General features: G+C 61.4%; 50 protein-coding genes and 1 tRNA gene (1 of these 51 running past the window's edge). 26 read left to right on the top strand and 25 right to left on the bottom strand.

The genetic code is table 11. From position 1 onward, the window contains the following. The 3 genes in view from ACZZZU_RS00750 to moaB are tightly spaced (at most 10 nt apart) and all read right to left on the bottom strand, a layout consistent with a single transcriptional unit that may run on beyond the window. Window positions 1-125, bottom strand: the start of a protein-coding gene (locus ACZZZU_RS00750) for a hypothetical protein (RefSeq protein ID WP_463549413.1). 520 nt of this gene lie to the left of the window's left edge; 125 of the gene's 645 nt are visible here — the first part of the coding sequence; it begins with the start codon at window positions 123-125; its stop codon lies beyond the left edge, outside the window. 10 nt (window positions 126-135) lie between these two features. After that, a complete protein-coding gene (locus ACZZZU_RS00745) occupies window positions 136-1350 on the bottom strand; it encodes a molybdopterin molybdotransferase MoeA (protein WP_463549412.1) in 1215 nt (404 codons plus the stop codon). Next, window positions 1347-1886, bottom strand: a complete 540-nt coding sequence (gene moaB / locus ACZZZU_RS00740) for a molybdenum cofactor biosynthesis protein B (protein WP_122495379.1) — start codon at window positions 1884-1886, stop codon at window positions 1347-1349. Before moaB ends, ACZZZU_RS00745 begins: the two co-directional genes overlap by 4 nt. A 77-nt stretch (window positions 1887-1963) precedes the next feature. Between moaB and mobA the strand changes: the two genes are divergently transcribed. The 4 genes from mobA (at window position 1964) to ACZZZU_RS00720 (ending at window position 3524) form a co-directional block, all read left to right on the top strand. Continuing rightward, window positions 1964-2575 (top strand): molybdenum cofactor guanylyltransferase MobA, encoded by a 612-nt coding sequence (gene mobA / locus ACZZZU_RS00735; protein WP_463549411.1) that lies wholly within the window; start codon window positions 1964-1966, stop codon window positions 2573-2575. Between the two features lie 255 nt (window positions 2576-2830). Then, a complete protein-coding gene (locus ACZZZU_RS00730) occupies window positions 2831-3052 on the top strand; it encodes a YgdI/YgdR family lipoprotein (protein ID WP_463382985.1) in 222 nt (73 codons plus the stop codon). Window positions 3053-3151: 99 nt separating this feature from the next. Continuing rightward, window positions 3152-3228: transfer RNA gene (locus tag ACZZZU_RS00725), tRNA-Pro, on the top strand. Window positions 3229-3332: 104 nt separating this feature from the next. After that, a complete protein-coding gene (locus ACZZZU_RS00720) occupies window positions 3333-3524 on the top strand; it encodes a hypothetical protein (protein ID WP_122450560.1) in 192 nt (63 codons plus the stop codon). Window positions 3525-3527: 3 nt separating this feature from the next. Here ACZZZU_RS00720 and ACZZZU_RS00715 read toward each other — a convergent pair whose 3' ends face one another. Together ACZZZU_RS00715 and ACZZZU_RS00710 are read right to left on the bottom strand one after the other, a co-directional pair. Then, window positions 3528-3764 carry a glutaredoxin family protein gene (locus tag ACZZZU_RS00715; RefSeq protein WP_463382986.1) on the bottom strand — a complete coding sequence of 79 codons (237 nt, stop codon included), beginning with the start codon at window positions 3762-3764 and terminating at the stop codon, window positions 3528-3530. Between the two features lie 42 nt (window positions 3765-3806). After that, a complete protein-coding gene (locus tag ACZZZU_RS00710) occupies window positions 3807-4937 on the bottom strand; it encodes a DUF5610 domain-containing protein (RefSeq protein WP_163016657.1) in 1131 nt (376 codons plus the stop codon). Between the two features lie 292 nt (window positions 4938-5229). Between ACZZZU_RS00710 and ACZZZU_RS00705 the strand changes: the two genes are divergently transcribed. Further along, on the top strand, window positions 5230-6531 hold the full coding sequence (locus ACZZZU_RS00705; protein WP_122495369.1) for an OprD family porin: 1302 nt from the start codon (window positions 5230-5232) through the stop codon (window positions 6529-6531). Window positions 6532-6912: 381 nt separating this feature from the next. On the opposite strand, the gene cysS is transcribed toward ACZZZU_RS00705, so the two are convergent. Both cysS and ACZZZU_RS00695 read right to left on the bottom strand, forming a co-directional pair. Further along, window positions 6913-8295 carry a cysteine--tRNA ligase gene (gene cysS / locus ACZZZU_RS00700; protein ID WP_463549410.1) on the bottom strand — a complete coding sequence of 461 codons (1383 nt, stop codon included), beginning with the start codon at window positions 8293-8295 and terminating at the stop codon, window positions 6913-6915. A gap of 9 nt (window positions 8296-8304) precedes the next feature. Continuing rightward, window positions 8305-10011: a glutamine--tRNA ligase/YqeY domain fusion protein gene (locus ACZZZU_RS00695; protein WP_463549409.1), complete on the bottom strand. Its 1707-nt coding sequence runs from the start codon at window positions 10009-10011 to the stop codon at window positions 8305-8307. A 122-nt stretch (window positions 10012-10133) separates the two neighbouring features. Here ACZZZU_RS00695 and ACZZZU_RS00690 point away from each other — a divergent pair, with 122 nt between their 5' ends. The 3 genes from ACZZZU_RS00690 to ACZZZU_RS00680 all read left to right on the top strand — a co-directional run bounded on the left by ACZZZU_RS00690 (window position 10134) and on the right by ACZZZU_RS00680 (window position 13145). Next, entirely contained in the window at window positions 10134-10631 is a 498-nt protein-coding gene (locus tag ACZZZU_RS00690; protein WP_122495364.1) for a peptidylprolyl isomerase, read from the top strand. Between the two features lie 8 nt (window positions 10632-10639). Further along, entirely contained in the window at window positions 10640-11368 is a 729-nt protein-coding gene (gene lpxH / locus ACZZZU_RS00685) for a UDP-2,3-diacylglucosamine diphosphatase (RefSeq protein WP_463552083.1), read from the top strand. Window positions 11369-11711: 343 nt separating this feature from the next. Further along, on the top strand, window positions 11712-13145 hold the full coding sequence (locus ACZZZU_RS00680) for a hypothetical protein (RefSeq protein ID WP_463549408.1): 1434 nt from the start codon (window positions 11712-11714) through the stop codon (window positions 13143-13145). Between the two features lie 42 nt (window positions 13146-13187). Here ACZZZU_RS00680 and pyrF read toward each other — a convergent pair whose 3' ends face one another. Then, window positions 13188-13886 carry an orotidine-5'-phosphate decarboxylase gene (gene pyrF / locus ACZZZU_RS00675; protein WP_463549407.1) on the bottom strand — a complete coding sequence of 233 codons (699 nt, stop codon included), beginning with the start codon at window positions 13884-13886 and terminating at the stop codon, window positions 13188-13190. A 174-nt stretch (window positions 13887-14060) separates the two neighbouring features. Between pyrF and ACZZZU_RS00670 the strand changes: the two genes are divergently transcribed. Then, window positions 14061-15590, top strand: a complete 1530-nt coding sequence (locus ACZZZU_RS00670) for a sigma-54-dependent transcriptional regulator (protein ID WP_463549406.1) — start codon at window positions 14061-14063, stop codon at window positions 15588-15590. Between the two features lie 601 nt (window positions 15591-16191). On the opposite strand, the gene sodC is transcribed toward ACZZZU_RS00670, so the two are convergent. Further along, window positions 16192-16731, bottom strand: a complete 540-nt coding sequence (sodC, locus tag ACZZZU_RS00665) for a superoxide dismutase [Cu-Zn] SodC (RefSeq protein ID WP_463549405.1) — start codon at window positions 16729-16731, stop codon at window positions 16192-16194. Window positions 16732-17084: 353 nt separating this feature from the next. Here sodC and gcvH point away from each other — a divergent pair, with 353 nt between their 5' ends. The 4 genes from gcvH (at window position 17085) to gcvT (ending at window position 23096) form a co-directional block, all read left to right on the top strand. Continuing rightward, window positions 17085-17468, top strand: a complete 384-nt coding sequence (gcvH, locus tag ACZZZU_RS00660) for a glycine cleavage system protein GcvH (protein ID WP_122495353.1) — start codon at window positions 17085-17087, stop codon at window positions 17466-17468. Window positions 17469-17478: 10 nt separating this feature from the next. Then, complete coding sequence (gene gcvP / locus ACZZZU_RS00655) at window positions 17479-20334, top strand: aminomethyl-transferring glycine dehydrogenase (protein ID WP_463549404.1); 2856 nt, start codon at window positions 17479-17481, stop codon at window positions 20332-20334. A gap of 84 nt (window positions 20335-20418) precedes the next feature. After that, a complete protein-coding gene (locus ACZZZU_RS00650) occupies window positions 20419-21795 on the top strand; it encodes an L-serine ammonia-lyase (RefSeq protein WP_463549403.1) in 1377 nt (458 codons plus the stop codon). Window positions 21796-21974: 179 nt separating this feature from the next. Continuing rightward, the gene (gcvT, locus tag ACZZZU_RS00645) at window positions 21975-23096 is read left to right on the top strand and encodes a glycine cleavage system aminomethyltransferase GcvT (protein WP_463549402.1); all 1122 of its coding nucleotides are present in this window, start codon (window positions 21975-21977) and stop codon (window positions 23094-23096) included. A gap of 744 nt (window positions 23097-23840) precedes the next feature. On the opposite strand, the gene ACZZZU_RS00640 is transcribed toward gcvT, so the two are convergent. The 4 genes from ACZZZU_RS00640 to ACZZZU_RS00625 form a co-directional block, all read right to left on the bottom strand. Continuing rightward, entirely contained in the window at window positions 23841-26930 is a 3090-nt protein-coding gene (locus ACZZZU_RS00640) for an error-prone DNA polymerase (RefSeq protein ID WP_463549401.1), read from the bottom strand. Then, on the bottom strand, window positions 26927-28351 hold the full coding sequence (locus ACZZZU_RS00635; RefSeq protein ID WP_463549400.1) for a Y-family DNA polymerase: 1425 nt from the start codon (window positions 28349-28351) through the stop codon (window positions 26927-26929). The genes ACZZZU_RS00640 and ACZZZU_RS00635 overlap by 4 nt, the downstream gene beginning before the upstream one ends. A 7-nt stretch (window positions 28352-28358) precedes the next feature. Continuing rightward, entirely contained in the window at window positions 28359-29009 is a 651-nt protein-coding gene (gene imuA, locus ACZZZU_RS00630) for a translesion DNA synthesis-associated protein ImuA (RefSeq protein WP_463549399.1), read from the bottom strand. Window positions 29010-29673: 664 nt separating this feature from the next. After that, window positions 29674-30294 (bottom strand): TetR/AcrR family transcriptional regulator, encoded by a 621-nt coding sequence (locus ACZZZU_RS00625; RefSeq protein ID WP_463549398.1) that lies wholly within the window; start codon window positions 30292-30294, stop codon window positions 29674-29676. A 195-nt stretch (window positions 30295-30489) separates the two neighbouring features. On the opposite strand from ACZZZU_RS00625, the gene ACZZZU_RS00620 reads away from it, so the two are divergent. The 7 genes from ACZZZU_RS00620 (at window position 30490) to ACZZZU_RS00590 (ending at window position 40116) form a co-directional block, all read left to right on the top strand. After that, a complete protein-coding gene (locus tag ACZZZU_RS00620) occupies window positions 30490-32280 on the top strand; it encodes an acyclic terpene utilization AtuA family protein (RefSeq protein ID WP_463549397.1) in 1791 nt (596 codons plus the stop codon). A gap of 101 nt (window positions 32281-32381) precedes the next feature. Further along, window positions 32382-33260, top strand: coding sequence for an SDR family oxidoreductase (locus tag ACZZZU_RS00615; protein WP_463549396.1), 879 nt, complete (start codon window positions 32382-32384; stop codon window positions 33258-33260). Between the two features lie 3 nt (window positions 33261-33263). Further along, window positions 33264-34880: a geranyl-CoA carboxylase subunit beta gene (gene atuC, locus ACZZZU_RS00610; RefSeq protein WP_463549395.1), complete on the top strand. Its 1617-nt coding sequence runs from the start codon at window positions 33264-33266 to the stop codon at window positions 34878-34880. Between the two features lie 99 nt (window positions 34881-34979). Then, window positions 34980-36140, top strand: coding sequence for a citronellyl-CoA dehydrogenase (gene atuD / locus ACZZZU_RS00605; RefSeq protein WP_463549394.1), 1161 nt, complete (start codon window positions 34980-34982; stop codon window positions 36138-36140). Window positions 36141-36143: 3 nt separating this feature from the next. After that, entirely contained in the window at window positions 36144-36941 is a 798-nt protein-coding gene (locus tag ACZZZU_RS00600) for an enoyl-CoA hydratase/isomerase family protein (RefSeq protein WP_463549393.1), read from the top strand. Window positions 36942-37191: 250 nt separating this feature from the next. Further along, on the top strand, window positions 37192-39177 hold the full coding sequence (locus ACZZZU_RS00595) for an acetyl/propionyl/methylcrotonyl-CoA carboxylase subunit alpha (RefSeq protein ID WP_463549392.1): 1986 nt from the start codon (window positions 37192-37194) through the stop codon (window positions 39175-39177). Between the two features lie 117 nt (window positions 39178-39294). Then, window positions 39295-40116, top strand: coding sequence for an SDR family oxidoreductase (locus ACZZZU_RS00590; RefSeq protein WP_122495326.1), 822 nt, complete (start codon window positions 39295-39297; stop codon window positions 40114-40116). On the opposite strand, the gene ACZZZU_RS00585 is transcribed toward ACZZZU_RS00590, so the two are convergent. After that, on the bottom strand, window positions 40095-41771 hold the full coding sequence (locus ACZZZU_RS00585; RefSeq protein ID WP_463549391.1) for a mechanosensitive ion channel family protein: 1677 nt from the start codon (window positions 41769-41771) through the stop codon (window positions 40095-40097). The two genes, ACZZZU_RS00590 and ACZZZU_RS00585, sit on opposite strands and share 22 nt — an antisense overlap. A 191-nt stretch (window positions 41772-41962) precedes the next feature. Here ACZZZU_RS00585 and ACZZZU_RS00580 point away from each other — a divergent pair, with 191 nt between their 5' ends. Beyond that, complete coding sequence (locus tag ACZZZU_RS00580; RefSeq protein WP_463549390.1) at window positions 41963-43789, top strand: long-chain-acyl-CoA synthetase; 1827 nt, start codon at window positions 41963-41965, stop codon at window positions 43787-43789. A gap of 173 nt (window positions 43790-43962) precedes the next feature. Here the strand turns inward: ACZZZU_RS00580 and ACZZZU_RS00575 are convergent, their stop codons facing one another. From ACZZZU_RS00575 to ACZZZU_RS00565, 3 genes are read right to left on the bottom strand one after another with little or no spacing between them, the layout of a single operon-like run. After that, window positions 43963-45207 carry a lipoprotein-releasing ABC transporter permease subunit gene (locus ACZZZU_RS00575; RefSeq protein ID WP_463549389.1) on the bottom strand — a complete coding sequence of 415 codons (1245 nt, stop codon included), beginning with the start codon at window positions 45205-45207 and terminating at the stop codon, window positions 43963-43965. Beyond that, entirely contained in the window at window positions 45207-45899 is a 693-nt protein-coding gene (gene lolD / locus ACZZZU_RS00570) for a lipoprotein-releasing ABC transporter ATP-binding protein LolD (RefSeq protein WP_463539219.1), read from the bottom strand. Before lolD ends, ACZZZU_RS00575 begins: the two co-directional genes overlap by 1 nt. Before the next feature lie 7 nt (window positions 45900-45906). Beyond that, window positions 45907-47157: a lipoprotein-releasing ABC transporter permease subunit gene (locus tag ACZZZU_RS00565; RefSeq protein ID WP_463549388.1), complete on the bottom strand. Its 1251-nt coding sequence runs from the start codon at window positions 47155-47157 to the stop codon at window positions 45907-45909. Window positions 47158-47299: 142 nt separating this feature from the next. Here ACZZZU_RS00565 and ACZZZU_RS00560 point away from each other — a divergent pair, with 142 nt between their 5' ends. The 3 genes from ACZZZU_RS00560 to ACZZZU_RS00550 are packed head-to-tail and all read left to right on the top strand — an operon-like array spanning window position 47300 to window position 48957. Next, window positions 47300-47878: a PilZ domain-containing protein gene (locus ACZZZU_RS00560; RefSeq protein ID WP_463549387.1), complete on the top strand. Its 579-nt coding sequence runs from the start codon at window positions 47300-47302 to the stop codon at window positions 47876-47878. 21 nt (window positions 47879-47899) lie between these two features. Continuing rightward, window positions 47900-48211 carry a phosphodiesterase gene (locus ACZZZU_RS00555; RefSeq protein ID WP_463549386.1) on the top strand — a complete coding sequence of 104 codons (312 nt, stop codon included), beginning with the start codon at window positions 47900-47902 and terminating at the stop codon, window positions 48209-48211. A gap of 23 nt (window positions 48212-48234) precedes the next feature. Further along, window positions 48235-48957, top strand: a complete 723-nt coding sequence (locus ACZZZU_RS00550) for a glycerophosphodiester phosphodiesterase (protein WP_122450531.1) — start codon at window positions 48235-48237, stop codon at window positions 48955-48957. A gap of 51 nt (window positions 48958-49008) precedes the next feature. Here the strand turns inward: ACZZZU_RS00550 and sthA are convergent, their stop codons facing one another. Continuing rightward, window positions 49009-50403 (bottom strand): Si-specific NAD(P)(+) transhydrogenase, encoded by a 1395-nt coding sequence (gene sthA / locus ACZZZU_RS00545; protein ID WP_122450530.1) that lies wholly within the window; start codon window positions 50401-50403, stop codon window positions 49009-49011. A 196-nt stretch (window positions 50404-50599) separates the two neighbouring features. After that, window positions 50600-51607: an FAD:protein FMN transferase gene (locus tag ACZZZU_RS00540; protein WP_463549385.1), complete on the bottom strand. Its 1008-nt coding sequence runs from the start codon at window positions 51605-51607 to the stop codon at window positions 50600-50602. A 156-nt stretch (window positions 51608-51763) separates the two neighbouring features. On the opposite strand from ACZZZU_RS00540, the gene ACZZZU_RS00535 reads away from it, so the two are divergent. Both ACZZZU_RS00535 and ACZZZU_RS00530 read left to right on the top strand, forming a co-directional pair. Beyond that, window positions 51764-52306 (top strand): chalcone isomerase family protein, encoded by a 543-nt coding sequence (locus ACZZZU_RS00535; RefSeq protein WP_463549384.1) that lies wholly within the window; start codon window positions 51764-51766, stop codon window positions 52304-52306. Window positions 52307-52402: 96 nt separating this feature from the next. Beyond that, window positions 52403-53722 (top strand): OprD family outer membrane porin, encoded by a 1320-nt coding sequence (locus ACZZZU_RS00530; protein WP_463549383.1) that lies wholly within the window; start codon window positions 52403-52405, stop codon window positions 53720-53722. Here the strand turns inward: ACZZZU_RS00530 and ACZZZU_RS00525 are convergent. The 6 genes from ACZZZU_RS00525 to ACZZZU_RS00500 form a co-directional block, all read right to left on the bottom strand. After that, a complete protein-coding gene (locus ACZZZU_RS00525; RefSeq protein WP_463549382.1) occupies window positions 53719-54258 on the bottom strand; it encodes a hypothetical protein in 540 nt (179 codons plus the stop codon). The genes ACZZZU_RS00530 and ACZZZU_RS00525 overlap by 4 nt on opposite strands. Before the next feature lie 44 nt (window positions 54259-54302). Further along, window positions 54303-54788: a hypothetical protein gene (locus ACZZZU_RS00520; RefSeq protein WP_463549381.1), complete on the bottom strand. Its 486-nt coding sequence runs from the start codon at window positions 54786-54788 to the stop codon at window positions 54303-54305. A gap of 213 nt (window positions 54789-55001) precedes the next feature. Next, on the bottom strand, window positions 55002-55415 hold the full coding sequence (locus ACZZZU_RS00515) for an SMI1/KNR4 family protein (RefSeq protein ID WP_241000599.1): 414 nt from the start codon (window positions 55413-55415) through the stop codon (window positions 55002-55004). Between the two features lie 163 nt (window positions 55416-55578). Further along, on the bottom strand, window positions 55579-56025 hold the full coding sequence (locus tag ACZZZU_RS00510) for a hypothetical protein (RefSeq protein ID WP_122495303.1): 447 nt from the start codon (window positions 56023-56025) through the stop codon (window positions 55579-55581). Window positions 56026-56094: 69 nt separating this feature from the next. Further along, the gene (locus ACZZZU_RS00505) at window positions 56095-56478 is read right to left on the bottom strand and encodes a hypothetical protein (protein WP_163016655.1); all 384 of its coding nucleotides are present in this window, start codon (window positions 56476-56478) and stop codon (window positions 56095-56097) included. 341 nt (window positions 56479-56819) lie between these two features. Next, window positions 56820-57290, bottom strand: coding sequence for a hypothetical protein (locus ACZZZU_RS00500; RefSeq protein ID WP_463549380.1), 471 nt, complete (start codon window positions 57288-57290; stop codon window positions 56820-56822). Window positions 57291-57457 lie beyond the last annotated feature (167 nt).

Genomic DNA, 57457 nt, shown 5'->3' with positions numbered 1-57457 from the left:
TTCCCGCAACGGAATGGATGGCCGATCGCCTCGATTGCTTTGCCCGGCGGAAGACTCTGGATCCCGAATCGTCGGACCGCCGCATTCGCGAGGATGACGGTGATAGATGAAAAAACCTCCGTCATCCCCACGCCTCTAATTCAACACTTCACTCAACGGAATAAAATTCACGCTATCCCCTTCCCCCAACGTCTGCCCTTCTGGCACTTCCACCAGCCCTTCAGCCCACGCCGCACTGCGCAGCACGCCCGAGCTTTGGTTGCTGTAAAGCACCGCCCTGCCGTCTTCAATCCGCGCCCGCAAATATTCGCGGCGCTCGCTGGCAGTACGCCAGACAAACCCGGCCGGCACCGGAAACCGCAGCGGTGTGACTTCGCTCACGCCCATACGCCGCAGCAAATACGGCCGCGCCAGCAGCGCAAAGGTCACCAGCGTAGACGCCGGATTACCCGGCAGACCAATCACCGGCACGCCACGGAAATGGCCAAACGTCAGCGGCTTGCCCGGTTTAATCGCCAATTTCCACAGCGTCAGTTCGCCTTCTTCGCGCAGGGCATGGCCGAGGAAATCCGCCTCGCCCACTGACACGCCACCGGTGGAGAGAATCAGGTCCACCCGGTCAAAACCGCCGAGGCGCTCGCGGGTTTGCTCGAGGTTGTCCGGCAAAATGCCGCCGTCCACGACCTCGCAACCCACCTGCCGTAACCATTGGCAAAGCAACGTGCGGTTGCTGTTGTAGATTTGCCCAGGGCCAAGGGGCTGGCCGGGCTCGATCAGTTCATCGCCGGTCGACAACACGGCCACACGAGGACGGCGAACCACGCTGAGTTCCGCCACGCCAAGGGTGGCGCACAGGCCGAGTTTGATCGCGTTCAAACGCGTGCCAGCGACTAGAACCGTCTCGCCGACCCGCGTTTCCTGGCCTTGCGGGCGAATGTTCTGGCCGACTTTCAGTGGCTCGGTAAAACGCACGCGGCCGTCTTCCAGCACCTCGGTGTTTTCCTGCATTTCCACCACATCGGCACCCGCGGGAACCGGTGCGCCGGTGAAAATCCGCGCGCAGGTTTCGAGCTGCAGCGGTTGCGGCGCCTGGCCGGCGAAAATGCGTTGGCTCACGGGCAATGGCTCGCCCTGCCAATCACCCACGCGCAGGGCGTAACCGTCCATAGCGCTGTTGGGCCAGGGCGGTAGATCCAGGGTGGCGATCAACGGTTCGGCCAACACCCGACCGTGAGCGTCTGCTAGCACCACGCGCTCGGTTTCGGCGATGGGCGTGGTTTCGGCCAGCGTCAGCAAGCGCTCCAGGGCCTGCTCGACCGGCAGCAGCGCGCTGCGTTTGCCCTCACTCATCCGCGCGTCTCGCAGGGCGCGGCTTGCTTGAGGTGCGGCACGAAATTGCATGGGCGGTGACGGTTATCCAACTGTTCGGCGAGGATGCCGTCCCAGCCGGTGCGGCAGGCGTTGGTCGAGCCCGGCAGGCAGCAAACCAACGTGCCGTTGGCAAGCCCGGCGAGGGCGCGGGATTGAATGGTGGAGGTGCCGATATCCGGCACGGATATCTGGCGGAACAGCTCGCCAAAACCATCGACTTGTTTGTCCAGCAAACACGCCACCGCTTCCGGCGTGCTGTCGCGACCGGTGAAGCCGGTGCCGCCGGTGATGAGCACGACTTGCACCGTGTCTTCGGCAATCCAGGTGGCGACCTGGGCGCGAATTTTATAGAGGTCGTCTTTCAGCAGCACGCGGGCGGCGAGGTTATGGCCAGCAGCGGTGAGGCGGTCGACAAACAGTTGACCCGAGGTGTCGGTTTCCAGCGAGCGGGTGTCGCTGACGGTGAGAACGGCGATATTCAGGGGCACAAAGGGTGCATCAGCCTTGGTGTTCATAGGCTCAAATCCGGTTGTGGGGGAGGCAGGTCGGTGTTTATATCACAGCCCTCGCCTCTCTCGCGCCGGAAGCCTGCATGACCGATTTGCCGACCCTGCCCGCCTGTTCCGTTCTGCTGTTAGCCGGTGGCCGTGGCCAGCGCATGGGCGGCCAAGACAAGGGCCTGGTGCACTGGCGCAACCAGCCATTGATCGCCCATTTGCACGCCCTCACCCGGCCGCTCACGGACGACCTGATTATTTCCTGCAACCGCAACCACGCTTCCTACGCGCCTTATGCCGATGGGCTGGTGAGTGACGACAACGCTGATTTCTGCGGCCCGCTGGCCGGCATCCGTGCGGGTTTGGCGGTGGCGAAACACGATTGGTTGTTGGTGTTGCCATGCGATGCGCCGCTGATTGATTTGGCGCTGATCGAAGCCATGCGTGCCGCCGCGCATCAGCAACAAAAGCCGCTGATGCTGCGTCGCGGCGCGCAATGGGAACCGCTGTTCAGCGTGGTGCCCACCTCCATCGCCGCTGGTGTTGACCAGGCCTGGCAAGCCGGCAAGCGCAGTCCCCGGCAGGCGTTTGAATTGCAGGGCGCGGTGTATTTGGATTTGGCGGAAGACGATGGGCGTTTGGCGAATTTGAATACGCCGGAGTTGCTGGCCCACACAGAACGCCAGGCAAGTTCCGGACACTCGTAGGAGCGAGCTTGCTCGCGAAGCGTGTGATCGTGAACAGCTTCGCGAGCAAGCTCGCTCCTACGGAACCTGCGCAGGTCACAGCGATTACTGGAAAGGTGTTCTCTTGGAAAACCGAGTAAAGGCCATCGCGACTAAAGTCGCTCCCACAACTTGGCCTGCGCTACTGAACTTGGCCGCTTCGCTTGCGTCTCATGCTTCGTGAAAAAAGCTGAACCACCTGCGCAGACGTCGGTCTGCGCGCATCGGAGAATAACTATGAATCAGCGGATCATCCCCGCCTTTGTTTTAGCCGCTGGCCTTGTTGCCCTTGCCGGCTGTTCGTCGCCGTCAGTGATCACCTTGAACGACGGTCGCGAGATTCAAACCGTTGACCAACCCGAGTACGACAGCGACTCCGGGTTCTATGAATTCGAGCAACTGGACGGCAAGCGCACCAAGGTCAACAAAGACCAAGTGCGCACGGTGAAAGAACTCTAAGGCTGCGCCCAGCCGACTAAAAGGGGCTAGCGCGGCCAAGAAAAATTTCCGCCTAACCCCTTGTGCACTAAAACTTTTTCAGTAAAATCTGGCCTCATTCGGAGTGTAGCGCAGCTTGGTAGCGCGTCTCGTTCGGGACGAGAAGGTCGCAGGTTCGAATCCTGTCTCTCCGACCAATCCCTGAAAAACCCGCCCTCTTGGCGGGTTTTTTATTGGCCGCGTTTTGGCCTTTACTGGATGCTGTGCAGCCAGCCCACATCTTCTTAAAAGAGAGCAAACAATGAGCGCGGAAAAAACCGTAAACGGTTATGTGATCAAGCAGATCGGCGCCGGAAATTGGTGGGTGTGTTCGGCCGCTGGCGAGCAAGTGGCCGGCCCGATGCCCACCGAGAAAATGGCTTGCGAAGTGGCCGAGGTATTTCAGGACACGCCAGCCTCTCCTCGCCGTCGCGGCGAGTCGCGCGACGACTAACGCTTACTGAAGAAAGGCGACAATCTGGTCGGCATCGAACGGCCAGTTCAACTCCGCACCGGTGTCGCAGCGGCGCAGCACCGGAATGCGCAGGCCGTAGGTTTCCACCTGCGTTTCGTCTTCACCGATGTCGACCAGTTCAACCAGCAAACCGTGTTCAACAAACGGCATCAGCAACGCCTCGGCCACCTCACATAGGTGACAGCCCAGGGTGCCGAAGAGTTGGCATTCGGGAAGCATGACTGCGCCTCAAGCAAAAAGATGAGGCGCAGTTTAGCCCACTCACTGACCGCTGGCAGCGGCGGTCGCGGTGGTGCTTTGCGCTTGCGGGGTGATCAAGCCTTTGAGGCCGTCAAGCAGGCGGTCGTTGAGCGTTTGCGCCTTATCGAGATCTTCCTGGTCGAAGCGATCATCCAGACTGAACGCGCCTTTGAGCAGGTCGGACATGACCTTCGCCGGATTATCCGACAAGCCGCTGGCCGTCTGCAGACCGTCCACCAAACTCTTGGCGTAATCGTTGAGCGCACTGTTGCTGGCGCCGGCTTTACTGCCGCCCGCCACCGAGCCATAGGTTTCGGTGGCGCGTACGCTGGCGGTGGTCATGTTCAGCGACATGCTCGCCAGTTGCGTGCCGTTGATATCCAGCTTCACCGCTTGGTCGAAGGCACCTTGCAGATCGCCGGAATAGAACTTGTCGGAGATGTCGGAAACCTTGCTGAACAAATCTTTCAGCGAGGCCATTTCTTCTTCGTTCAGGTCGCCGTCCACTTCCACCGAATAGCCGGCCACCTGCATGGTTTTGGTCGATGAGCCATCTGCAGATTTAGTGCTCTCGCTGGACGACGCATTGGCGGCCAGAATGCGTACTTTGTCGCCGTCCAGCGTGGTCAGGCTCATGTCAAAGCTCTGCGCCTGCGCTTGGTAATTGCGGTCGCTGTAGTCGCCGGTGATCGAGGTGCTTTCACCCGGTTGGGTGCCGCTGGCAGGCACGCCCAGGCTTTCGCCGAGCTTGTCCAGGCCAGCGGTAATTTTGCTGTAGGTTTCTTCGATGTCGGCGGCGACCTTGCCGCCCAGCACACCCAGCCCATCGAGAATTTTCTTCGCCTCAGCGAAGCCTTTTTCAATGCCTTTGCGTGCCTGCTCAAGCATGTCTTGCAGCTCGGCGTTGTCGGCGCCAGAGGCCGCTTTGCTTTTGATACCGCCTTCCACGAAGCCGAGAATGCGGTCGGCCACTTTGTCGGGCGTGTAGTTACTGGCTTTGTCGTTCAGGTCACCGGGCTTGAGGCCCAAACGGTCGGCCAGACGGTTGGCCAAGGTTTTCTGCGGATCGATGGCACCGGCGCCAGCGGACGAAGCGCCCACATTTCCAGTGCGCAGGTTGGTCGGCAGAAAAGCAGCAGATGAAGTAGCCATGGTCGTTTTCCTCGACGAGACATCTGCAAGGTTGACGACACCGTTTGCCAAAAGTTGAGGGCAATTCGCCACATGGCCGACCGATGGTCCTACGCGCATTTGGGAAAAACCCTATAGCGGAAGCCCTAGCACGCGGCTTAGCGGGCGGACGAAACGGCGCCTCGATGTGGCCCCGGCGCCCGGCCGACTAAGGTCTAAAAGGCGCTATCGATTTCCCCGTGCTTAGATTCACACGCGGTCACAAAACGGTCACACCACCACCGACCGATCCGCACACGAGGAGAAAACAATAATGAGCAAAGCTCACCTCGCCCACGCTGTAGCCCTGGCTACCGTTGGCACTTCGCTAACCCTTCCCACGCTTGCCTATGCAGACTTCATCAAAGACAGCAAAGCCAGCCTGGAGCTGCGCAACTTCTATATGAACCGCGACTATCGCCAGGATGGCAGCCCCAACCCGCCGGGCGTGACGGGCAAACCCGGCGAATTTCGCAGTAAGTCTGAAGAATGGGCGCAAGGCTTTTTGCTGCGCTATGAATCGGGCTATACCGACGGCACTGTTGGCGTTGGTGTCGACGCGTTGGGCACGCTGGGGGTGAAACTGGATTCCGGCCGTGGCCGCACCGGCACCGGCCTGTTGCAAGTAGACCGCGACACCGGCGAGGCGCAAGACACCTACGGCGACCTGGGCGTCACGGCAAAACTGAAAGCCTCGAAAACCACGTTGAAAGTCGGCGCGCTGATGCCCAAGGTGCCGGTGTTGCAAGCCAACGACTCGCGCCTGCTGCCGCAGATTTTCCAAGGCGGCCAGCTCAACTCGCTGGATATCGACAACCTGACCCTGGATGCCGGCCAACTGAAGCGGGTGAACTACCGCGACTCGTCCGACTACGAAGAAATGGTCATCAACGGCGGCGGCCGGCGCAACATCGTCGCCACGGCCGGGCTGACCAGCGATGAATTCAACTTCGCCTCTGGCAGCTACAAATGGAACGACCAGCTCACCACCGCCTACAGCTACGGCAACCTGGACGAGTTCTATAAACAGCACATCGTCAACCTCACCCATGTGCTGCCGCTGGCGGACAAACAGTCGCTGAAATCCGACATCCGCTACGCCCGCTCCCGCGACGACGGCAGCAGTAATGTCGATAACAACGCCCTGGGCGCCATGTTCACCTACAGCCTCGGTGGCCACGCCTTTGGCGCCGGTTACCAACGCATGAGTGGCGACACCGGGTTTGCCTACGTCAACGTCACCGATCCGTTCCTGGTCAACTACGTGCAGATCGGCGACTTCGCCAACAAAGACGAAAAATCCTGGCAGCTGCGCTACGACTACAACTTCGCCGCCATCGGCCTTCCCGGCCTGACGTTTATGACCCGCTACCTGAACGGCGACGATGTGGAGCGTGCAGGCGGCGACAACGATGGCAAGGAATGGGAACGCAACATGGACATCGCCTACGTGTTCCAGGACGGCCCGTTGAAAAACCTCGGCGTGAAATGGCGCAACGCCACAGCGCGGTCGAACTTTGGCAATGACCTGGATGAGAACCGGTTGATTGTGAGTTACACGGTTGGGTTGTGGTAAGGCGCTAACGCCCGGCCAGCACTTCGCGTGGCTTTTAAACTGTGGGAGCGACTTCAGTCGCGATGGCCGTTATGCGGTTCGTCGCCGGGATACCTTTTCCAGGGATCGCGACTGAAGTCGCTCCCACAGGATCGCGAAGGAATCCACCCACAAAAAACCCGCCAATCGGCGGGTTTTTTGTGATGCGCTAACGATCTCCCGGCCAGCACTTCGCGTGGCTTTTAAACTGTGGGAGCGACTTCAGTCGCGATGGCCGTTATGCGGTCCGTCGCCGGGTTACCTCTTCCAGGGACCGCGACTGACGTCGCTCCTACAGGATCGCGAAAGAATCCACCCACAAAAAACCCGCCAATCGGCGGGTTTTTTGTGATGCGCTAAGGATCAATCCGCCAAGCGCCAGGTGGTCCCGCCCTTGCCATCTTCCAGCACCACGCCCATGGCGGTGAGCTGGTCGCGGATGCGGTCGGATTCGCCCCAGTTCTTGTCGGCACGCGCTTGCAGGCGCGCGGCGATCAAGGCGTCTACTTGCGCGGCGTCCACTTTCCCTTCGGCGCCGGCACGCAAGAAGTCGTCCGGCTCCATCTGCAACACGCCCAGCACGCTGGCGAGCTCTTTCAAGCGTGCGGCCAAACCGGCAGCGGCCTGAGCGTCGCTGTCGCGCAGGCGGTTGATCTCGCGGACCATTTCAAACAACACGGCGCACGCTTCCGGCGTGCCGAAGTCGTCGTTCATGGCGGCGCTGAAGCGTTCAACGAATGCCTCACCACCGGCAGCCGGCACCGAGGGCAACCCTTTGAGCGCGTGGTAGAACCGCTCCAGCGCGCCCTTGGCTTCTTTGAGGTTGTCTTCGGAATAGTTGATCGAGCTGCGGTAGTGGCTCGATACCAACAGGTAGCGCACCACTTCAGGCTGATACTTTTCCAGCACGTCGCGAATGGTGAAGAAGTTGTTCAACGACTTCGACATCTTCTCGCCGTTGATACGGATCATGCCGCAGTGCATCCAGGCGTTGGCGTAAGGCTGGCCGGTGGCCGCCTCGCTCTGGGCAATCTCGTTTTCGTGGTGCGGGAATTCCAGGTCGTTGCCGCCGCCATGAATGTCGAAGGTGTCACCCAGGCAGCAGGTGGACATCACCGAGCATTCAATATGCCAGCCCGGACGGCCCGCGCCCCACGGCGATTCCCAGCTCGGCTCGCCGGGCTTCACGCCTTTCCACAGCACGAAATCCAGCGGGTCTTCCTTGGCTTCGTCCACTTCGATACGGGCGCCGATGCGCAGGTCTTCAACCTTCTTGCGCGAGAGCTTGCCGTAGCCGAGGAACTTGTTGACGCGGTAGTACACGTCGCCATTGCCGGGGGCGTAGGCGTAACCCTTGTCGATCAGGGTCTGGATCATCGCGTGCATGCCGTCGATATGGTCGGTGGCGCGCGGTTCCATGTCCGGCTTTTTGATGCTCAGGCGCGCTTCGTCTTCGTGCATCGCATCGATCATGCGCGCGGTCAGGGCGTCGAAGCTCTCACCATTTTCGCGGGCGCGGTTGATGATTTTGTCGTCGATGTCGGTGATGTTGCGCACGTACGTCAGGTCATAGCCGCTGAAACGCAACCAGCGGGTGATCAGGTCGAACGCTACCATGCTGCGACCGTGGCCGAGGTGGCAGTAGTCGTACACGGTCATGCCGCACACGTACATGCGCACCTTGTTGCCATCCAGGGGTTTGAACGGCGCTTTGGTTTTGGTCAGCGTGTTGTAAATCGAAAGCACGTTATGTCCTCACGCCCACGAATCGCGCAGGGTCACGGTGCGGTTGAACACCGGCCGGCCAGGTTGCGAGTCTTTGATATCGGCGCAGAAGTAACCTTCACGCTCGAACTGGAAGCGGTCTTCCGGCTTGGCCTGGGCCAGCGACGGCTCGGCGCGGCAGCCGGTGAGCACTTGCAGCGAATCGGGGTTGATGTTGTCGAGGAAGCTTTTGCCCTCTTCCGCTTTCTCCGGGTTTGGCGAGCGGAACAGGCGGTCGTACAGGCGCACTTCGCACTCGATGCTCGCCGCAGCCGGCACCCAGTGGATCACGCCTTTGACCTTGCGGCCTTCCGGGTTTTTGCCGAGGGTGTCCGGGTCGTAGGAACAACGCAGCTCGACGATGTTGCCGTCGGCGTCTTTGATCGCTTCGTCGGCGCGAATCACGTAGCTGCCGCGCAGGCGCACTTCACCGCCCGGCTCCAGGCGCTTGTAGCCTTTTGGCGGCTCTTCCATGAAGTCGTCGCGGTCGATGTAGATTTCGCGCTCGAACGGCAAGGCGCGCACGCCCATGTCGTTTTTCGGGTGGCAGGGCAGCTCGAGTTTTTCGACCTGACCTTCCGGGTAGTTAGTGATCACCACTTTCAACGGACGCAGCACGCACATGGCGCGCGGCGCGTTGTGGTCGAGGTCGTCACGAATGGCGAATTCGAGCATGGCGAAATCGACCACGCCGTCGGAACGGTTGGTGCCGATCATTTCGCAGAATTTGCGGATAGACGCAGCCGTGTAACCGCGACGGCGGAAGCCCGACAGCGTCGACATGCGCGGGTCGTCCCAGCCATTGACGTGCTTCTCGTCAACCAGTTGCTTGAGCTTGCGCTTGCTGGTCACGGTGTAGCTCAGGTTCAGGCGCGAGAACTCGTACTGACGCGGCGTGGCCGGGACCGACAGGTGCTCCAGGAACCATTCATACAGCGGGCGATGGCCTTCGAATTCCAGGGTGCAAATGGAATGGGTGATGCCTTCAATGGCGTCCGACTGGCCGTGGGTGAAGTCGTAGTTCGGGTAAATGCACCAGGTATCGCCGGTCTGGTGGTGATGGGCGTGACGAATGCGATAGAGGATCGGGTCGCGCAGGTTCATGTTGGGCGACGCCATGTCGATTTTGGCGCGCAGCACGCGAGCGCCATCTTCGAATTCACCGGCTTTCATGCGCGCGAACAGATCGAGGTTTTCCTCAACCGAGCGGTCACGGAACGGGCTGTTCTTGCCAGGCTCGGTCAGCGTGCCGCGGTATTCCTTGGCTTGCTCGGGGCTCAGGTCATCCACATAAGCATTGCCGGCCTTGATCAGCTCAACGGCCCAGTCATGCAACTGGTCGAAATACTGCGAGGCGTAACGCACATCGCCGTTCCACTGGAAACCCAGCCACTGCACGTCGCTTTTAATGGCGTCGATGTATTCCTGGTCTTCCTTGGCCGGGTTGGTGTCGTCGAAGCGCAAGTTGCACACGCCACCAAACTCCTCGGCCAGGCCGAAGTTCACGCAGATCGATTTGGCGTGGCCAATGTGCAGGTAACCGTTAGGCTCCGGCGGAAAACGGGTGACGATCTGGGTGTGTTTGCCGGATTCGAGATCAGCCTGAACGATTTGGCGCAGGAAATTGGCAGGAACAACGGGGGCAGCTTTGCCATCAGCAGCAGGAACGGCGGCGGAGTCGTGAGTAGGCTTGCTCATAGGATCCTTGAACGTACAGGTGCGCAGCCAGGGTAGGCCGACCAAAACAAAGCGCTTATCATAGCCGAAGCTGTCAACCCCCTGACAGGCCTTCGAATTTGTCGACAGAGTGGATTTTTCCCATGATCAAGCTGCACACCAACCACGGCGTTATCACCCTGAACCTGTTCGCTGACAAAGCGCCAGAGACCGTTGCCAACTTCGAGGAATACGTGAAGGCTGGCCATTACGACAACACCGTTTTCCACCGCGTTATCAGCAATTTCATGATTCAAGGCGGCGGTTTCGAGCCTGGCATGAAGCAGAAAGCCACACGCGCCACCATCAAGAACGAAGCCAACAACGGCCTCTCCAACAAAGTAGGCACCGTGGCCATGGCCCGCACCATGGAGCCGCATTCGGCCTCCGCGCAGTTCTTCATCAACGTTTCCGACAACAACTTCCTCGACCACAGCGCGCCGACCGTTCAAGGCTGGGGCTACACCGTATTCGGTGAAGTGGTTGAAGGCATGGACGTAGTCAACAAAATCAAAGGCGTGGCCACCACCATGAAGTCCGGCCACCAGGACGTACCGGTTGATGACGTGATCATCGAACGCGCCGAGATCGTTGCTGAGTAAGCCGTTTGATCACTCTTCTGATCTCGGATCTGCACCTTGAAGAACAACGCCCGGACATTACCCGGGCGTTTGTGCATTTTCTCGCCGGCCGCGCCCGCACGGCCGGCGCCCTTTATATCCTTGGCGATTTCTTCGAAGCGTGGATTGGCGACGACGCCATGACCCCGTTTCAAGCCTCGATCGCCCAGGCCCTGCGCGAATTGAGCGACAGCGGCACCGCCATCTACCTGATGCACGGCAACCGCGACTTTATGCTCGGCCAAGGTTTTTGCCGCGCCGCCGGCTGCACCTTGCTGGCCGACCCGACGAAAATCGAACTGGGCGGCGAACCGGTTTTGCTGATGCACGGCGACAGCCTGTGCACCCGCGATGAAGCCTATATGCGCCTGCGCCGCTACTTGCGCCACCCGCTGACCCTGTTCATTTTGCGCAACCTGCCGCGCCGCACGCGCGAACGGCTGGCGCGCAAACTGCGCAAGGAAAGCAGCGCACAAACGCGGATGAAAGCGGCGGATATCGTCGACGTTACGCCTGAAGAAGTGCCGCGTCTGATGGCGCAATACGGCGTGCGCACCCTGATCCACGGCCACACCCACCGCCCCGCCGTTCACCGTTTGCAAGTAGACGGCGAAGCGGCACGACGAATCGTGTTGGGCGATTGGGATAAACAGGGCTGGGCGTTGCAGGTGGACGATCAGGGGTTTGCGTTGGCGGCCTTTGAGCTTCCCGGGGCCTGACGACGAACTATCCGCACCGTAGGAGCGAGCTTGCTCGCGAATGGATGCGCGTGCCGACCATGAGCGTTGGCCTTGGTACCGCTTCGCGAGCAGCTCGCTCCCACGGGGTTAGTTTCTCGATAACGCCAGCTCAGCCATAGCCTCGCGCACCTTTGCGCTAAATGCCCATCCCTTTCTCATACCCCTCGGCGAAAAAAACCTTACGCACGAAGAAGACGTTCCTTCACGCCTCAGAGACAGCCTGCTTATTGCCTTTATGTGGTGAGCGAGTCTGGCGCTCCGGGTCCCGCAACACCTTATGCGGGCCCGGCGCCACCTCATCTCCACATCAGGGACATATGCCATGAACAGGCTCACCACTCCCCGCCTTACCGCCCTCAGCCTGGCTTGTTGCGCCAGTCTGACGCTAGCGTCCGCCGCCCATGCCTCGCACAACGGAAAATTACTCACGGGTAATGAGGTTCCCGATTGGGCCGTTGGCAACCAATACCAGTGTTCTGGAACTTTGGTTACGCCGCGTGTCGTGATCTCGTCTGCCGAATGCCTTTATTCCACCGGTTACTTCCATCGCAAGACCGGACTCAACTATTCCGGCACGACGATTCCCTTTCCCACCATTCAAAACGTGTGGGGCAACGTTAGCGTATTCATCACGGACGAAAAATTTGGCGGCTCCTCGTCCATCGAGACCGCCCCGGTCGCCAGTTACGCCGAGCAACGCAAAAAGCTGATTAATGGCAATGACTCGCTTACCGAGGGAGCCCGCCTGGAGTTCTACACCACAGACTCATTAGGCGTATTTCCCGGCCAGAGAGCCAACCGGCAGATGCGCCTAATTGATGCTTACGTCGATTGGAGCACATACAAGGGCAACCTCAGCGCGGGCGATGTGGTTCCCGATGGGCCTCCACTCATCTACCGCTCCATGGCCGCATACATGATGTCGGACTTTGAGTTCGCCAATACCTTCTCGTATCTCTTTGACGTGGCCGGACCTGGTTTCGCGTACTTTGACGTCGACGACGCGATCATCCTTACCGCTGGTCTGCCTGACTGGTCCCGAAACATTGACCCGCCAATTCGAGATTCCGGGGCGGGCATATTCCTGCGTGAAGCCAACGGCAAACGCGCGTTGGTGGGCACATCGTTCCGTGGTTGGGGTCATGTGCGTCTTAGCCACTATTGGCCATGGGTAGTCAAAACGCTGGTAGACAAAGGCCTACATGACGACGCTCGGATATTGAGCCAGAAGGTTCTAGGAACCAGCGAGTGGGGTGACCACGTAGGCGAGTTCGGCCAGATCTTCGTCTACGACAACCCCTACAGCAGGCGCCTTGAGTACATGCGCCTGGTAAATGTCGCCGCAAACGGTAGTTATGGGGCTTTCCCCATCAATCAGCGGGACAACGAGACGTGGGAATACTTGGGAACGGACCTTCCCGATATGGAGCAAGCCACCCGGCCTATCAGGCAGTGGAACCCCAACAATCTCTCAGAGGCTTTGGGCGGTGAATTCTTCGTCTATAACAACCCGCACACCCACGACGTCGAGTATTTCCGTCTCAAGGCATCTGGGCGGTATAGCTATTTCCCAACCAATAAAACCAGTAACGCCGAATGGACGTATCTGGGTACTAACCTTCCAACCCGCGAAATGAAGTTCGCCGGCCTGAATGTTCAGTCCGACGAGTCATATATCCAATCAGGGGAAAGCACATCAAGCGCGAAGCCCGGCATGCAAGCGGATCAGGGCATCATAGCCATGCCGGCGCAATAAAGTTGAAAGCCCAAAGGGCTCAAAAACGAGCCCTTCTGGGCGTTACGCCAATTCAGCCACAACTGCCGCCAGCGCTTGCGAAGGGCTGGCGGCCTGGCTGATTGGACGACCAATCACCAAGTAATCCGACCCCGCATCCAGCGCCTGACGCGGCGTGAGGATGCGGCGCTGATCGTCTTGCGCGCTGCCCGTCGGACGGATGCCGGGCGTTACCAGCTGCAGATTCGGGTGCGCCGCTTTCAACGCTTGCGCTTCCTGGGCCGAACACACCAGCCCATCCATGCCCGCCTTCGACGCCAACCCGGCCAGGCGCAATACCTGCTCCTGCGGCTCGATATCCAGACCGATACCGGCTAGGTCTTCACGTTCCATGCTGGTCAATACGGTGACGCCAATCAGCAGCGGCGTCGGGCCGTTGAACTTGTCCAGCGTTTCGCGGCAGGCCGCCATCATGCGCAGGCCGCCCGAGCAGTGCACGTTCACCATCCACACGCCCATTTCCGCCGCGGCTTTTACTGCCATGGCGGTGGTGTTGGGGATGTCATGAAATTTCAGGTCGAGGAACACCTCGAAGCCTTTGTCACGCAGGGTGGTGACGATGTCCGACGCGCAGCTGGTGAACAACTCCTTGCCGACCTTGACCCGGCACAGCGCAGGATCGAGCTGATCGGCCAGCTGCAATGCAGCTTCGCGGGTGGGGAAATCCAGGGCGACGATGATAGGAGTCTGGCAGGCGGACATGGGCGACGGGTCTCGGAGGTCGGTGATGTGTGCGGTGGTCGAAATCGGCGCGCATTGTAGCGCAAGCCACCCGCGCTGCGGCATGGCCGGCGATCAGCATTACCGGCTTGGCCAAGCCGGGCGGTAAACGGGCATACTTGCCCGGTCATTTTTCACGCAGACGCCGCCACCCGCATGCGCATTCACGTCACCTTTATTGACCGCGTTGGTATCACCCAGGAAGTACTCGCCCTGCTTGGCGGGCGCAATCTCAACCTGGATGCCGTGGAGATGATTCCGCCCAACGTCTACATCGACGCCCCGACCCTGAGCCCGCAAGTGCTCGAAGAATTGCGCGACGCGTTGCTGCAAATAAACGGTGTGCAGAGCATGAACGTGGTCGACATCCTGCCCGGCCAGCGCCGCCGCCTGCAGCTCGACGCCCTGCTCGCGGCCATGACCGATCCGGTGCTGGCGGTGGACGATTCCGGCCACGTGCTTCTGGCCAACCCGGCCCTCACCGCGCTGTGCGGCCACGAAGCGGCGGGCGAACCGCTCACTGCGTTGTTCGACGACGAAGGCCTACAACAGGCGTTGATCGACCACGGCTTTCGCCTGCCCATGCGCGAAGTGTCGTTAAAAGGCCAGGCGCTGTTGCTGGATGCCATGCCCATCACCGACAACCTGGCCAGCGAGCAACCGCACCTGGCCGGCGGCCTCCTCACGCTTTACCTGCCCAACCGCATCGGCGAGCGGCTGTCGGCGCTGCACCACGATCACGCCGAAGGTTTCGACTCGCTGCTTGGCGACTCGCAGCCAGTGCGCAACCTCAAAGCCCGCGCCCAGCGCATCGCCACCCTTGATGCGCCGCTACTGATTCGTGGCGAAACCGGCACCGGCAAAGAATTGGTCGCCCGCGCTTGCCACGCTCTGAGTCCACGCCGTAACGCGCCGTTTCTGGCGTTGAACTGCGCAGCACTGCCGGAAAATCTCGCCGAGAGCGAACTGTTCGGCTATGCCCCCGGCGCTTTTACTGGCGCCCAACGCGGCGGCAAGCCCGGTCTGTTGGAGTTGGCGCACCAAGGCACGGTATTTCTCGACGAAATCGGTGAAATGTCGCCCTACCTGCAAGCCAAGCTGCTGCGCTTTCTCAGCGACGGCAGCTTCCGCCGCGTGGGCGGCGATCGGGAAATGAAGGTGGATGTACGCATCCTCAGCGCCACCCACCGCGACTTGGAACACATGGTCAGCCAGGGCAGCTTTCGTGAAGACCTGTTCTACCGCCTCAACGTGCTGACCCTGGGAGTACCGCCGTTGCGCGAGCGCGGCCACGACATTCTGGTGCTCGCCCGCCACTTTATGCAGCAAGCCTGCGCCCAGATTCAGCGCCCCATCTGCCGCCTTACGCCTGGCACTTACCCGGCGCTGCTGAGCAACCCGTGGCCGGGCAATGTGCGGCAACTGCAAAACGTCATCTTCCGCGCCGCCGCCGTGTGCGACAGCCCGTTGGTGGACGTGGGTGATCTGGATATCGCCAGCACGGCCGTCGCCACGCCGGGCGATGGCGAGGTGCGCAGCTTGGAGGAAGCGGTGGACGGGTTTGAGCGGGGGCTATTGGAGAAGCTGTACGCCAGCTATCCATCGAGCCGGCAGTTGGCGGCGCGGTTGATGACGTCGCATACGGCGATTGCCAAGCGGCTTAGGAAGTATGGGATTTCGAAATAGGCGGTTAAACCGGAGCTTTGGATTCTGGATCGTCGCAGAGTCGGCTGCGCGGGAATGACGGTGGTTGGGGCTACGTAAGTCGTACCGTCCTTACCAGTCATCCCCTTTACACCCGTCATCCTCGCGAAGCGGGGATCCAGTATTTCGGACTGAACGCCGCTACAAGGCCAACCGCGTCATGCCCAAGAGGAAAGGTGGGAGCTTCGTGATAAGCGCCACATCCGAAACTCTGGATTCCCGCGTGCGCGGGAATGACGGTGGTGGGGCTACGTGAGTCGTACCGTCCCTACCAGTCATCCCCTTTACACCCGTCATCCCCGCGTAGGCAGCGGTCCGACGATTCGGGATCCCGTATTTCGGACTGGACGCCGCTCCAAGGCCAACCACTGTCATGCCCAAGAGGAAAGGTGGGAGCTTCGTGATAAGCGCCACATCCGAAACTCTGGATTCCCGCGTGCGCGGGAATGACGGTGGTTGGGGCTACGTGAGTCGTACCGTCCCTACCAGTCATCCCCTTTATACCCGTCATCCTACGAACGCGGCGGTCCGACGATTCGGGATCCAGTATTTCGGATTAGAAAGAGCTAGACCGCCAACCCACTCACTTAATCACCCCACACGCAAACCGAGCCCCGCCACCGCCCAACGGCGCCGGATGATCCGCGTGGTTATCACCACCGGCATGCACCATTAACGCATGCCCTTCCAATTCCGAAAGCTTCTTCAAACGCGGCGCCAGCACAGGTTGGGTGGCCTTGCCGTCGGCCGTCACGAACAACGCCGGCAAGTCGCCCAGATGGTTGCCGTCTTCCCATGGATACCCATGCTTACCGGTTTTCTTCGGATCCCAATGCCCACCCGCCGCGCCGGCCGGGGTCAGTTTGCCGTCCACTTCAGCCGCGTCACAGCTCGGGTTCATGTGCAGGTGAAAACCGTGAACGCCCGGTTGCAGGCCTTCCAGCGTCGGGGTGAAGACCAGGCCGTACTTCGATTCGGTGACCACCACCTTGCCCACCGCCGCGCCTGCGCCTTTTTCCGTGGCCTGGTTGAGATCAACGGTGAGCGAGTCGGCAGCCTGAGCGGTGCCCAGGGCGCACACGGTCAAAGCGGCGGCGAGCAAAGAGCGAGAGAGCTGTTGCATGGCAAACATCCTATTTTCCAAGGGCAGGACTTTTACTGACTGCCCCCTGCCCGCTCGGGTTCCCCTACGCCCGCGTTGTAACGCTATCAATACACCGGAACGAATTCATTACATGGTCCGCGACAGCTAGGTGCTTCAAGGGTCGAAAGCAATCTAGCGTGCGACTGCCACGTCGCCGTATCGTTTTCATTCCACACCCGCTGGCGCCGAAATCCCCCACACCCCGCAAAGCCGCGCCCTGCTTGCGGCCACCCAACCTGGCACCGCCCTTGCTAACAGCTATAGCCATTACTCCAAGCGATGCCCCGCTAGCCTTTATAAAAGCGGGCACGCCCTTGACCATAGGAAGCGACATGAGCGAATTGCGATTCACCAGCGAACACGAGTGGCTGCGTCTGGACAGTGACGGCCTGGTTACCGTCGGCATTACGCCCTACGCTCAAGAAGCCCTCGGTGATGTGGTGTTTGTGCAATTGCCGGAGCTCGGCGCCCATGCCACGGGCAGCGAAGTGGCGGTGCTGGAGTCGGTGAAAGCCGCCAGCACCATCGCCATGCCGGTGGACGGCGAAGTGATTGAAGTGAACGCCGCCCTGGAAAACGCGCCGGAAACCGTGAACGAAGATGCCCTTGGCGCCGGCTGGTTCTTCCGCATGAAGCTGGCCGATAACAGCGTGCTGGCCACTCTGCTCGACCAAGCCGCCTACGACCGCCTGCTGAAAGCCAACGACGACGCCTGAGACGACGATAATGACCATTTCTCTCGACACCCGTAACGAATTCATCGCCCGTCACATTGGCCCGCGTGAGCGTGATATCGCCGCCATGCTGCAACGCCTGGGCTACGACTCGCTGGAAGCCATGAGCGCCAGCGTGATCCCCGACAGCATCAAGGGCACCAGCGTGCTGAACCTGCCCGAAGGCCTGAGCGAAACCGCTGCCCTGGCAGAAATCAAAGCCATCGCCGACAAGAACCAGCAGTTCAAAACCTACATCGGCCAGGGCTACTACGGCACCCTGACCCCGGCGCCGATCCTGCGTAACCTGCTGGAAAATCCGGCCTGGTACACGGCGTACACCCCGTACCAGCCAGAAATTTCCCAAGGGCGCCTGGAAGCGCTGCTGAATTTCCAGACCATGATCTGCGACCTCACCGGCCTGCAAATCGCCAACGCCTCGTTGCTCGACGAAGCCACCGCCGCAGCCGAAGCCATGACCTTCTGCAAGCGTCTGGCGAAAAACAAAGCCAGCCAGGCCTTCTTCGCTTCGCAACACTGCCACCCGCAAACCCTCGACGTGCTGCGCACTCGCGCCGAGCCGCTGGGCATTGACGTGGTGGTGGGCGACGAAACCGCCATTGAAGACTTCTCTGCCTACTTTGGTTGCCTGCTGCAATACCCGGCCAGCAACGGCGACATTTTCGACTACCGCGCCCTAGTGGAACGCTTCCACGCCGTCGGCGCGCTGGTGGCCGTTTCCGCTGATTTGCTGGCCCTGACCTTGCTGACCCCGCCGGGCGAGTTCGATGCCGACGTGGCACTGGGCAGCGCCCAACGCTTCGGCGTGCCGCTGGGCTTTGGCGGCCCGCACGCCGCTTACTTCGCCACCCGCGACGCATTCAAGCGCGACATGCCGGGCCGTTTGGTCGGCGTGTCTATCGACCGTCACGGCAAGCCGGCTTTCCGTCTGGCCATGCAGACCCGCGAGCAACATATCCGCCGCGAAAAGGCCACCAGCAACATCTGCACCGCGCAGGTTCTGCTCGCCAACATCGCCGGTATGTACGCCGTGTACCACGGCCCGCAGGGCCTGACCGACATCGCCAAGCGTGTGCACGTGCTCACCGTGATCGCCGCCAAAGGCCTGGCGCAGCTGGGCTTGCCGGTCGCGCAACAGCACTTCTTCGACACCGTGACGCTGAACACGGGCGCCCGTACTGCCGAGCTGCACGCCAAGGCGTGGGCCGCGCAGATCAACCTGCGCCAGATCGACGCCGCGCAACTGGGCCTGTCGCTCGACGAAACCACCACACAGGCCGACATCGAAGCCCTGTGGGCCCTGTTCGCCACTGATGGCCAGGCGCTGCCGGATTTCGCCGCCCTCGCTGCCAACACCGGCCTGCAACTGCCCGACGCCTTGCTGCGCTCGTCCAGCTTCCTGCAGCACCCGTCGTTCAATCGCTATCACTCGGAAACCGAGCTGATGCGCTATCTGCGTCGCCTGGCGGACAAAGACCTGGCCCTGGATCGCACCATGATCCCGCTGGGCTCGTGCACCATGAAACTCAACGCCGCCAGCGAAATGCAGCCCGTCACCTGGAGCGCATTCGGTGCCCTGCACCCCTTCGTGCCGGCCGAGCAAAGCCAGGGCTACCAGCAGCTCACCGACGAACTGGAAGCCATGCTCTGCGCTGCCACCGGTTACGACGCCGTGTCGCTGCAACCCAACGCCGGTTCGCAAGGTGAATACGCCGGCCTGCTGGCCATTCGCGCCTACCACGCCAGCCGTGGCCAGGGCGAGCGTGACATCTGCCTGATCCCCTCCTCGGCCCACGGCACCAACCCGGCGACCGCCAACATGGCCGGCATGCGCGTGGTGGTCACCGCCTGCGACGCCCGTGGCAACGTTGACGTGGAAGACCTGCGCGCCAAAGCCCTGGAACACAAAGACCGCCTCGCCGCGTTGATGATCACCTACCCGTCCACCCACGGCGTGTTCGAAGAAGAAATCCGCGAAATCTGCGCGATCATTCACGACAACGGCGGCCAGGTGTACATCGACGGCGCCAACATGAACGCCATGGTCGGCCTCTGCGCACCGGGCAAGTTCGGCGGCGATGTTTCTCACCTGAACCTGCACAAAACCTTCTGCATTCCCCACGGTGGTGGCGGCCCGGGCGTTGGCCCGATTGGCGTGAAATCGCACCTGGCGCCGTTCCTGCCAGGCCACGGCCATATGCATCGCAAAGAAGGCGCCGTCAGCGCCGCGCCGTTTGGCAGCGCGAGCATCCTGCCGATCTCGTGGATGTACATGAAAATGATGGGCGGCGAAGGCCTCAAACGCGCTTCGCAGCTGGCCATTCTCAGCGCCAACTACATCGCCAACCGCCTCGAAGAGCACTTCCCGGTGCTGTACGCCGGCAGCAATGGCCTGGTGGCGCACGAATGCATCCTCGACCTGCGCCCGCTGAAAGAAACCAGCGGCATCAGCGTTGATGACGTGGCCAAGCGCCTGATCGACTACGGCTTCCACGCGCCGACCATGTCGTTCCCCGTGGCCAACACCCTGATGATCGAGCCGACCGAAAGCGAATCCAAGGAAGAGCTGGACCGCTTCTGCGACGCCATGATCAGCATCCGCAACGAAATTCGCGCCATCGAACGCGGCGAAGCAGACGCCCAGGACAACCCGCTGAAAAACGCCCCGCACACCGCTCAGGAACTGCTCGGCGAATGGCCGCACGTTTACAGCCGCGAGCAAGCCGCCTACCCGGTGGCCAGTCTGGTGGAAGCCAAGTACTGGCCGCCCGTGGCACGCATCGACAACGTCTACGGCGACCGCAACCTGGTCTGCTCCTGCCCGTCGATCAGCGAATACGCTGAGTAATAAAGCAATCGCGGCTGAACCGGAAAGCCGGACCGGCAGTCCGGTTCAGCCGCGATACGCCCCGCCGCATAACCCGAGGTCTGTATGGCACTCAGCGTGTTTGACCTGTTCAAGATCGGTATCGGCCCCTCCAGCTCCCACACGGTCGGGCCCATGCGCGCCGCCGCGCGGTTTGCCGAAGGGCTGCGCCGCGACGACCTGCTCGGCGCCACCCACAGCGTGAAAGTCGAGCTCTACGGCTCGCTTGGCGCCACGGGCAAAGGCCACGGCAGCGACAAAGCGGTGTTGCTCGGCCTGGAAGGCGAACAGCCCGACACCGTCGACACCGCCACCGTCGACGCCCGTCTGGCAACCATTCGTAAAAGCGGCCAGCTCAATCTTCTGGGCGAAAAATCCATCGCCTTTGTGGAAAAACAACACCTGGCGATGATCCGCAAACCCTTGCCGCAGCACCCCAACGGCATGATCTTCCGTGCCTTCGACGAGGCAGGCCTGCAACTGCGCAGCCGCGAGTACTACTCCGTCGGTGGTGGTTTTGTGGTGGACGAAGACGCCGCCGGCGCCGACCGCATTGTTGAAGACAGCACCGTGCTGCCCCATCCGTTCACCACCGGCGCACAGCTGCTGGGCCATTGCTCCGCCCATAACCTGTCGATCAGCCAGGTAATGCTCGCCAACGAAAGCGCCTGGCGCCCGGAAGCCGAAACCCGCGCTAGGCTGCTGTATATCTGGCAAGTGATGCAGAACTGCGTCGAAGCCGGCTGCCACAACGAAGGCATCATGCCCGGCGGGTTAAAAGTGAAACGGCGAGCAGCGGCGCTGTACCGGCAATTGCGCAACAGCCCGGAAGCTTCGCTGCGCGATGCGTTGTCGGTACTCGATTGGGTGAACCTGTACGCCCTGGCCGTCAATGAAGAAAACGCCAGCGGCGGCCGCGTGGTCACCGCGCCCACTAACGGCGCGGCCGGCATCGTGCCTGCGGTGCTGCATTACTACGTGCGCTTCATTCCCGGCGCCAACGACGACGGCGTGGTGCGCTTTCTGCTCACCGCCGCTGCCATCGGCATCTTGTACAAAGAAAACGCCTCCATCTCCGGTGCCGAAGTGGGCTGCCAGGGTGAAGTGGGCGTGGCCTGTTCCATGGCCGCCGGCGCCTTGTGCGAAGTGATGGGTGGCAGCGTGGCGCAAGTGGAAAACGCTGCGGAAATCGGCATGGAACACAACCTCGGCCTCACCTGCGACCCCATCGGCGGATTGGTGCAGGTGCCGTGCATCGAACGCAACGCCATGGGCTCGGTGAAAGCCATCAACGCCGTGCGCATGGCCCTGCGTGGCGACGGGCAGCACTTCGTCTCCCTCGACAAAGTGATCCGCACCATGCGCCAGACCGGCGCCGACATGAACAACAAATACAAAGAAACGGCGCGGGGCGGGTTGGCGGTGAACATTATTGAATGTTGAACACCGCGTCGCCTGCTGCCCTCACCCCCAGCCCCTCTCCCGGCACGGGCGAGGGGAGCAGATTGGCGAGCGGGCCGATAAATCGAATACCCCATAGATCAGTCCCCTCTCCCGCCGGCGGGAGAGGGTTAGGGTGAGGGGCCTTTCCCCCGCCAGAACACATTTCAAGGAGCAAACCCATGTCCACCGAAAACCTGGCCAAAACCCCTCTCCACGCCCTGCACCTGGAACTCGGTGCGCGCATGGTGCCGTTCGCCGGCTACGACATGCCGGTGCAATACCCGCTCGGCGTGCTCAAGGAACACCAGCACACCCGCGACCAGGCCGGCTTGTTCGATGTGTCGCACATGGGCCAGATCGTGCTGCGCGGCGCCAACGCCGCCCGCGCCCTGGAAACCCTGGTGCCGGTAGACATCATCGACCTGCCCGTGGGCATGCAGCGCTACGCCATGTTCACCAACGAAAACGGCGGCATTCTCGATGACCTGATGGTGGCCAACCTTGGGGACGACACGCTGTTCCTGGTGGTCAACGCCGCCTGCAAAGACCAGGACCTGGCCCACCTGCAACAGCACCTGAGCGGCCAGTGCGAAGTGATCGCCCACTTCGACCGCGCCCTGCTCGCCCTGCAAGGCCCGGCCGCCGTCACGGTGCTGGCGCGCCTGGCGCCGGAAGTGGCGGGCATGACCTTTATGAACTTCCGCCCGGTGACGCTGCTGGGCGTGGACTGTTTCGTCAGCCGCTCGGGCTATACCGGCGAAGACGGCTACGAGATTTCCATTCCCGCCGACCAGGCCGACACCCTCGCCCGCGCCCTGCTGGCCGAGCCGGAAGTACAAGCCATCGGCCTCGGCGCCCGCGACTCGCTGCGCCTGGAAGCCGGCCTGTGCCTGTACGGCCACGACATGAACACCGACACCACGCCGATTGAAGCCGGACTGCTGTGGGCCATCTCCAAAGTCCGCCGCGCCGATGGTGCCCGGGCCGGTGGTTTCCCTGGCGCGGCGCGGGTGTTTGCGCAGCAGCAGGATGGCGTGGCGAGCAAGCGCGTCGGCCTACTCCCGCAGGAGCGCACGCCGGTGCGTGAGGGCTGCGAGATTGTGGATGCCGATGGGGTGGTGATTGGCCGTGTGTGCAGCGGTGGTTTTGGGCCTAGCCTGGGTGCGCCGTTGGCGATGGGGTATGTGGATGCGGGGCACAATGCGCTGGAGAACACGGTGTGGGCGTTGGTGCGGGGCAAGCGGGTGCCGATGAAGGTGGCGAAGACGCCGTTTGTACCGCAGCGGTATTTCCGGGGGTAAGGTGCCCCCCCCCCGCTATCCCACCACCCCGCTCGACGCCGAACTTCCGTCACCCCGCGCACGCGGCGGTCCGACGATTCGGGATCCAGAGTTTCCAGTCGAACGAGGTGGTGGCACAAACCCCCGTCATTCCCGCGCAGGCGGGAATCCAGAGTTTCCAGCCGTACACCGATGTGAAGTGCGGCGGTATTCATTACCGAGTGCGCTGAACATTCTTTTCGCGCCTTACGCGCTTTTCAACCAAACCTCCGTCATCCTCGCGCACGCGGTGGTCCGACAATTCGGGATCCAGAGTTTTGAGTCGTATGCATTGGGTACGGACGGAGGTATTCATTACCGTGTGCCTGAACGTTTTGTTTCGCGCCTTACGCGCGACTCACTTTTTCCAGTCGCCGGTATGCCGGACCATGAAAAAGTAAGCAAAAACGCTTGCCCCTACCTTGGGTCTACGCTTCGCTCCGACTTCCCTCCCTCCGTCGCCACTCCGGGGGCCGGACTAGGCGTCCCCGCGATAAGGGCCATCCATGGCCCGACACGCCTTTCGCGGCTCCCGGCCGCTCAACCCCCTACGCGTCGACTCCACTCGGCCTGCGATGAATGGGGCGGGTAGATCACAAGCCAGATCACAAGCCAGATCACAAGCCAGATCAGAAGCGGCAGATCCAAAGCATCGCGGCTGAAGCCGCTCCTACAGGTTCGGCGTTGGCTCTTGTGGGAGCGGCTTTAGCCGCGATGCTTTTGGGTTTAATGAAAATTCCGACTACTCACGTCCAGCCCACTCAAGAGCGGCGTGAGGTCGTACAGGCGTTTGGCGATCAGGTGTTGCACGCCATCTTTGGCTTCCAGCTTCCCTTCAACTTGCATGAGGCTGGAGCCGACCAGCACCCGCCGTTGCCGTTCAGCCAGGTCGTTCCAGACCACGACGTTGACCATGCCAAATTCGTCTTCAAGGGTGACGAATATCACGCCACTGGCGGTCTGTGGCCGTTGGCGGCCGCGCACCAGGCCGGCCACCCGTACGTTGCTGCCGTCTTCGGTAACGGCCAGTTCCGCTGAGCTGCGGCAGCGGCGGTTGCGCAGTTCGCTGCGTAGCAGGCGCAAGGGGTGCGGGCCGAGTGTGGTGCCCAATGTGGCGTAGTCGACCCACACGTTTTCCACCACGCTCGGCGCGGGCAAGGCGACGCTGTCGTCTATTAAGGGCAAGTCGGCGAATAGCGGCGCCTGGGCTTCGACGCCGGCCACGGCCCAGCGGGCGTTGTGCCGGTGGCCGGCCAGGCTGCGCAGGGCGCCGGCGTCGGCAAGCAGTTCGCGGGCGCGGGCGTCAAGGTGGGCGCGTTGGATCAGTTCGCTGACGTTTACGAACGGCCCGCGCGCCCGCACTTCAACCACGCGCTCGGCGTCGTCCTGGCGCATGCCTTTGATCATGCGCATGCCCATGCGAATGGCCGGGTCGCCGCTGCGCTGCGGGTCATCGTCGGCAAATTCCAGGGAGCAATCCCAGGTGCTGATTTGTACATCCACCGGGCGGATTTCGATGCCGTGGCGGCGGGCGTCTTGCAGCAGTTGGTCAGGGCTGTAGAAGCCCATGGGCCAGCTGTTGATGAGGGCGCAGATGAACGCCGCCGGTTCGTGGCATTTGAGCCAGCAACTGGCGTAGGTGAGCAAGGCGAAGCTGGCGGCGTGGGATTCGGGGAAGCCGTAGCTGCCGAAGCCTTTGATCTGCTCGAAAATACGCGCGGCAAACTCGGCGCTGTAGCCGCGTTCGAGCATGCCGCTGGTCAGCCGTTCACGGTGCGGTTCCAGGCCGCCGTGGCGTTTCCAGGCGGCCATGGAGCGTCGTAGCTGATCGGCCTCGCCGTGGGAATAACCGGCCGCCACCACCGCCAGCTCCATCACCTGCTCCTGAAACAACGGCACGCCCAGGGTGCGCTCAAACACGGCGCGCAAGGCCTCGGAGGGATAGGTCACTTCCTCTTCGTTATTACGCCGGCGCAGGTACGGATGCACCATGTCGCCCTGAATCGGCCCCGGCCGCACGATGGCGACCTGAATCACCAGGTCGTAGAACGTTCTCGGGCGCAGGCGCGGGAGCATGGCCATTTGTGCGCGGGATTCGATCTGGAACACGCCGATGGTGTCGGCGCGGCTGATCATTTCGTAGGTGGCCGGGTCTTCGGCGGGAAGGGTCGCCAGGGTCCACTTTCGGCCTCGGTGGTAGTTGATCAGGTCAAAGGTGCGGCGAATGGCGCTGAGCATGCCCAGGGCGAGAATGTCGACCTTGAGCAGGCCCACCAGGTCGAGGTCGTCTTTGTCCCATTGAATGATGGTGCGCTCGGCCATGGCGGCGTTTTCCACCGGCACCAGGGTGCTTAACGGCTGCTCGGAAATCACGAAGCCGCCGGGGTGTTGAGACAGGTGACGGGGAAAGCCGATCAGCTCGCCCGTTAACGCCAGCACCCGGCGCAGTTCCGGCAAGGTGGGGTCGAAGCCGGCTTCGCGGAGGTCGTCCAGCGGCGGGCCGTCTTTGCTCCAGCGCCCGCAGCAGTCGGCCAGGGCATTGATTTGGTCGGGCGGCAAACCGAGGGCGCGGCTGACGTCACGCACCGCGCCGGCGCCGTGATAAGTGCTGGCCACGGCGGTGAGCGCCGCCCTGCCCCGGCCGTAGCGCTGGAAGATGTATTGCAGCACTTCTTCGCGGCGGTCGTGTTCGAAGTCGACGTCGATGTCGGGCGGCTCGTTGCGTTCTTTGGAAAGAAAGCGCTCGAACAGCATATTCATGCGCGCCGGGTCGATTTCGGTGATGCCCAGGGAAAAACACACCGCCGAGTTGGCCGCCGAGCCACGGCCCTGGCAGAGAATGCCTTCACCACGGGCGAAGCGCACGATGTCGTGCACGGTGAGGAAATAGCTTTCGTACTTCAGCTCGGCGATCAGCGCCAACTCGCGTTCCACCAGGTCGATGGCCTTTTGCGGAATGTCTTCCGGCCAGCGCCAGCGCATGCCTTTTTCAGTCAGGTGACGCAGCCAGGAGCTAGCGCTGTGGCCTTCTGGCACCAGCTCGCGCGGGTATTCGTATTTCAGCTGGTCGAGGCTGAAGGTGCAGCGCGCGGCGATGTTCACGGTTTCGGCCAGCAGCGCCGGTGGGTACAACGCCGCCAGTGCAGATAAGGGCCGCAGGTGTCGTTCGCCGTTGGCAAACAAACGCAGCCCGGCCTCGGCCACGGTGCAGTGGTGGCGGATGGCGGTCATGGTGTCTTGCAGGGCACGGCGGCCACGGGCGTGCATGTGCACATCGCCGGTCGCGACGGCGGGAATATTCAAGCGCTCGGACAGGCTCAGCAAATTCTGTAGCCGACGGTCATCGTCCGGCCCGCAATGCAGCTCCACGGCCAGCCACAGCGTTGGCGCAAAGCGCGCACGCAGCCAGGCGCCCTGTTCGTCGACGTCGTCTGCCAGGTCGGCCAGCCACAAGGCGCACAGGCCATCCAGAGGCCCGTCGAAATCTTCGCGCAGCACCCGGTACTGGCCTTTTTCGCTGCGGCGTCGGCCTTGGGTAATCAGCCGGCACAGGTGTTGATAGCCGCTGAGGTTTTCTGCCAGCAGCACAATTTTCGGGCCGTCTTCCAAGCTGAATTCGCTGCCGATAATCAGCGGCAGCCCGGTTTCTTTGGCTGCCTGCCAGGCCCGCACAATGCCGGCCAGGGTGCATTCGTCGGTAATCGCCAGCGCTTGGTAACCGTGGCGTTTGGCCCGTTCGAACAGCTCTTTGGCGCTGGAGGCACCGCGCTGAAAACTGAAGTTGCTCAGGCAATGCAGCTCGGCATAGGCGCTCATGAAAACCAGCCCTGGACCATAAACGGCCCCGCTTCTTCGCGGCTGCTGACGCTGCGATAGGCCCACACACGCTGGCCGCTGCGGGTTTGCAGCAGGTAATAGTCGCGGCGGATGTCGCCACCGTCCCACCAGCCAGACTCAATGCGCTCGGGGCCGGCCAGCACCTGCGGCGCCCGCTCGCGCAAGGGCTGTGCTTCGGTCAGCAGCCAGCCGGGGCGCGCGGCGTTGGCGGTCACTGGTGGTGCCTTGGTGCTGTCGTTGGCCAGCCAGGCGCATTCAGGCCGGTGGTCGGCGTGTGCCTGAATGCCATGCACGGCGTCATCGCCCAAACGCGCGCGCAGGCGTTCGCGCAGTTGCGCCCAGGGCACCGATTGTTGCGGGCGCTCGTCAAACAGCTCGCGGTGTTCGGGCACAAAGGCGGGCAGATCTTTGGCTTGCAAACTGATGGCCCGCACCGGCGCCTGCACCACCAGCCGTTCCAGGCGACCACGGGCCAGTTCAAAGAGCAGGTTCGGCTCGCGCTCGGCGCTGAGCAGGCCGACGTCGACCTGGCTGCGCGTGCCGTCGACATGCTCCAGGTGCAGCACAAACCCCAGCACGCCGCTGTCACGCCCGGCCAGGAAAGCCGCCAGGTCGGCGGTTAAACGGCGCAGGGGAAAGAGCAGTGCCTGGGTCGATTCCACATCGAAGTTCAGCTCGATGCGTATCTCGAAATGCTCCGGCGGCTGGTAGCAATCGAGCGCCACCGCGCGCTGGCCGAGCAAGGTGTCCAGGTGCAACAGCAGCGCGGCGTCGAAGCGCTTGGCCAAGGTATGCCGGGGCAGCGCCAGCACATCGTGCAGACGACGCAGACCCATGCGCGCCAGGGAACTGGCGGTTTTGCTGTCCAGCCCCAGGCGATTGAGCGGCATGGCGCCGAGCACCTCGTGCAGCGCCTGGCTGTCGCTCACGGCCAGGCCGTCATAGGCATTGGCGAGCATGCGCGCGGCCACGGGATTGGGCGCAGCCACCAGGCGATGACGAAAGCCCAGGGCCGTCAATTCGCTGCGCAAGCGCGCCTCAAAACGCGGCCACGGGCCAAACAACGCGAGGCTGGACTCGATCTCCAGCAGCACGGCACGCGGATAACGCAAGCTGACCTGGGAGCTGAAGGAATACGCCCAGGCGGCGAGGAACTGATGCCACTTGGCGATGGCGCTGTGGTCGTATTCCACCTGAACGAACTCACGGCTCAGGGCCAGCGCGGTGGTCAGGCTTTGCCCCGGCTTCAAGCCCAGCTCGCGGGCGGCGTCGTTCACCGCTTGCAGCACCCGGCGTTGGGGCGTGCCGCTGATCAACGCCAGCGGCGCCTCGGGGTTGTCGCAAGCCCGTAACACGGCATCCAACGCCAACTGCGGCAACACAATGCACACCCAACGCATAACCGCCTCAACGCGCCAAAGGCACAGGCATGGCCGGCGCCAACCCGCCCCGGCACTTGAGCACCCGCAACTGCGCCGGCTGGGTGTCGATGGCAATGCGCAGCGCAGCCGGCGACGGGTTCACCGCCTCCTTCAGCGAGCGATAAGCAAACGCCAGGGTTTGCCCGGTTTCCGCCGCCACCTGCAACCGACGCAGCGCGCGGTCATCCGCCTGCTGTGGCCAGCCCACCACGGCCCCGCAACTGCCCGAACGCAAACACTGCTCCGTCGCCCACAACGCATCGCGGCCATTGGCTTGAATGATGCTGACCCAGCGCAAATCCACCCCGGCCGCGAGCCACGCCTGCGGAAACGGCACCCCCGGCGGCGCCACCAACACCACGCGCTCACCGGCTGAGGTCAAGCGCGCCAGGGTCGGCCACAGCAGCTGCAACTCGCCAACGCCGGGCGCGCCCAGCAAAATTTCACTCAACGCCCCCTCCGGCCAGCCGCCGGTCGGCAACAACGCATCCAACCCCGCATGCCCCGTCGCGATATGCCCCGCCTGCTGCGGCATGGCGCGACCCTTCCACACACGACGACGCTCCAGCAACGCATCAAGAGAGACGACATTGCCTGCCACAGCGGAGTCAGCAAGAGAAGGAGAGGTAGGAAACATGGTAAAGCTCAATCGGAAATTACTGTATGGGTATACAGTAAACCTAAATCCACAGGGGCTGGTCAATGGAGACCGACAAGAGGTGTGAAGGAAGAAAAACATCGCGGCTAAAGCCGCTCCTACAGGAAATGTGCCGTCTGTAGGAGCGGCTTCAGCCGCGAGCATTTGATCTAACGCTTGTGATCCAAGCCTTTGATTTTGTTTGTGATCTAAGCCGTTGATCTTGCTTGTGACTTGGCTTGTGATCTACCCGCCCCGCTCATCGCAGGCCGAATGGAGTCGGTGCGCAGGGGGTTGAGCGGCCGGGAGCCGCGAAAGGAACATCGGGCCATGGATGGCCCGTTGTGACGGCCCCCGGAGTGGCGATGGAATGAGGGGACCTGGAGCGCAGCGGAAGGCCAAGGTAGGGGCTAGCGTTTTTGGTTACTTTTGAGTGGTCCGGCATACCGGCAATGACAAAAGTGACTCGCGCGTAAGGCGCGAAACCAAACGTTCAGCGAATACGGTAATGAATAACGAATAACGAATGCCGCTGCCCGGTGCTCGACTCCAAATTCTGGATCCCGAATCGTCGGACCGCCGCGTTCGCGAGGATGACGGAGGTAGGTTGAGATGCGCGTAAGGCGCAAAACCAGAGTCATTTGGTATGACGATAAAAACCACCCTACCCCTTAATCACCAAACTCAACGCCTCCTTCGCCAACTCATCCAAACTCATCGGCCCATCCGCCCGAAACCACGTCGTACTCCACGACAACGCCCCGGTCAGAAACCGCCGCTGCACAAACGGATCCCCAGTGAAATACCCGGCGTCCTTGGCCTCTTGCAGCACGGCCAGCCAAATCTGCTCATACGTGTCACGCAAATCCAGGATGTACGCCTGCCCTTCCGGCGACAGCGACCGCCATTCATACACCAACACCGCCATGGCCTCGCCGGTGCCGCCCATGATCGATTGCAGTTCACAGCGGATCAGCGCCAACACGCGTTCGCGCACGTCGCTGGCGTCGGCCAGGGCGGCGGTCATCAGGGCGGTGTTGTAGCGGATGGTTTCCTCCATCACCGAACGAAGAATCTCGTCCTTGCTCTTGAAGTGATGAAAGATGCTGCCCGATTGAATACCCACCGCGCCTGCCAGGTCGCGCACCGTGGTGCGGTCGTAGCCTTTGCTGCGGAACAGGTGGGCAGCGGTTTGCAGCAGTTTGCCGCGCGCGCTGTCCGGGTCGGTTACCTGACCGGCGACCACCAGGTCGTGCATCACCGTTTGGGCTTGTTGCTCATCCACGCGTATTCCCCCTAGCCCAACGCCCGGCCTTAAAGGTGGCAAGTGCTTGTCGGCATTGGTGAAATTTAAGCGTGAAGGGTTTACCAAGCAAGCGCTTGGCCGTGCTTTCGTTGAGAAAGACAAAAACAGGGCTTCCATAACCAAGCGCTTGCTTGGTATGGTCGGCATATCGATCGGCAAACGGGCACAATTCCAATGACTAAAACCGTACGCATCGGCTGCGCTTCCGCGTTCTGGGGCGACACCTCCACCGCCGCCGCCCAATTGGTGAATGGCAGCGAGCTGGATTACCTGGTGTTCGATTACCTGGCCGAAATCACCATGTCGATCATGGCCGGCGCGCGCATGAAGAACCCGGAACAAGGCTACGCCGGCGACTTCATCGAGGTGCTCGCCCCTCTGCTGCACACCATCGCCAACAAGAAAATTCGCGTCATCAGCAACGCCGGCGGCGTCAACCCGCAAGCCTGCGCCACCGCGCTGGCGGCGGCCTGCGAGAAAGCCGGGGTGGCGCTGAAAATTGCCGTGCTGCATGGCGACAACCTGCAAAGCAAACTCCCCGACTTCTATAAAGCCGGCGCCCGCGAAATGTTCACCGAGCAGCCGTTGCCGCCGATGTGCGTGTCGGTGAACGCCTACCTCGGCGCGCCGGGCATTGTCGAAGCGCTGGCCCTGGGTGCCGACATTGTCATCACCGGCCGTGTGGTCGACAGCGCCGTGGTCAGCGCCGCGCTGGTGCACGAGTTCGGCTGGAGCTGGCAGGACTACGACAAACTCGCCCAAGCCGCCCTCGCCGGCCACATCATTGAATGCGGCGCGCAGTGCACCGGCGGCAATTTCACTGACTGGGAAAGTGTGCCGAACTACGAGCACATCGGTTTCCCGCTGATTGAAGTCGTCGCCGACGGCAGCTTTGTGGTCAGCAAACCCGCGGGCACCGGCGGCCTGGTCACGCCATTTACCGTTGGCGAGCAGATGCTCTACGAAATCGGCGACCCCCGCGCGTACCTGTTGCCCGATGTGGTGTGCGATTTCACCCAGGTGCAGCTCAGCCAGGTCGACACCGACCGCGTGCACGTTCAGGGCGCCAAAGGGCTGCCGCCTACGCCGCAGTACAAAGTGTCGGCCACCTACCCCGACGGTTTCCGCTGCACCGCCAGTTGCCTGATTGCCGGCATCGATGCGGTGAAAAAAACCGAGCGCGTCAGCCAGGCCATCCTTAATAAAACCGCCGAAATGTTCGCCGACCGTGGCTGGCCCGGTTACGTGGAAACCCACGTTGAATTGCTCGGCAGCGAAGCCACGTACGGCCCCCACGGCCAGCGCCACGACAGTCGCGAAGTGGTGGTGAAACTGGCCGTGCGCCACGCCAAGAAAGAAGCCCTGATTCTGTTCTCCCGCGAAATTGCCCAGGCAGCGACCGGCATGGCGCCTGGTCTGACCGGCATCGTTGGCGGCCGCCCGACCGTGTACCCGGTGATTCGCCTCTTCTCGTTTCTCGCCGACAAAACCGCGTGCGAGCTCAGCGTCGACATCAACGGCGAACGCCACCCCGTCACCCTGCCCGCTGTCGATGCGCTGAACATCGCCGACCTGCGCGAAGGCGAGGAAGCGCCCGTGGCGGTGGAACTGGCCGACGCCAGCGTGCCGCTGATCAAACTGGCCGTGGCGCGCTCCGGCGACAAAGGCAACCACAGCAACATCGGCGTGATGGCCCGCGAGGCTGAGTACCTGCCCTGGATCGCGGCGGCGCTGACCGTGGAAGCGGTAGTCGACTGGATGCGCCACGTACTCGACCCCATGACCGGGCGCGTCAGCCGCTGGTATTTGCCTGGTTGCCACGGCTTCAACTTCCTGCTGGAAAACGCCCTCGGCGGCGGCGGTGTCGCCAGCCTGCGCATCGACCCGCAAGGCAAAGCGTTTGCCCAGCAACTGCTGGAATTCCCGGTGCCGGTGCCGCAGGCGTTGGCAGATAAATTGAAGTGAGCAACGCGACCCTGTGGGAGCGGCTTCAGCCGCGATGCTGTTGCCTTGAAGAGCATCGCGGCTGAAGCCGCTCCCACACGTACAAAAATCGAGAGCCGAACATGACCTACGACTCCATCTACAAGCCCAACCTCTTCAGCGGCCAAACCATCATGGTCACCGGCGGCGGCAGCGGCATTGGCCGGGCCACGGCGCATGAATTGGCGTTTCTCGGCGCCCATGTGGTGCTGATCGGGCGCAAGTGGGAAAAGCTGCAGGCCACTGCCGAAGAAATCATTGCCGATGGCGGCAGCGCCAGCTGGAAGGCCTGCGACATTCGTGAAGAAGAGGTGGTCAAGGCGATGGTCGCCGAGGTGCTGAGCGAGCACGGGCGCATTCACCACCTGGTCAACAATGCCGGCGGCCAATACCCGGCGCCGCTGGTGTCGATCAATCAGAAAGGCTTTGAAACCGTGGTGCGCACCAACCTGGTGGGCGGCTTTCTGGTGGCCCGCGAAGTGTTCAGCCAGAGCATGAGCAAACACGGTGGCAGCATCGTCAACATGCTCGCCGACATGTGGGGCGGCATGCCCGGCATGGGCCACTCCGGCACCGCCCGCGCCGGCATGGAAAACTTCACCAAAACCGCCGCCGTGGAATGGGGCTACGCCGGCGTGCGGGTCAATGCCGTGGCGCCGGGCTGGATCGCCTCAAGCGGCATGGACACCTACCCCGACTCGATGAAAAACATGATCCGCTCGCTCAAGGATCACGTACCGCTGCAACGCATCGGCACCGAATCGGAAGTGGCCTCGGCCATCGTCTTTCTGCTCACCCCGGGCGCCAACTTCATCAGCGGCAACACCGTGCGCATCGACGGCGCCGCCAGCCAGGGCAGCCGCGCCTGGACGCTGGGCAAGGCGAAAAGCGCCGAGTCGTACAACGGCTTTCACCGCGCCTACCTGCCCGACGTGCTGAAACCTGCGGATAACAAGGAGTAAGTCATGCCGGTGATTCAATCCGAACTCGACGCCCACAGCGAAGACTTCGCCCGCAACCGCGAGGCCATGCTGGCCACCATCGCCGGGTTCCGCGACGTCGAACAAAAGGTGTTGGACAAGGCTGCCGAAGCCAAAGGCAAGTTCGACAAACGCGGCCAGTTACTGCCGCGTGAACGCCTGAACCTGCTGCTCGACCCCGGCGCACCGTTTCTGGAACTGGCCTCACTGGCCGGCTACAAACTGCACGACGACAAAGACGGCACCCAGGCTGGCGGCGGCATTATCTCCGGCATCGGCTATATCTCCGGCGTGCGTTGCCTGGTGAATGCCAGCAACAGCGCGATCAAGGGCGGCACCATTTCCCCCAGCGGGTTGAAGAAGACCCTGCGCCTGCAACAGATCGCCTTCGAAAACAAACTGCCGGTGGTCACCCTCGCCGAGAGCGGCGGCGCCAACCTCAACTACGCCGCCGACATTTTCGTTGAAGGCGCGCGCGGCTTTGCCAACCAGGCGCGGATGTCAGCCATGGGCTTGCCGCAAATCACCGTGGTGCACGGCTCCAGCACCGCAGGCGGCGCTTATCAGCCGGGGTTGTCGGACTACACCGTGGTGGTGCGTGGCAAGGCAAAAATGTTCCTCGCCGGCCCGCCGCTGCTAAAAGCCGCCACGGGCGAGGTGGCCACCGACGAAGAACTGGGCGGCGCCGAGATGCACGCGCAAACCGCCGGCACCGCCGAATACCTGGCCGAAAACGACGCTGACGGCGTGCGCATCGCCCGCGAAATAATGGCCATGCTGCCGTGGAACGCCCAACTGCCGCACCGCCCGCGCAAGCCGGTGCGCGAACCGTTGTACCCGGCCGACGAGCTGCTGGGCCTGATTCCCAGCGATGCGAAAAAGCCCTACGACGTGCGCGAAATCATCGCCCGCATCGCCGACGGTTCCGAATACCTGGACTTCAAACCCGAGTTCGACAACCAGACCATCTGCGGCCACCTGCACATCGAAGGCCTGGCCTGCGGCTTTATCGGCAACAACGGCCCGATCACGCCGAAAGGCGCAGCCAAGGCGGCGCAGTTCATTCAGCTGTGCGACCAGAGCAACACGCCGATTCTGTTCTTCCATAACACCACCGGTTTTATGGTCGGCACCGAATCGGAACAGCAAGGCGTGATCAAGCACGGCTCCAAGCTGATTCAGGCCGTAGCCAACGCCCGCGTCGCCAAGCTGACCATCGTCGTCGGCGGCTCTTACGGCGCCGGCAACTACGCCATGTGCGGCCGTGGCCTGGACCCGCGTTTTATCTTCGCCTGGCCCAACAGCCGCACCGCCGTCATGGGCGGCGCCCAGGCCGGCAAAGTGCTGCGCATCGTCACCGAAGACAAGCACCGCAAGGAAGGCAAAGAAGCCGACCCGAAGATGCTCGACATGCTGGAAACCGTAACCGCGCAGAAACTCGACAGCCAATCCACCGCGCTCTACGGCACCGCCAGCCTGTGGGACGACGGCCTGATCGACCCGCGCGACACGCGCAAGCTGCTGGGTTTTCTGCTGGATATTTGCGCCGAAGCCGAGGTGCGGCCGTTAAAGGCCAATACGTTCGGCGTGGCGCGGTTTTAATCGCTTCGTCCCCTCTCCCTCCGGGAGAGGGCTAGGGTGAGGGCCGCCGCCAACGCCGCTCTCGAACAGACCGAAATTCACGCGTGGAGAACAACAACAATGATCATCACCCAGGAACACGAAGAACTTCGCCGCACGGTGCGCAATTTCGTCGACAAGGAAATCAATCCCCACGTTGATGAATGGGAAAAGGCCGGGCGCTTTCCGATCCACGACATCTTCAAGAAAGCCGGCGACCTCGGTTTGCTGGGCATTTCCAAGCCGGAAAAATTCGGCGGCATGGGCCTGGATTACAGCTACTCGGTGGTGGCCGCGGAAGAGTTCGGCACCATTCAGTGCGGCGGCATTCCGATGTCCATCGGCGTGCAAACCGACATGTGCACCCCGGCGCTCGCCCGTTTCGGCTCCGATGAGCTGCGCGAAGAGTTCCTGCGCCCGGCCATTGCCGGCGACATGGTCGGCTGCATTGGCGTGTCGGAAGTGGGCGCCGGCTCCGACGTTGCCGGGCTGAAAACCACCGCCCGCAAAGACGGCGACGACTATGTGATCAACGGCAGCAAAATGTGGATCACCAACTCGCCATCGGCCGACTTTATTTGCCTGCTGGCCAACACCTCGGACGACAAGCCCCACGTCAACAAATCGCTGATCGTGGTGCCGATGAAAACGCCGGGCATCAGCGTGTCGCCGCACCTGGACAAACTCGGCATGCGCAGTTCGGAAACCGCCCAGGTGTTTTTCGATGACGTGCGCGTGCCCCAGCGCAACCGCATCGGCCATGAAGGCGCCGGCTTCATGATGCAGATGCTGCAATTCCAGGAAGAGCGTCTGTTCGGCGCCGCCAACATGATCAAGGGCCTGGAGTTCTGCATCGACAGCACCATCGAGTACTGCAAAGAGCGCAAAACCTTTGGCCAGCCGCTGATCGACAACCAGGTCATCCACTTCCGCCTGGCCGAGCTGAGCACCGAAATCGAGTGCCTGCGCGCCCTCGTCTACCAAGCCACCGAGCAATACATCAAAGGCCGCGACGTCACTAAGCTCGCGTCCATGGCCAAGCTCAAAGCCGGCCGCCTGGGCCGCGAAGTAACCGACAGCTGCCTGCAATATTGGGGCGGCATGGGCTACATGTGGGACAACCCCGTCGCCCGCGCCTACCGCGACGTGCGCCTGGTCTCCATCGGCGGCGGTGCAGACGAAATCATGCTGGGCATCATCAGCAAGCTGATGGGCACCCTGCCGGGCAAGAAGAAGGGCTGAGCCATGACCCTCCCGACCGTGACCACCCTGCTGCTCGACCACGCCAACGGCGTGCTGACCATCACCCTCAACCGGCCCGAGGTGCGCAACGCCATGAGCCTGGCGATGGTCGAGGAGCTGCGCGCCGTGCTGCGCAACAGCGCCGCCGACGCCAGCATTCGTGCCTTGGTACTGCGCGGCGCCGGTGAGCATTTCTGCGCCGGCGGCGACATCAAAGACATGGCCGGCGCCCGCGCCCGTGCGCAAACCGAAGGTGAAGACGCCTACCGCCAGCTCAACCGCGCCTTTGGGGCCTTGCTGGAAGAAGCCCAAAACGCGCCGCAGGTGGTCATCGCCGTGCTCGAAGGCGCGGTGCTGGGCGGCGGGTTTGGGCTGGCGTGTGTTTCCGACATCGCCATCGCCCACCCGAGCGCCAAATTCGGTTTGCCGGAAACCAGCCTGGGCATTATTCCCGCGCAGATCGCGCCATTTGTGGTCAAGCGCATCGGCCTCACCCACACCCGCCGCCTGGCCCTGACGGCAGCGCGATTTGATGGTGAAGAGGCGTTGCGTCTGGGGCTTGTGCATGTGTGTGACGCCGACGTGGAACAACGGCTGGCGCAGGTACTGGATCAGGTTCGGCAATGTGCACCGGGGGCCAATGCGGCGACCAAAGCGCTGCTGCTGGCCACCGAACGGGAACCGCTGAATAGCTTGCTCGACGATGCCGCCGGGTTGTTTGCGGCGGCGGTGGTGGGCGAGGAAGGGGTGGAAGGGACGATGGCGTTTATGCACAAGCGTAAGCCTGGGTGGGCGGTGTGATGGCCTTTACCCCTCACCCCAGCCCTCTCCCACAAGGGGAGAGGGAGCTTGACCGCGACTCGGTCTGCTCCCCTCGCCTGTCAGCGGTCGCCCGGATCAGGGGAGAGGGGCTGGGGGTGAGGGTCGGCGCAAACACCGCTCCGCCCGCGTAGGAGCAAGCTCGCGAAGTTCTCGAACCCGTACAGCAAAAGCTTCGCTAGCAAGCTAGCTCCTACGAAGAACAAAAAATTAGATTGCAGGGAGCCACCGGATGCCAGCCTTCAACAAAATCCTCATCGCCAACCGCGGCGAAATCGCTTGCCGCGTCATGCACACCGCTCACGCCCTGGGCTACCGCACCGTGGCGGTCTACAGCGAAGCGGACGCCGACGCGCGCCATGTGCAATTGGCCGACCAGGCCGTGTGCATCGGGCCGGCGCAGGTCAATCAGTCGTACTTGTCGATTGACGCCATCATCGCCGCCGCGCAAAAAACCGGCGCCGATGCGGTGCATCCGGGCTACGGCTTTCTCTCCGAGAACGCCGCATTTGCCCAGGCCTGCGAAGCGGCCGGCATCGTGTTTATCGGGCCGACCGTTGAAGCCATTCACCTGATGGGCAGCAAACGCCTGTCGAAGATCGCCATGCTCGAAGCCGGCGTGCCGTGCATTCCAGGCTACGAAGGCGCCGAGCAGGACGACGCCACCCTCAGCCGCGAAGCCGAGCGCATTGGCTATCCGCTGATGATCAAAGCCAGCGCCGGGGGCGGCGGTCGGGGGATGCGGCTGGTCACCGAGGCCAGCGAACTAGTGGCGCAAATTCGCACCGCGCGCTCCGAGGCGCAAAACGCGTTTGGCTCCGGCGAGCTGATTCTGGAACGCGCCGTGTTGCAGCCACGGCATGTGGAAATTCAGGTATTCGGCGATCAGCACGGGCACATCGTGTACCTGGGCGAACGCGACTGCTCGGTGCAGCGCCGTCATCAGAAAGTGGTTGAAGAAGCGCCCTGCCCGGTGATGACGCCCGAACTGCGTCAGGCCATGGGCGAGGCGGCAGTGAAAGCGGCGGCGTCGGTGAATTACGTCGGCGCCGGTACGGTGGAATTTCTGCTCGACCAAAGCGGCGAGTTCTTCTTTCTGGAAATGAACACCCGCCTGCAAGTGGAGCACCCGGTCACCGAGCTGATCACCGGCCAGGACCTGGTCGCCTGGCAGCTGCAAGTCGCCGCTGGGCAGCCATTGCCGCTGCGCCAGGAAGACATCCGCCTCACGGGTCATGCCATGGAAGTGCGCCTGTATGCCGAAGACGCGGCCAATAATTTTCTCCCGCAAACCGGCGCCGTGCTGCGCTGGGAGCCGGCGCTGCTCGACGGCATTCGCATCGACCACGGCCTGGTCGAAGGCCAGCGCATCACGCCGTTCTACGACCCCATGCTGGCGAAAGTCATCGCCTATGGCGCCACCCGCGACGAAGCGCGGCGCAAGCTGGTGCGCGCCGTGGAAGACTGCGTGCTGTTGGGCGTCAACGGGAACCAGCGCTTTCTCGCCAACCTGCTGGCCCACGAGCAATTCGCCGCAGGCAACGCCACCACCGCGTTTATTGCCGAGCACTTCCATGCCGACCCGAGCCTGAGCCCGCAAGCACCCAGTGCCGCCGAACTGGCCAGCGCCGCCGCCCTGCTCTACCAAGCCGGCGCCCAAGCCCGCGCGCACCAGCCCGAGCTGGCCGGCTGGCGCAACGCTGGCAATGCGCCGTGGCGCTTCGTGCTCAAGCACGGCGAACACAAATACCCGGTGGAACTCAGCGTGCAACAGTCCGGCCCGCAACCGCGTTTGCTCGCGCAGGTCGGCGAGCAGCAGGTTGAATTGCAGCTGCTCAGCAATGACGGGCGCTGGGCCACAGTGAATATCGACGGCGTGCGCCAGCGTCTCGCGTATCACCACAGCGCTCAGCAGCTGTGGCTATACGGCCACGCCGGCAACCTCGAACTGCACGACTGCACCCATGAACCAGTGAGCGCCGCCGGTGCCGCTGCTTCCGGCGTGGTGAAGGCGCCTATGGATGGTGCCATCGTCGACGTGCTGGTCAGCGAGGGCGAGCGCGTCAGCAAAGGCCAACTGCTGGTGGTGCTGGAGGCGATGAAAATGGAGCATCCGCTTAAAGCCACCAGCGATGGCGTGGTGCGGCGGGTGCAGGCCAATAAAGGCGATCAGGTGAAGGGGCGGCAGGTGTTGGTGGAGGTTGAGGTAAGCGACTAAAAAGCATCGCGGCTAAAGCCGCTCCTACAGGTACGCGTGTTTTCTGTGGGAGCGGCTTTAGCCGCGATGCGGTTGATCTACAACGAACAACAACAAAACCCCAGGAGATCCACGCCCATGTCCCTATCCGGCAAAACCCTGTTTATCTCCGGCGCCAGCCGTGGCATCGGTCGTGAAATTGCCCTGAAGGCCGCCGCCGACGGGGCCAACATTGTGATTGCAGCCAAAAGCGCCGAGGCCCACGCCAAGCTTGAGGGCACCATTTTCAGCGTGGCCGCCGAAGTTGAAGCGGCAGGCGGCAAAGCCCTGGCGCTGCAGTTGGATGTGCGCGACGAAACCGCTGTGGCCGCCGCCATGGCCAAGGCGGCTGAGCATTTCGGCGGCATCGACGCGTTGGTCAATAACGCCGGGGCCATCAAGTTGATCGGCGTGGAGCACCTGCAACCCAAGCGCTTCGACCTGCTGTTTCAAATCAATACCCGCGCCGTGATGGTTTGCAGCCAGGCCGCGCTGCCTTATCTGAAACAGAGCAAGGGCCACATTCTCAACCTGTCGCCGCCGCTGAACATGGACAGCAAATGGTTCGCCCAGCACGGGCCCTACACCGTGACCAAATACGGCATGAGCATGCTGACCCTGGGCATGAGCGAGGAATTCGCCAAGTACGGCATCAGCGTCAATTCGCTGTGGCCGAAAACCATGATCGCCACCGCCGCCATCGAGTTCGAGCTGGGCAGCCGCGACGCCTTCAAACGCGCCCGCGTGCCGGCGATCATGGCCGACGCCGCACACGCCATTCTGGCCAGCAGCGGTCGCGCCATAACCGGCCGCTTGCTGATCGATGAAGACATTCTGCGCGAGCAGGGCCACACCGATTTCGAGCACTACCGCTTCGACCCGGACGGCGGCCCGCTGATTCAGGACTTGTTTGTCGACTGACCGTTAGCCTCGCCACCGCCCTCGCCCGGCACCGGTCGCCGGGCGGGGGCGGTGTACCAGTTTTCCGGCGGCACCAGCTTGGCGTCGGGCGGATCGCCGAGGTAATGCGGCGACATGATCTGCACGCCGTATTCGTTAAACACATCCTGAATATGCGCATGCAGCGCCGACATCAGCAGCGCACGCGGGCGCGGCAAGGTGAAGATCGCTTGGGCGACCAGGCGGTATTCGGGGTAGAAATCCGACAGCGATGTCTGGAACACCAGCGGCGCAGGGTCGCTGACGACGCCGTCGGTGCGCCGCGCCGCCTCGATCAACATGGCCTCCACCTGCCGCCATGGCGTGTCGTAGCCAATGGTGACCACCGTGTCGACGATATAGCCGGTGCCCTGCACAGCGCGCGAGTAGTTCTTGGTGACCGCGCCGGTGATCATCGAGTTGGGCAGCGTCAGCACCTCGCCCAGGCCGGTGCGGATACGCGTGGTGAACATGCCCATTTCCGTGACCGTGCCTTCGTGCTCGCCAATGCGCACGAATTCGCCGATGCGCAGGGTGCGCGTGTAGGTGAGGATCAGCCCCGACGCCGCCTGGCCCACCAGGCTCGACGCGCCGAGTGAAATCATCAACCCGATCAGCACCGACAACCCCTTGAACGCCTCCGTGCCGCTGCCCGGCAGATACGGATAGGCCATGGCCAGAGCGAACAGCCAGATGCCCAGCGAGGTCAGGCGTGTGGTCGGTTGCAAGGTTTCTTCGTTGAGCCATTCCACGCTATGGCTTTGCAGCGCCACGCGCTTGAGCAAGCGTTGGGCAAAGGCGCTGATGCCGCGCGCAATAAAAAAGATCAGCACGGCAATCAGCAGTCCCGGCACGGCATTGACCACGCCTTGCAGCACATAGCTGAGCAGGTCGAGCAGGTAGCTGTTGAGGCGCTCGCCCCAAGGGCGCGTATAGGGAAATTGCGACAGCACAAAGCTCAGCCATTCGTAGGCGAGCAGCAGCACGAGGGTCCAGCGCAGCAGGTCGAGCAGGCGGTTGGCCAGGGTGAAGAGAAAACGCAGATCGAGAATCTGCGCGCCGCCGACTTTCAGGTCGCGGGCCTTTTGCTGCATGAGCATGGGCAGCGCTTTGTATAGCGAGCGACGCAGCCAATGGATGGCCCACAGCAGCAGCACAAACAACACCGTGGCCGCCACGCTGTAGCCCAGCGCTTTGAGCATGGCGCTCCAAGTGCGGATCTCGCGGGTTTCGGCCACTACCTGACGCAACCGCTCGGCTGCCTGCTGGGCGGCGTCTTCGGTGTTTTGCGCCCCCAACGGGTCGACATCCAGCGGCGTGACCATAAAACTGCGGCGGCCGTTAAGCAGCACGATAAAACTGCGCTGCACCGGTTGCAGGGTTACCGGCACGTCGGCGCCGTCTTGCAGCACTTCTTCAATCGCCGCTTTGGCCCGCGCCGCGCGCACGGCCGGCGACTCGCCCAGCAGCACGGCGCGAAACACCATCACCGTGCGGTTGGCGACCTGCAAGGTGGCGCTGGTGTCGGTGGCCGTCGCCGTGGGGTCGATGCTTTGCTCGGTCTCGGCAGCCACGGCGGCCCCACTGCCCAGCAACACCATCATCAGCAGCACCAGAACGTGAAACACCCTGCCCATGCCGCTCTCCTTAATGGCTCGGTGGTTGCGCCCAGGTTCCGGCAACCTGCTCTGATGTATAGACGGATGTTGAGCGTTTGCCCCGTCTATTTGCCCATCTGCCCGCCGCTCGGCGCACCACGGTCATAGTCCGAGCGGTACGGGCAAACTAGAGTGAGGTTCGTTCCCGATAACAGCACAACGACGCGAACATGAGCCAAGCCGACCTGATCACCCCTGCCCGTTTCATTGCCCACCTGCCCGCCACCCTTGGCCGCGTGCCGCGCATGTTGCGGGGTTTGTATTACGCCGGTATTCGCAATCGAGAGAAAAATCTGTCGCTGGCCTGGGCATTGGAGCGCGCCGCCGACCTGTACCCGCAGCGCCCCGCCGTGCTGGAAGAACAGCGCCAGCTCACCTACGCGCAGTTCAACGCCTGGGCCAATCGCCTGGCCCGCGCCCTGAAAAAACAAGGCGTGAGTCACGGCAGCGTGGTGGCGGTGATGCTGGAAAACCGGATCGAGGTGCTGTTGCTGCTGGCCGCCCTGGCCAAGCTCGGCGCAGTGGGTGCGTTGGTCAACACCACGCAGCGCGGGCAGGTGTTGGTGCACAGCCTGAACCTGGTGAAGCCCAGTCATTTCGTGATTGGTGAGGAACTGCGCGAGCCTTTCGAAGCGGTACGCGAGCAGGTGCACGGCAGCGATCGCCACTGTTATTGGCTGAGCGATGGCGACAGCCTGAACGTGCCGAGCAGCGCCCCACACGGCTGGGAAAACCTCATGGACCTGGCCTGGAGCGAGCCACACACCAACGTCGCTGACAGCGCCAACGTACGGCTCAAAGACCCGTGCTTCCTGATTTACACCTCCGGCACCACCGGCCTGCCGAAAGCCTCAATCATGAGCCACGGCAAGTGGATAAAAGCCTACGGCGGCTTCGGGCATTCCGGGCTCGGCCTTACCGACCAGGACGTGCTTTACCTGACGCTGCCCTGCTACCACAACAACGCCGTCACCGTGTGCTGGAGCGCGGCCCTGGCAGGCGGCGCGGCGATTGCCCTGCGCCGGCGCTTTTCCGCCAGCGCGTTCTGGAAAGACGTGCAGCATTACCGCGCCACCTGCTTCGGCTATATCGGCGAGCTGTGCCGCTACCTGCTCAACCAACCGCCCTGCGCGGAAGAACAAGGCAACACCCTTACCTGCATGATCGGCAACGGCTTGCGGCCCTCCATCTGGGGCGAGTTCAAACAGCGTTTCGGCATCCAGCGCATCACCGAGTTCTACGCCTCCAGCGAGGGCAATATCGGCTTTACCAACGTGTTCAATTTCGACAATACCGTCGGCTACTCGCCCGCCACCTACGCCATCGTGCGCTACGACCTGGAAAACGATCGGCCGCTGCGCACCAAGAAAAACTTCCTGCAAAAAGCCGACAAGGGCGAGCCCGGTTTGCTGATCACCGAAATCAGCGCCAAGTGGCCCTTCGACGGCTACACCGACCCGGCGAAAAGCGAGGCGGTGATCCTGCGCAACGTGTTTAAAAAAGGCGATGCCTGGTTCAACACCGGCGACCTGATGCGCGACATCGGCTTCAAACACACCCAATTCGTCGACCGCCTGGGCGACACCTTTCGCTGGAAAGGCGAAAACGTCTCCACCACCGAAGTGGAAAACGCCCTGGGCGCGTTTGCCGGCGTTGAGGATGCCGTGGTGTATGGCGTGGAAATTCCCGGCACCAACGGCCGCTGCGGCATGGCCGCCTTGCGCTTGGCGCCAGGGCAGCAGTTGGATGGCGCGGCGTTGGCCGAACATCTCGACCGCGAACTGCCGGCCTATGCCGCGCCGTTATTTGTGCGGCTGCTGCGCGAGGTGGAGACGACGGGGACGTTTAAGTACAAGAAGAATGATTTGAAAGTGGCGGGGTTTGATCCGGCGCGGGTGAGTGACCCGTTGTATGTGCGGCTGCCGGGTGGGGCTGGGTTTGAGGTGTTGGATGGGCGGGTTTTTGCGGGGATTCAGGGGGGGGAGTATCGGTTTTAGGGTTGGGTGTGGCTTCTTCTGTCGGGATGCTCGTCGTGTCGGGCTAATTCGATGCTGTCCATTAGCCTGGATTCCCGCTTTCGCGGGAATGACGGAGGAAAAAAACTTACACCGTCATTCCCGCGAAAGCGGGAATCCAGAGTCGCGAGTCGAGCACCGTCCCCCGCACCCACTCACTCGTACCGCAACGCCTCAGCCGGCTGAATCTGCGCCGCGCGCCACGACGGATATACCGTCGCCAGAAAGCTCAAAATAAACGCCGCACTGCAAATCAGCACCACGTCCAGCCCTTGCAGTTCAGACGGCAAATTGCTCACGAAGTACACGTCAGAGCTAAAAATCTGCTGCCCGCTGATGCGTTCGATCCAGCCCACCAGCGCGCTCACGTTCAGTGCCGCCAACACGCCCAGCACGCCGCCGACCACGGTGCCGATCACGCCGATGACGGTGCCCTGCACCATAAACACGCCCATGATCTGCCCGGGCGTGGCGCCCAGGGTGCGCAGGATGGCGATGTCGCCGCCCTTGTCGGCGACCACCATGATCAGCGTGGCGATGATGTTGAACGCGGCCACGGCGACGATCAGCAACAGCAGCAGGCCGATCATGGTTTTTTCCATTTTCATGGCGCTGAACAGGCTGCCTTGGGTCAGCGTCCAGTCGCTTGGGCGGTAGCCTTCGCCCAGCCCCTGAGCAACGGCCGCCGAAACTTGTGGCGCCTGGTACAGATCTTTCAGCGCCAGACGCACGCTCTGCACCTGGCCGCTTTGCATGCGCTGCAATTGGCTGGCGTCGGCGATGCTGATCAGCGCCATGGAGCCATCCAGCTCGGCGCCGACTTTGAATACGCCGACCACGTTGAGGCGCTGCATACGCGGGGTAATACCGCCGGGCGCAGTGCTCAATTCGGGGATGATCAGGGTCAGTTTGTCGCCGACGTTCAGGCGAAAACGCCGTGCCGTAATTTCGCCGATCACCACGCCGAACTCACCGGGTTTCAGGTCGTTCAGGCTGCCTTGCACGATGTGCTGGCCGATGATCGACACCCTGGTTTCTTCCTTGGGGTCGATGCCGTTGATTTGCACCGGCTGCATCAAACCTTTGTAGGAGAGCATGCCTTCGAGCTCGGCGAACGGCACGGCGGCGGTTACTTGCGGGTTTTTCAGCGCCTGGTCGGCGATCTGGCGCCAGTCTGAAATCGGCTGCACGCCTGCGATGGTGGCGTGGGGCACCATGCCGAGAATGCGCGAGCTCATTTCTTTCTGGAATCCGTTCATTACCGACAGCACCACGATCATGGCCAGCACGCCGAGGGCCAGGCCGATCATGGAGGTCAGGGAAATAAACGAGATGAAGTGGTTACGGCGCTTGGCGCCGGTGTAACGCAGGCCGATAAAAACGCTGAGCGGGCGGAACATCAGGCAGCCACCAACTTGCCGTCTTCCAGACGCCACACGCGGTCCATTTGCTGGGCCAATTGCAGGTCGTGGGTCACCACCAGAAAGGCGGTTTTCGAGTCGCGGCTCAGTTCCAGCATCAGGTCTTGAATGCCCTGTGCGGTGTGGTGGTCAAGGTTGCCGGTGGGCTCATCGAGCAGCACCAGGCCGGGGTTGTTGACCAGCGCGCGGGCAATGGCCACACGCTGACGCTCACCGCCCGACAGTTCCGCCGGCTTGTGCGCCAAGCGGTGACCGAGGCCTACGCGCTCGAGCAATTTAGTCGCGCGTTGACGGGCTTCGGGAATCGCCACCTTGCCGATCAACAGCGGCATGCAGACGTTTTCCAAGGCGGTGAATTCGGGCAGCAGGTGGTGGAATTGGTACACGAAACCCAACGCGCGGTTACGCAGCAGGCCACGGTTCTTTTCGCTCAGCGCCGACAACTCTTCGCCCGCCAGCCAAACGCTGCCGGTGCTCGGTGTGTCGAGCCCGCCGAGCATATTGAGCAAGGTGCTTTTGCCCGAGCCGGAACTGCCGACAATTGCCACGCGCTCGCCGGGGTACAGCTCCAGTTGCAGGTCGGCGAGTACGGTGACCGATTGCGGACCCTCGTCGTAGCTTTTGCCCAGGTTGCGGCAGCTGAGAACGGCGTTGTTTTGCTTTGCTTGCATGGCGACATTACTCATAACGCAGGGCCTCCGCAGGCTGGGTGCGCGCCGCGCGCCAGGCCGGATAAAGAGTGGCGAGGAAACTCAGCACCAGGGCCGCGCCGCAGACCAGCAGCACGTCCTGGGCCATCAATTGCGAAGGCAGGTAGTCAATGAAATACACATCGGCGTTGAGAAATTTAATGCCCAACAGGCGCTCGACGCCGGCAATCCAGCTGCTCACGTTCAGCGCCGCAATAATGCCCAGCAGCGCGCCGATCACGGTGCCGACCACGCCGATCACCGTGCCCTGCACCATGAAAATCATCATGATCTGCCGGGGCGTGGCGCCGAGGGTGCGCAGAATGGCGATGTCGCCTTTCTTGTCGGTGACCACCATCACCAGCGTGGAAATGATGTTGAACGCCGCCACCGCCACAATCAGCAGCAGCAACAGGCCGATCATGGCTTTTTCCATGCGGATGGCCTGGTACAGATTGCCGTGGGTGCGGGTCCAGTCGCGGGCGTAGTAATCGCGGTCGCCCAACTGGCCGGCGATTTCCCACGCGGTGCGCGGCGCCTGGAACAGGTCGGCGAATTTCAGTCGCAAGCCCTGTACTTGGTCCGGCTTCCAGCGGTGCAGGCGAGCGATGTCGTGAATGTTGGCCAGGGCCAGGAAGCCGTCGATTTCACCGGCGCCCACATGAAAGATGCCGGCCACGGTGAAGCGCTTGAGACGGGGGAACATGCCAGCCGGGGTCACGGTGACTTCCGGGGCGACGAAGGTGACCTTGTCGCCGACTTTCACGCCCAATTTGGCGGCGGCCTTGTCGCCAATGATCAGCGCGAACTCACCAGTTTTCAGCGCGTCGAGGCTGCCCTCTTTGAAGAACTTGTCGATGATTGAGACCTTGCTCTCTTCCACCGGGTCGATGGCGTTGATCAACACCTTCTGCACCTTGCCTTCGTGGGTCAGCAGACCTTGCATCTGGGTGAACGGTGCAACCGCGACCACCTGCTTGTGCTGCAGCACTTTGTCGGCCATGGCGTGCCAATCACTGATGGGCTCCGGCGACTCGACCGTGGCGTGGGGCACCATGCCCAGCACGCGGGTGCGCATTTCATAGTCGAAACCGTTCATGACCGAGAGCACGACGATCATTACCACCACGCCCAGGGCGAGGCCGATCATCGAGGTCAGCGAGATGAACGAAACAAAATGATTTCGGCGTTTGGCACGGGTGTAACGTGCGCCGATAAAAACGGACAGCGGTCTGAACATAGAAAATGAGGTTTCGCTGCGAAGGAAGGGGGCATCCTGCTGTACAAAATCCAACAGTGGCGAGGCTCGGCTGGCGGCCTTACACTTTGGGCACACTGCGCTGAGCTCAGGCTCAGACAACCACCGCTGCCATGGGTTCGCCATGACGTCTAACGATGAAAGTGACCGCCGCGAATACTATCGCATCGCCGATACGATCGCACTGGAATTCAGCCTGCTGTCCGGCGCCGAAGCGGTGGCCAGCGAGGCCCTGCACGACGACTCGCCGCTGTTCAATCTGCTCAGCGATTTGCACCTTTCCGACTTCGAATCCCAGCACTTGCTGCGCCATATCGGCGAGCGTGATCGCACCCTTGCCAGCTACCTGAAGGTGGTCAACAAGCGTATCGACCTGCTCGGCCAGGCCCTGGCGCAGAACCTGGTGCGTGAAGTGGGAGCGCCGAAACGGGTGACGCTGTCCGAGGGCGGCGTGAGCTTCGAGCACCCGCAAGCAGTACCAGCCGGTAGCCACTTGGCGGTGAAAATGGTGCTGATGCCGCAAGCCCTCGGCCTGCTATTGCGGGCGCAGGTTGTCCATTGCCGTCAGCAGGACAACGGGCTGTACGAGATCGGCACCGAGTTCGAAGCGCTAACCGACGCACAACGGCAATTACTGGCCCGGCATATTCTGCAAAAGCAGGCGATGGAACGTCGCCAAGCCCGCGAAACGCCCCTCAGCTAACGGCCGCACGAGAGAAAAACCATGCCCCGCCCCGCTCTTCTTTTCAGCCTGCTACTCGGTGCGCTGCCCTTGGCCGCGCAGGCCGACACCCTGGAAATTCCCGTCGGCGAGCAAGGCGCGAGCACTATTGCGCTGCCCGTTCGTGGCCAGTTGCAGCGCAGCGTGCTCGACCAGTTCGGCCTGCCCGATGAAGAACACAAACCGGTCGGCAACCCGCCGATCACGCGCTGGGACTACCGCGACTTCAGCGTTTACTTCGAAAACACCCATGTGGTCGACAGCGTGCGTCACCACGAGCCGCGCGCGGCCCAGCCGGCACCGGCGTCCAACTAAGCATTCATCAGCAAGGAGCAACCGTGACCCTGATCTACGGCCACCGCGGCGCCAAGGGCGAAGCACCGGAAAACACCCTGGCCAGTTTTCAGCAGTGCCTCAAACACGGCGTGCGCCGCTGCGAACTCGACCTGCACCTGTCTCGCGACGGCGAGCTGATGGTGATTCACGACCCGACCCTGAAACGCACCACCGGCCATCGCGGCAAAGTGGTGGAACACGACGCCGCCGAGCTGGTGACCTACGACGCCCGCAAAGGCGGCCCCGGCTGGGTGCAACCCACGCCGATTCCGCGCCTGGCCGAGTTGTTCGAGCAGTGCGACTTTGAGCATTGGCAACTGGAAGTGAAAAGCGCCTCGCGCGTGCGGGCAGCGCGCACCGTGCTGGCGATTCGTGAGTTGGCGCAGCAGTACAACCTGCTGGACAAGGTCACGGTCACCTCAAGTTCGCGGGAAGTGTTGCGTGCGCTGGTGCGCCTGACGCCGGATTTGGCGCGCGGCCTGGTGGCGGAATACGCCTGGCTCGATCCACTGAAAGTGGCGCAGAACTATGGCTGTTCCCTGTTGGCGTTGAACTGGACGCTGTGCACGCCCGAGCGCCTGATCAAAGCGCAGAAACAAGGGCTGCATGTGTCGGTGTGGACGGTCAACGAACCGGCACTGATGCGCCGGCTCGCTGATTTCGGGGTGGACAGCCTGATTACAGACTTTCCCGGTTTGGCCAGCGCCACTCTCGCGAATCGCTGACCCCGAAACAGTCCTGCTCCCCGACCGGCTCAGGCCACCGGTCGGTGCCGCTCAAAAAAGCCGGTTGAGGCCGTCGAACGCCGCCACCCGATACGCCTCGGCCATGGTCGGGTAGTTGAAGGTGGTGTTGACGAAATACTTGATGGTATTGGCCTCACCCTGCTGGTTCATGATCGCCTGGCCGATGTGCACAATCTCCGAAGCCTGATAGCCGAAGCAGTGCACGCCAAGAATTTGCAAGGTTTCGCGGTGGAACAAAAGCTTGAGCATGCCCACCGGCTCGATGGCGATTTGCGCACGCGCCATGCCTTTGAAAAACGCCTTGCCCACTTCATACGGAATTTTCGCCGCCGTCAGTTCCTGCTCGGTTTTACCGATGGAGCTGATTTCCGGAATCGTATAAATGCCGGTTGGTACGTCATCGACAAAGCGCCAGCTGCCGTTCTCGATAATGCTGCCCGCCGCCGACCGCCCCTGGTCGAACGCCGCACTCGCCAGGCTCGGCCAGCCGATCACATCACCGGCCGCATAAATGTTCGACACGCTGGTGCGGTAGTGCTCGTTCACTTCCACCTGGCCACGGCTGTTGACCTTGATGCCGATGTTTTCCAGGCCGAGTTTGTCGGTGTTGCCGGTACGGCCGTTACACCAGAGCAAGGCGTCGGCCTTGATCTTCTTGCCGGACTTCAGGTGCAGCACCACGCCGTTGTCCATGCCCTCGATGCGCTCGTATTCCTCGTTGTGACGCACCAGCACGTTGTTGTTGCGCAGGTGGTAGCTCAAGGCATCGGAGATTTCGCCGTCGAGGAAACTGAGCAGTTGGTCGCGGTTGTCGATCAGGTCGACCAGCACGCCCAGCCCGCTGAAAATCGAAGCGTATTCACATCCGATCACGCCGGCGCCGTAAATGATCAAGCGGCGCGGGGTGTGGCTCAGGGTGAGGATGGTGTCGCTGTCGTAAACGCGCTCGTGGTGGAAGTCGATATCGGCCGGGCGATACGGACGCGAGCCAGTGGCGATGATGATTTGCGCCGCCACCAGTTTTTCCACCACGCCGTTGGGGCACACCACTTCAATGGTTTGCTCATCGGAGAAACTGCCGGTGCCGTAGAACAGGTCGACACGGTTGCGCGCGTAGTAACTGGTGTGCGAAGTGACCTGTTTGGAAATCACCCGCTCGGCGCTTTTCAGCACGTCGGGAAAGGAGAACCAACGCGGCTCGCCAATCTGGCGAAACATCGGGTTGGTATTGAACTGCATGATCTGCCGAACCGAGTGACGCAGGGCCTTGGACGGGATGGTGCCCAGGTGCAGGCAGTTGCCGCCCACCTCGCGACGGTTGTCGACCACGGCCACTTTTTTCCCGGCCTTGGCGGCGTTCATCGCTGCGCCTTCCCCTGCCGGGCCCGAACCCAATACCACCACGTCGTAGTTGTAGACCGCCATGTTCACTCCTCTGGTACAAACCAGGACGCCTGTGCGTCCGTGGCAACACCGCGACCGCCTCGTTACATGGACCTCGTAACGCGTGTCGCGACAGCTCGAAACAGGTGCGCAGCTTAACTGCGGCTTTGCGTTGCGCACATTAGCGATTGGTCGCGCGGTAGGCGAGCATTGTCTGCACTACATGGCGCGATACAGCCTACGGCGTCGCAGGAACATCAAATTCGCGGCTGAACGCGCTGCTCGCCTGGCTGATAAAACCGCTCGCCGTGCGGGTAACAAACAGCGCCGCAATGCCATGCTGCTGCGCAAACGCCATGCCGCGCTCCGGGCCCAACACCATCAGTAAAGTCGATAGACCGTCGGCGCGCAGGGTCGAGTGATCGAGCACCGTCACTTCTGCCAACCGATGGGTAATGGGCGCGCCGGTTTGCGGGTCCAGCGTGTGGGAATAACGCTGGCCGTCACGCTCGAAATAGGTGTGGTAATCGCCCGACGTGGACACGCCCCAACCGTCCAGCGTCAGCACGCGCTCGGGCACCTGCACGTCTTCACGTGGCGCTTCGATGGCCACCTTCCACGCCTCGCCATCCGGCTTGCGCCCCGCTGCCTTCAACTCGCCCGTGACATTCAGCAGGTAACTGTCGATACCCAGCGAACGCAAGTGCTCGGCGATACGGTCGACCGTGTAGCCGGCGACGATGCTGTTGAGGTCCAGTTGCACGGCGAGGTTTTTGCACAATTGGTGCCCCTGAATGCGCAGATGGGCTTGCCCCACGAGCGCCTTCGCCTCGGCAATCTGCGGCGCCGAAGGCACCTCGTGACTGCGCGACTGCGGCCCGAACCCCCACAAGTTCATCAGCGGTTCAACGGTGATATCGAAGGCGCCGCTGCTGTCTTTCCACAGCGAATCGGCAAAGCGCACCAGGGCCAACACCGACTCGGGCACCGCCGCGCAACTGCCGGCGGGCAAGGCATTGAAGCGCGACACCACGGAGTCTGCGCGCCAGGTTGAAAACTGCTGATCCACCTCCGCCAACAACCCCTCCACCTGCGCCTGCACAACCGCTGCGGCGGGCGTGTGCTCGCCCGGCACGTACTTCACCGCGTAATGACTGCCCATAGTTGGGCCGCCAAACTCGGCCACCTGCGGCCCGCAGCCCAGCAAACAAACGCACAGCACTAGCGGCAACAGATGACGAAACACGGCAGCGCTCGGCAAGCAAACAAGAAGGCGCAAGGATAGCCGCTCGACAGCCGCCCCCGCGACCAACAGCCGTCGCGTTTGGCAACAGATACCGGCGCGCAACTGTCATCCACAAACCCGTATGCTGGCACCGCCTCTGCCATCACGAGCCTTGTCATGCGCCTGACTGCCACCCTGCTACTTCTGCTCACCAGCACCTTGCTGTGGGCCAGCGAACCGCTGCAACAAGCCGCCTTCCCCAACGAACGGCAAAGCCTGCAACGCCAGAGCCAGGGCGTACTCAATTATTTGTGGGTGGACGTATACGCCGCCGCCTTTTACACCGAGCCGGGCATCACCCCGAGTGAGGCCGTCGCGCAGATGCGCAACCAGCGCCTGGAGCTTTACTACCTGCGCGCCATCGACCGCGACGATGTGATCAAAGCCGCTTGGGCCACCATTGAACGCCAGCAGCCACCCGCGCGCCTGCAAGCCCTGCGCGCCGACATCGAACCGCTGCAAGCCACCTTCAAAAACATCAACCCCGGCGACCGCTACGCCCTCACCTACACCGCCGAAGAAGGCCTGGTGCTGGAGCTCAACGGCCAGAAGGTCTACCGCAACGGCGACAAAGAATTTGCCCGGGCGTATCTGGGCTTGTGGGTGGCCAAAGATGGATTGTCGGAAGAATTGCGCACGCAACTAATGACCCCGCAGTAAGCCAAACCCCAGCGCTGAACCGCGCAACAGCACAGCCCTTCAATCCAGCCCCCTGCCCTTGCCCGGATACTCCAGCTTTACCACTGGAGTTCCGCCATGCGGTTTACCCTGCTGTTCTGCACACCGCTACTGGCCACCACCTGGGCCGCCGCCGCACAGGCCGACGTTTCGCCGCTGCTGGACGACGCCACGCTCAACCTGCTCAGCCGCAACTTTTTCCTCAACAACGACACCCGCACCGGCCACAGCGGTAACAGCTACAACCGCGAGTGGGCGCAAGGGTTTACCGGGCGTTTCGAATCGGGCTACACCGCCGGCACCTTGGGCGTTGGCGTAGACGCTCATGGCTTTGTAGGCGTGCGCCTGGACAGCGGCGGCGGTCGCGCCGGCACCGGTTTGCTGCCAGTCGGCGATTCCGGCGAAGCCGCCGATAACTACTCCAGCGCCGGTGGCGCGCTCAAACTGCGCCTGGGCGACACCCGTTTGAAACTCGGCGAAATGGAAGTGGAAACCCCGGTATTCGACACCGCCGACAAACGCCTGCAACCCGAATACGCCACCGGCGCCCTGCTTCAAGGCTTGGCCGGCACAGGATTGAGCTGGACCGCCGGCCACTTCAACGCCTTTAAAAACCAGGACGAAAGCAGCTCACGCAGCGACTTCGACGGCTATGGCGCCAGCACCCGCCACCAGAGCATCAGCCTGTTCGGCCTGCAAAGCATGGGCGACGACACCTGGGGCGGCGCCGTGTACGCCAGCGAACTCAACGACACCTGGCGCCAGTACTACGGCAACCTGCACCTCAAACAAACCCTGAGCGCCAGCAGCCGCCTCAACTGGGACGCCAATGTTTATCGCACCCTCGGCACCGGCGCCGAACTGGCCGGCGCCATCAACACCACCGCCGCCAGCCTGCTGGGCAAACTCAGCATCGGCGAACAAGCCTTCAGCCTCGGCTACCAGAAAATCAGCGGCGACACCCCGTTCGACTTCGTGGGCGGCGACTCCATCTACCTCGCCAACTCCATCAAATACGCCGACTTCAACGGCGCCAACGAACAGTCCTGGCAACTGCGCTACGACCTCGACCTCAGCCAGTTGCTGACACCCGGCCTCACCTTCATGACCCGCTACGTACGCGGCAGCAACATCGACGGCACGCACGCCCCCCAAGGCGGCGCCTACAACTCCTACGACGCCGACCTCGGCGCTTACGCCCCCAACCAGGGCGACGGCGGCAAACATTGGGAACGCGACATCGAAGGCAAATACCGCGTGCAATCCGGCGCCGCCAAAGACCTGGCCCTAAGCGTTTCCTACGTCACCCATCGCGGCAACGACGCCCAAGCCGGGCGCGATATCGACCGGCTGTACGTGGTTATCGAATACCCGCTAGACGTACTGAGCGGCCGCTAAAACGGCCCGCTGTTCGACTGCACCTGACGGAAAATGACCTCGCCACTGTCGAGGTTTTCAATCCGCGAATTGATCCGAACAAACGTCGCCTGGCCCTCGAACGACTTGGTGTCGCTCCACCGAACCACATACCGCTGCCCCGCCTTGAACACCACGCCGTCCGCCTCGAAACCACAGCGCTCACTGCCTGGACCGATGGCGTTTTTCGACAGCCAGCACCACTGCAGCGAATGCTTGCCCGGCGAAACCTTCAGCGCCTGAACACCCTTAGCCGCAGGGCTGACCGCAGCACCGGGCAGCAACTGGCCGTCTAGGTGCGTGGCGATTAACAAGCGATGCACCGAGAGGCCGGCTTCCCGGGTTGTGTAGGTGTCGAAATAGATGATTGGGGAAGCCACAGCGCCGTGAGACAGGTCGTACGGCTGCATCGCGTCAGGCGTTAAGTTGGCTTGGTAGTCGCTGTAATTGAAGCTCGAGCAGCTTGCGAGGCAAGCGCCTAAAGCCAGGGAAATAACGAAGGAAACGTAGCTTTTCATGGAAGGCCTGATGGACGGACTTAAACGAAAGGGTGGTGGCTAGCTCAATAAAACCGCTCTTCCTCAGTGTGCTTCATCAGCTTTTTCAAACTCCAGAAGGAATACAGCACACAGAGCAACATCAACCCCAAGCAGGTAACAAAGATATAAAAGCCAGTCGTGCCTCGCTCAAACACGGCCTCGAGGGCGTCCGCATCATCAAACCACCGTGAGTACACAATCTGGACCGGCTGCCCCGGGGAATAAACCGCCGGGTGGTTAACGTCGTTCTGCGAATACCCGCTCTCAATCACGCGCCCATCGGCCGTGGTGAAACGATAGTGAACGAGGCGATAGTCGCGAAAAGTCGGATGCGGCTCGACAACCCCAACCACACCCTGCGCTGTACCCTTCGCCAGCAACACCTTCAAATGCGGAATGCCGTCACCTTTGGACATCAGCATCAGCAAGGCCAGCGGGATCAGCAGTAGGAGTGATACGAAAGAACGGGTGTAGAGGTGGTCTTTAGTGGCTTCGCGGGGGGAGTACATGGGAGTCCTGTTGGGAGACATTAAAGAGAGATTATGAATACAGCGGAAAGTGATGATGTAAGTATCGCTGGCAGAACTCAATGAGGTGGAACGATTTCCCTTGGCCATTAGCCGAGTCGAAATTAGAGCAGCTTAATAAAGCTGCCCCTTTTCCCCCTAGAGAATTAGAGCAGATAATAAATCTGCCCCCTTCGCGCGGAGACAGCATAGTCCCTACTCTCCATCTATCCATGCATGTTTGATCCAACTGGCGAGGCTGGGCCAAGTCTCACTAGAGTATCCATCATGCGACCAGTAACTAACAGTCCCATCTTCAAGGAGACAGTAGTAGTTTCCATTATCTTCGCAGATGGGCAGCCAAGAGTATGGCACTCCCTGTTCCCGAGCCTCGCTAATCACGCTCAACAGCTCCCTTGGGCTATTCCTATTTTCCGTTAATCGAAGCGCGTCCTTCCCATTAAAAACACTATCGCTAGCCTCCTTGGCGAAAATCTTGTAGTCATCTAAGAAGGAGATTCCCAGCTCATGCTCATAGGCAGCGATCAAAGCATCATCAGGCAGCATCTGTTTATTCGGAAGAGGCATTCTTACTCGTTTCAACTCTGCAATTGCATCATTAATATCCACAACATTCACCATCCCAAAGAAAAATTGGGGCGTTTTATTAGACAGCTCTAAAACACCATTTATTAGCGAACTAGAGCAGACAAATAAACCCGCCGCCTTTTTGGTACGAAGTGTCGCACTCGAAGTAATTGTCCCAACTGCCTGAACTGTCCGTTTTAGACTATTAACCTACCCAAGAAATGTGCTCCCCATCTAAGTAATATAGTCCCTCAAGCCTTCCTGAAATTTCTGGCAACTCGAGAAGAGGATCTGAAACATATGAAAAAGGAAGTCCGCTCCTTAGCTCTTGAGCTCTTGCAGAATAGTCCGCCCAAGATGGCTCAACCATCCCGTTCCAGAACGTAACAAACGAGCCATCTTCAAGAAGAATGACAGGCTTTAAGTATTCAACCTCCCCACCGCCATTCCAGTACAGATAGCCCAAGTAACTGGAACCATCGCTTCCAACAAAACTAGCACGAACGATCATCTGAGCGTCAGTACACGTTTCATTATCAAGGAGAGGGCGCACTGTTAACTCATCTTCCGCAGACTCATCCATAGGGAAGTACCAAACACCAAAACAAGTAAGATCATCGATGGCTAATTCATATATCTGTTTATCTGTCATGCCTGCAGACCTATTTAATTAGGAGCTTGATTGAGTTAAACAATTCGGGGCAGCCTATTTCCTCTTTACTTATTTTTCTTTACGCAACCTTTCTGCCAATACGCAGTACGGGACATCAACACCGTCGACATCAACTAACAAAGAAGGCCACCTTTTTCCGAATTCAGAAGCGACTTCCAAGCATAAATCGCGCGCTTTGGGCGCGTGATCTAGTCGCATTTCTATTATCGCTTTAGGCGCTCCTCTTAAATACGCCTCCCAATCTAACAAATTTTCCTCATAAAAGTCTCGAAATTCATCTTCATATATTAATCCAACCCAAACGGTCGATTCATCACATGCGACCGAACCGCGAAATGGACGAATTAAATCACCGCCCAGAGAATTGATTAGTGAATGAAACTCCTCTTCTGTAACTTCATGTGAGGAAACGATCATTGCTGAGTCACTCACTACAACCCCCCTCTGCTTTTCCCGTAAGCCATAAGCTCTTCCATGCTACTCACAACTTTTATACCAGCATTTCCGTGATCCTACCTTATCCCCCGGCGGCTAGCTCCATTGCTATCGACCGGAGAAAAGGGGACAGATTTTTAAACTACCCTAATTTCGGCCGCCCCGGCCCTTTCAACGTAGCCCTCTTGGATATTCAATCTCATCAACAAACCGATCGGTTCCTTCTAACCGCCCGCGTTGATGCTAGGTCTATGTAGCTCATAAATTAGAGCGGCTTAATAAATCCGTCCCTTTATTTCTATTTACTTTCTACTATCGAATCCACCAAAACCCCGAAACTACAACAACGAAAAAAATGTAACAACAGGCCCGTAATCCTGATCCGAATTAGAAACCTCAACTTTGAATATTTTATCTGGAAACTTGCTTCTCAGTGCTATATCCCAGCAAAGACCTATTATCTTTGACAACTTATCAAAGACCTCTTCCGGCACATCTTCACTACAACCTGAAAAAATATCATATACATGCACGTGATTGAGCAAGCGTTCAATATCAGAAATCACTCCATTAAGCTGCTTGCTCCACCGGCTAAAGTTCCCCTGCTCAAATCTCCCGTCAAGAAAAACCCCTCCCTGCTCTTCTATAAAGACAGGAAAAAGTAAGCCGCAAAATACCAAAGCATCTTCAGGGTGGCATTTCTCACTTATATATGAAAAATAATCTAACCCCTCCCTACTGCCCCACTGAGCCTCCCACAACTTATAACGTTCGGTCATCAGCGGGTGTACTAGTTTTTCAATACTCATGGAATCTCATCCGGATTTGCTACTCGAGGTGGCAATTTTGTTGAAAGGGATTGCACTCTAACAGTAGCAAAAATGGTAAAAAAGGGGACAGATTTATTAAACCACTCTAATTTCGGCCGCCCCGGCCCTTTCAACGTAGCCCTCTTGGATATTCAATCTCATCAACA

The organism is Pseudomonas sp. AC136 (assembly GCF_979258585.1).
This window is presented reverse-complemented; position numbering and strand designations above follow the sequence as displayed.

Coding starts and splice junctions, on each gene's coding strand:
- ACZZZU_RS00745 (WP_463549412.1), bottom strand. CDS start 1,350: ATGAGTGAGGGCAAACGCAGCGCGCTGCTGCCGGTCGAGCAGGCCCTG.
- moaB (WP_122495379.1), bottom strand. CDS start 1,886: ATGAACACCAAGGCTGATGCACCCTTTGTGCCCCTGAATATCGCCGTT.
- mobA (WP_463549411.1), top strand. CDS start 1,964: ATGACCGATTTGCCGACCCTGCCCGCCTGTTCCGTTCTGCTGTTAGCC.
- ACZZZU_RS00730 (WP_463382985.1), top strand. CDS start 2,831: ATGAATCAGCGGATCATCCCCGCCTTTGTTTTAGCCGCTGGCCTTGTT.
- ACZZZU_RS00720 (WP_122450560.1), top strand. CDS start 3,333: ATGAGCGCGGAAAAAACCGTAAACGGTTATGTGATCAAGCAGATCGGC.
- ACZZZU_RS00715 (WP_463382986.1), bottom strand. CDS start 3,764: ATGCTTCCCGAATGCCAACTCTTCGGCACCCTGGGCTGTCACCTATGT.
- ACZZZU_RS00710 (WP_163016657.1), bottom strand. CDS start 4,937: ATGGCTACTTCATCTGCTGCTTTTCTGCCGACCAACCTGCGCACTGGA.
- ACZZZU_RS00705 (WP_122495369.1), top strand. CDS start 5,230: ATGAGCAAAGCTCACCTCGCCCACGCTGTAGCCCTGGCTACCGTTGGC.
- ACZZZU_RS00695 (WP_463549409.1), bottom strand. CDS start 10,011: ATGAGCAAGCCTACTCACGACTCCGCCGCCGTTCCTGCTGCTGATGGC.
- ACZZZU_RS00690 (WP_122495364.1), top strand. CDS start 10,134: ATGATCAAGCTGCACACCAACCACGGCGTTATCACCCTGAACCTGTTC.
- ACZZZU_RS00680 (WP_463549408.1), top strand. CDS start 11,712: ATGAACAGGCTCACCACTCCCCGCCTTACCGCCCTCAGCCTGGCTTGT.
- pyrF (WP_463549407.1), bottom strand. CDS start 13,886: ATGTCCGCCTGCCAGACTCCTATCATCGTCGCCCTGGATTTCCCCACC.
- ACZZZU_RS00670 (WP_463549406.1), top strand. CDS start 14,061: ATGCGCATTCACGTCACCTTTATTGACCGCGTTGGTATCACCCAGGAA.
- sodC (WP_463549405.1), bottom strand. CDS start 16,731: ATGCAACAGCTCTCTCGCTCTTTGCTCGCCGCCGCTTTGACCGTGTGC.
- gcvH (WP_122495353.1), top strand. CDS start 17,085: ATGAGCGAATTGCGATTCACCAGCGAACACGAGTGGCTGCGTCTGGAC.
- gcvP (WP_463549404.1), top strand. CDS start 17,479: ATGACCATTTCTCTCGACACCCGTAACGAATTCATCGCCCGTCACATT.
- ACZZZU_RS00650 (WP_463549403.1), top strand. CDS start 20,419: ATGGCACTCAGCGTGTTTGACCTGTTCAAGATCGGTATCGGCCCCTCC.
- gcvT (WP_463549402.1), top strand. CDS start 21,975: ATGTCCACCGAAAACCTGGCCAAAACCCCTCTCCACGCCCTGCACCTG.
- ACZZZU_RS00640 (WP_463549401.1), bottom strand. CDS start 26,930: ATGAGCGCCTATGCCGAGCTGCATTGCCTGAGCAACTTCAGTTTTCAG.
- ACZZZU_RS00635 (WP_463549400.1), bottom strand. CDS start 28,351: ATGCGTTGGGTGTGCATTGTGTTGCCGCAGTTGGCGTTGGATGCCGTG.
- imuA (WP_463549399.1), bottom strand. CDS start 29,009: ATGTTTCCTACCTCTCCTTCTCTTGCTGACTCCGCTGTGGCAGGCAAT.
- ACZZZU_RS00620 (WP_463549397.1), top strand. CDS start 30,490: ATGACTAAAACCGTACGCATCGGCTGCGCTTCCGCGTTCTGGGGCGAC.
- ACZZZU_RS00615 (WP_463549396.1), top strand. CDS start 32,382: ATGACCTACGACTCCATCTACAAGCCCAACCTCTTCAGCGGCCAAACC.
- atuC (WP_463549395.1), top strand. CDS start 33,264: ATGCCGGTGATTCAATCCGAACTCGACGCCCACAGCGAAGACTTCGCC.
- atuD (WP_463549394.1), top strand. CDS start 34,980: ATGATCATCACCCAGGAACACGAAGAACTTCGCCGCACGGTGCGCAAT.
- ACZZZU_RS00600 (WP_463549393.1), top strand. CDS start 36,144: ATGACCCTCCCGACCGTGACCACCCTGCTGCTCGACCACGCCAACGGC.
- ACZZZU_RS00595 (WP_463549392.1), top strand. CDS start 37,192: ATGCCAGCCTTCAACAAAATCCTCATCGCCAACCGCGGCGAAATCGCT.
- ACZZZU_RS00590 (WP_122495326.1), top strand. CDS start 39,295: ATGTCCCTATCCGGCAAAACCCTGTTTATCTCCGGCGCCAGCCGTGGC.
- ACZZZU_RS00585 (WP_463549391.1), bottom strand. CDS start 41,771: ATGGGCAGGGTGTTTCACGTTCTGGTGCTGCTGATGATGGTGTTGCTG.
- ACZZZU_RS00580 (WP_463549390.1), top strand. CDS start 41,963: ATGAGCCAAGCCGACCTGATCACCCCTGCCCGTTTCATTGCCCACCTG.
- ACZZZU_RS00575 (WP_463549389.1), bottom strand. CDS start 45,207: ATGTTCCGCCCGCTCAGCGTTTTTATCGGCCTGCGTTACACCGGCGCC.
- lolD (WP_463539219.1), bottom strand. CDS start 45,899: ATGCAAGCAAAGCAAAACAACGCCGTTCTCAGCTGCCGCAACCTGGGC.
- ACZZZU_RS00565 (WP_463549388.1), bottom strand. CDS start 47,157: ATGTTCAGACCGCTGTCCGTTTTTATCGGCGCACGTTACACCCGTGCC.
- ACZZZU_RS00560 (WP_463549387.1), top strand. CDS start 47,300: ATGACGTCTAACGATGAAAGTGACCGCCGCGAATACTATCGCATCGCC.
- ACZZZU_RS00555 (WP_463549386.1), top strand. CDS start 47,900: ATGCCCCGCCCCGCTCTTCTTTTCAGCCTGCTACTCGGTGCGCTGCCC.
- sthA (WP_122450530.1), bottom strand. CDS start 50,403: ATGGCGGTCTACAACTACGACGTGGTGGTATTGGGTTCGGGCCCGGCA.
- ACZZZU_RS00535 (WP_463549384.1), top strand. CDS start 51,764: ATGCGCCTGACTGCCACCCTGCTACTTCTGCTCACCAGCACCTTGCTG.
- ACZZZU_RS00530 (WP_463549383.1), top strand. CDS start 52,403: ATGCGGTTTACCCTGCTGTTCTGCACACCGCTACTGGCCACCACCTGG.
- ACZZZU_RS00525 (WP_463549382.1), bottom strand. CDS start 54,258: ATGAAAAGCTACGTTTCCTTCGTTATTTCCCTGGCTTTAGGCGCTTGC.
- ACZZZU_RS00520 (WP_463549381.1), bottom strand. CDS start 54,788: ATGTACTCCCCCCGCGAAGCCACTAAAGACCACCTCTACACCCGTTCT.
- ACZZZU_RS00510 (WP_122495303.1), bottom strand. CDS start 56,025: ATGACAGATAAACAGATATATGAATTAGCCATCGATGATCTTACTTGT.
- ACZZZU_RS00500 (WP_463549380.1), bottom strand. CDS start 57,290: ATGAGTATTGAAAAACTAGTACACCCGCTGATGACCGAACGTTATAAG.